Below are 54,827 nucleotides of genomic sequence, written 5' to 3'. Positions count from 1 at the left end.
GGCGGTGAGTTCCTGACGGGGCCGGCCGGGGACGAGGGCCGCGGCGGCGGCGTTGAGCCGGCGCAGTGGCAGCACGAGTCGGCGTGCGGTCCACAGCCCGGCCAACGCGGCGAGTGCCGAGACGACGACGGCGACCGCCGCCGCACGGCGCTCGAGCGAATCGATCTGCGCTTGGGCCTCGCCCAGGCCGAACACGGCGGCGACGAACGTCGGCCGGCCCAGGGGCAGCTCGGGATCTCCGACGCGCCCACCGACGTAGAAGAGCGGCGTGCCGCCATTGTCGGCGCGCTGGAACACCGGTAACACCGACTGCTCGAGGCGAGCCAGCAGTTCCGGTGGTGGGGAAGGGACGCCGAGGGGCCACGTGTCGGTGCGGACGTCGCCGGACCAGGCCATGCTCCCGTCCCCGAGACCGCTGAACTCGGACAGCTCTCGTCGGGTCGGACGCTCTCCGATCCAGGGCGCCGCGGAGTCGAGGGTGTCGGCGAAGTTACTCAGGATCTGGTCCTGCGCGGTCGAGAAGATGTTGGCACGCGCCTGCAGGTACACCGCGGCGGACGTCGCCACCGCGGCGACCAGCGCGATCACCGCGACGAGGGCCGTGAGGCGGGCCTGCAACCCCGGGCGTCGAATTCTCACGAGACGGGTCCGAACCGGTAGCCGAAGCCGCGAACAGTCTGCACGTAACAGGGATTCGACGGTTCCTTCTCGATCTTCGCGCGCAGGCGCTGGACGCAGGCGTCGACCAGACGCGACCCGCCGAGGTGATCGAAGCCCCACACCTTCTCGAGCAGTTGCTCGCGGGAGAACACCTGGCCGGGGCGTTCCGAGAGGGCCAGCAGCAGTTGCCATTCGGTGCGGGTGAGCTCGGGGTGCCGGATGCCCTCGGTGATGGTCAGGGTGTCGCGATCGATGACGAGGTCGCCGTGGACCTCGCGTGCGGAGCCGGGCGCGGGTGCAGCCGGGGTGCGGCGCAGCACGGCCTTGATGCGGGCGTCGAGGATGCGCGGTTGCACGGGCTTGACCACGTAGTCGTCGGCGCCGGTCTCGAGCCCCGACACGACGTCGACGTCCTCGCTGCGCGCGGTGAGCATGATGATCGGGACACCGCTGCGGGCGCGGATGCGCCGGCACACCTCGAACCCGTCGACGCCGGGCAGCATCACGTCGAGCACGACGATGCCGGGCGACCCGTCCGCGAGCGCCGCCAGCCCGGCCTCACCGCTGGCCGCGGACGTCACGACGTGCCCGTAGCGGTGCAGCGCGAGGCTCAGCGCGTCGCGCAGGTTGTCGTCGTCCTCGATCAGCAACACCGCAGTCATGCCGCCCATCCTCCCGACCGCGGGCCGCGTCACAATCGGCGCCACACCTTGTAGCAGAACGGTGACGAAACGCCCGCAGAATCCGGACACCCGGACGCGACGGTGGACGCCATGCACATGCTTCGTAGGGGACTCGTCCTTCCCATCGCCGTCGTGATCCTGCTGGTGGGGGCCACGCTGTGGTTCGTCGACGTGATGTCGCGACCGGGATCCGGTGGGCCCGTGGGCCTGGCCCGACCCGGCGCCGCGACCGCGTACAGCTTCGCCGACGACGTGGCCGGCGAGATCCGCGGCCGTGGGGCGAGGCAGGCCCGGCCACGGCCCACCGCCAGCACCGCGAAGATCATCACCGCGCTGGCCGTGCTGGACAGGAAGCCGCTCGCGCCGGGCGAGGACGGGCCGATGCTGACGATGACCGAGGCCGACGCCGACCTGTACCGCGACTACGCCGATCGGGGCGGTTCGGCGGTGGCGGTGGGCGCCGGACAGGAGTTGTCGGAGTACGAGATGCTCGTCGGGATGCTGCTGCCGTCGGCGAACAACCTCGCGGACACCCTGGCGGTGTGGGCGTTCGGCTCGCTCGACGAATACCGGACGGCGGCAACCGAGCTGGTGCGCTCGCTCGGGATGACGTCGACGACGGTGGGTACCGACGCGAGCGGCTTCTCGCCTTCCACGACGAGCACCGCGCGGGATCTGACGTTGCTCGCGGCGGCAGCCGTGCGCCATCCGGTGGTCGCCGAGATCGTCGCGCGCGACCGTGCGGTGCTGTCGGGTGTCGGCGCGGTCTACAACACGAATTCTCTGCTGGGCCGGCCGGGAGTGGTGGGCCTCAAGACCGGCACGACCACCGAGGCGGGCGGGGTGTTCCTGTTCGCCGCGAAGGTCGGTGCCGCCGGCCGCCTCGTGGTGGGGGCGGTGCAGGGTGAGGGACGCTCGGCCGATGACGCCATCGACCGGGCGTCCCGGCTGCTCGACGAGATCACGACCGACGAGAGTCAGTGAGTGACGGGGGCGCCGAACCCCTTCCGCGCGAGCCAGTCCAGGACGGTCTCGGCCACGTCCGGCCAGCCGTGGTCGACGGTGAGCGAGTGGCCGCGGTCGGCCAGCACGATGTAGTCGTTGTCGGTCGTGGCCTTGCGGTAGCGGTGGTGGGCGGATCGGCTCACCGATTCCGGGACGGCGTGGTCCTGACCTCCGCCGAGGATCAGCAACGGTCCGCGTGGAGCGGTCGTGTCGACGTGCGTCGGGGAACCGGGAAGCAGGTTCGCGAACGCCGCCTGGAAAAGCGGCCGACCGGGGGACGGGATGGTCCAGTGGTCGTAGATCTCGTCGGATTCACTGCGGTCGATGGCATTTCCGAAGCTGTAGGCGAAGGCATCGGGCGTCAGCGTGACGGTGCGTTTGGCGTTCGCCGGGTTGCCGAGCACGGGAAACGTCGAACGCAGTTGCGCGAGCGGTAGTGCCTTGACGCCCTGGATCTGCGCGGGGTCGATCGCCACGGCCGCCGCGGCCACGTCGGCGGCCAGCAGTTTCTGCGCGACGAGACCACCGAACGAGTGCCCGATGACGATCGGTTTGCGGTCCAGCGGCGCGATCGCTTCGGCGAAATGCGCGGTGACCTCGTCGATCCCGTAGCCCGCCTGATCGGCGGCGTGTTCCCGGGTGTCGGTGACGTTCGGTGCCTCGCCGGGCCAGGTCGGTGCCAGGGTGTGGAATCCGGCCTCGCCGAATCTCGTTCGCCACGGGTCCCAGGAGGAGGCGGCCAGCCACAGGCCGTGGACGAACATGACCGGCGGGGCGTCGACGGCGGGGTGCGGGGTGTCGGGCATCGTCTCGGGTCCTTCCAGATCGTGGAATGTGTACCCAGTGCTGGCTATTACGATGCTCGGCCGTACGGCCCACGGAAGCGGTTATCGCCGTTTCGATATGGACTTTGGTCACCAATCGCGGACAAACAGTCCGATTCGGTCCCGTTCAGTGAGATTCGTGCCACAGTCGACTGACACGTGTTTCAGTGTGAAGCGGGACACATCATCAAACGGATGATTGGTTCCGGATTTCGAGCGTTTTCACTGAAAGGGACTTGGGGAGCGGTCATGACGACGATGGATACGGAGAACGAAGAAGTTCGGATGATCGAGGCCGGCGAGGCTCCGGAGCGTTTTGCGCGTGGCTGGCACTGCGTCGGTCTGACGCGCGACCTCCGCGACGGCAAGCCGCACTCGATCCACGCGTTCGGCACCAAGTTGGTGGTGTTCGCCGACAGCCAGGGCGATCTGAAGATTCTCGACGCGTACTGCCGGCACATGGGCGGCGATCTGAGCCAGGGCGAGATCAAGGGCGATTCCGTCGCGTGTCCGTTCCACGACTGGCGCTGGAACGGCAACGGCAAGTGCACCGACATCCCCTACGCGCGTCGGGTGCCGCCGCTCGCGAAGACCCGCGCGTGGACCACGATGGAGAAGGACGGACTGCTGTTCGTCTGGCACGACCCGGAGGGCAACCAGCCGCCGGCGGAGGTCACCATCCCGGACATGACCGCGCCCGGTGAGGAGTGGACCGACTGGGTGTGGAAGCAGATCACCATCGACACCAACTGCCGCGAGATCATCGACAACGTCGTCGACATGGCGCACTTCTTCTACGTGCACTACGGCTTCCCGATCAAGTTCAAGAACATCTTCGAGGGCCACACCGCCACCCAGTACTACGAGGGCGTCGGACGCGAGGACATGGCCCGGCCGACCAAGGACGGGCAGGCGGCGTCGACGGGCAACAGTTCGGTGGCCGCGTACTACGGCCCGTCCTTCATGATCGACGAGTTGACCTACCATTACCCGGACTTCGACATCGACTCGATCCTGCTCAACTGCCACTACCCGATCGCGCCGAACAAGTTCGTGCTCATGTACGGCATCAAGGTCAAGCAGACCGACGACATCCGTGGTGAGAGGGCGCAGGAGCTGGCGACGGCGATGGCGTCGTACATCACCATCGGCTTCGAGCAGGACGTCGCGATCTGGAAGAACAAGACGCGCATCGAGAACCCGCTGCTGTGCGAGGAGGACGGCCCGGTCTACCAGCTGCGTCGCTGGTACGAGCAGTTCTACGTCGACGTCGCCGACATCACCCCGGACATGACCAACCGTTTCGAGTTCGAGATGGACACCACCAAGCCCGTCGCGGCCTGGCGGCGCGAGGTCGCCGAGAACATCGAGCGGCGCGTGACGGAAGCGGCCGCGTCGAACTGACCGGTTCGTTCCCCGGGAATAAGTCGCGGTCGCGCCGCAGTTGTTCGGGCCATGTCCAGAACCGTGGTCGCGACCGCGTACGGGGGACCGGAGGTCCTCGAGGTGATCGACCAGGACGTCCCCCCTCCGGGCCCGGGTGAGGTGGTCGTCGAGATGCGGGCGATCGGGGTGAACCCGATCGACTACAAGCTGTACAGCGGAGCCTTCGGAACGGACCCCGCCGCGCTGCCCGTCCGGTTGGGAACCGAGGGGGCCGGTGTGGTCCTCGGGGTGGGTGCCGGCACCGATCCGATCCGGGTGGGCGACGAGGTGATCGTCTACGCGGGCGAGGGCGCCTACTCGGACGTCGTGCTCGCGGAGGCGGATGCCGTTCTGCCCAAACCGGACTCGATGTCGTGGGAGAGCGCGGCGTGCCTGCTCTCGTCCGGGGGCACGGCCTACGAGGCACTCGAGGTCGCCGGGGTGGTGGAGGGCGACACCGTCGTGATCCAGGGCGCGGCCGGTGGCGTCGGCGAGTTGGCCGTCCAATTGGTGGTGGGGCGGGGCGCGGTGGCGATCGGCGTCGCCTGGCCCGTTCACCACGACTTCCTCCGCACTCTCGGTGCCGTCCCCGTGCTGCCGGGTCCGGATCTGGCCGCCCGCATTCGCGAGGTCGCCCCGGACGGGGTCGACGCGGTGGTGGACACCGTCGGCACCGACGAGGTGATCGACCAGTCCCTGGCGCTGGGAGCCGAACGCGATCGGATCGTCACCACCATCGCGTTCGCCCGCGCGGCCCGCGACGGTTTCGCCGCGATCGGTGGACCGAACGAGGACAGCGCGCGAATCCGTCGCGAGGCGCGTCCGTTGCTGGTGGACATGGCGGCGCACGGCGGACTGGACGTGGTCGTCGGCACCCGGTTTCCGCTCGCGGACGCCGCGGAGGCGCACCGAACCCTGCAGCAACCGCATGCCCGCGGGAAACTCGTGCTGCTTCCGTAGTACCCGTTGGTCGGCACCCGTCAGTCGACGCAGGGAATGCCGCTGCTGTCGTCCGCTGCAACCGGCTCCTCCGGCGGTGGGGCTTCGAGGGGGGTGCTGGTGTCTTCGGTCGCCGTGGTGGTGTGGGAACCCGATCGCGCAGGCCTGGACGACGTCGCTGATGACGTGGGGGGCGGCGTGGTGGTCGTCGTGGTGGCGGTCGTGGTCGGCAGGGGTCCCTCGCCCGCGAACAGCCGGGATACCTCGGCGCGCATCCGGTTGGGGTCGACGATGTTGACCGCCTGGCCGTCGACGGTCGCGTACCCCTCGATGGGCAGCGTGTAGAAGTCGAGTTCGCCCCGCGTGAGATTGCGCGCCTGGGAAGCGAAGCCGACGGGATCGAGATCGTCGTCGACGACGACGTCGCTCTCGACGGTGTCGAACAGGGCGCGCATCTTGGAGACGCTGCCGAACACGCCGCCCGAGTCGAGGTTCCGGAGCACGCCGGTGAGGAAGGCCTGTTGCCGTCGGGTGCGGTCGAGATCACCGTTGTCGAGGCCGTGCCGTTGCCGCACGAACGGCAGCGCCTGCGCCGGGTCGAGCATCTGTCGGCCGGCCGGGAAGTTCGCGCCGGAGTACGGGTCGTCGACCGGTGCGTTGAGGCACACCTCGAGCGGGCCGAGCGCCTTGGCGATGTCGTAGAAGCCGACGAGATTGACCTCGGCGAAGTGGTCGATGGGGACACGCAGCAGCTTCTGCACGGTCTCGATCGTCGACCGGCGTCCGGCGTCGCGGGACCGTTGTTCGCGTTCGGTCGGATCGGTCACGTCCTGCTCCTCGAGCTCGGCGTCGGCGTCCGCCTTCGCCATCCCGTAGGCCTCCTTGATCTTGTGTTTGCCGTAGCCGGGGATGTCGACGTAGTCGTCGCGGGGGATCGCGGCCGCGGTGGCGCGGCTGCCGTCGCCCGGGACGTGCAACAGAATCAGGGTGTTGGTGTTGTATCCGCCCGCGTCGCTGTCGCCGGCATGTAGCTCGTCGGTGACGAACTCCGCGGGCAGATCGTTGCCGTGCATGTCCTTTCGGCTGTCGAGGCCGATCAGCAGAATGTTCGAATCACCGTGCGGAGAATTCCGGTCGCCCCCGGTGAGGACGTCGAGGGCGCCGGACCGGAGGATGCCGGTCGTCAACTCGTGGTGCGCCGCCCACCCCAGCCCCGTGACCACCAGCACGGCGGCCGCCACGGTGGCCGTGGCGATGCGCAGGGCCGTGACCGTTCTGCGTCGGCGGCGGGGCCCCGGCTCGTCGGTGGTGTCGTCCGGATCGGAGCGCACCGCCTCAACATAGCCGGGGCCCGCGGCGGCACCCGGCGAATCGGGTCACATGTGGGTGACGCTCAGCCGAGTTGCTTCACGACCGCTTCGGCCACAGGTCGTGCGCTCGCGGGATTCTGCCCGGTCACCAGGCGCCCGTCCTCGACCACGTGCGGCGCGAAGGGTTCGGCCGCGAAGGAGTACACCGCGCCCCGCTCTTCCAGCCTCGCCTGGAGGCTGAACGGCACCGCATCGGCTCGGTGGGCGAATTCTTCCTCCGGCCAGGAGAATCCGGTGACGTTGCGGCCGGCGATCAGGTACTCGCCGTTCGACAGCGTCGAGCCGAGGAGTCCGGCGGGGCCGTGGCACACGGCCGAGACGACCTTGCCGGTCTCGTGGAACTCCCGCAGCAGTCGGGCGAGGTGCGGTTCGTCCGGGAAGTCGAACATCACGCCGTGCCCGCCTGTGAGATAGATGGCGTCGTAGTCGTCGGCGGTCACGTCTGCGATCGAGACGGTGGTGTCCAACAGGTCCATGAATGTCCGGTCTGCGTACCGTTTTCCGGTTCCCAGGTCGTTCAGGACGTCCGGGGTGAGGCTCTCCGGATCGAGTGGGACCGGGCCGCCGGCGATGCTCGCGATGGTGGCCGTGCCCCCCGCGTCGTGCAGGTAGTCCCAGAAGTGCGTCAACTCGCCCAACCACAGTCCCGTGCGGTAGCCGACGCTCTCGTATTCGCCGACGCTCGTGACGACGATGAGTACTCGCTTGCCGCTCATGTGAACTCCTCGGCTGTTCGGCGGTTTGCGCTTCGCTCCCACGTTACGAGGCGGCGGTGGCCCTCACCATCTCCGGACCGTCACGGTCCGGTGATTTCGCGATCGCGAGTGCCATGACGGCCGCGATCGCACACAGGCCACCCGCGACGAAGAACGCCGCGTCGTAGCCGCCGAAGCGGTCTCGGACGACGCCGGCCAGGAACGCGACGAGTCCGGCACCGATCTGGTGCGAGGCCAGCACCCACCCGAAGACGATCGGTCCGTCCGCGCCGAAGTGCTTGCGGCACAGCGCGACGGTCGGCGGCACGGTGGCGACCCAGTCGAGGCCGTAGAAGATGATGAACGCGATCATCGGTGGGTGCACGGTCTCGGCGAACAGGATCGGCAGCACCATCAGCGACAGGCCGCGCAGCAGGTAATAGATCCCCAGCAGCTTGCGGGAGTCGAACCTGTCGGTGAACCACCCCGACGCGATGGTTCCGACGAGATCGAAGATGCCGATGACGGCGAGCAGGCCCGCGGCCGCGGTGACCGGCATCCCGTGATCGTGCGCGGCCGGGACGAAGTGCGTGCCGACCAGTCCGTTGGTGCTGGCGCCGCAGATCGCGAACGTGCCTGCCAGGAGCCAGAAGACGCGGGTGCGTGCGGCCGAGCGCAGGACGCCGAGCGCGCGACCGACGGCGCCACCGGGCGCCGCCGGCGTCCGGGGCCGAACGTAGTCGGCCGGCGCCCCGAACGGGGTCACGCCGACGTCCTCCGGGCGGTCGCGGAGGAATACCAGTACCAGCGGCACCACCGCGAGCGCCGCGAAGGCGACGGTGAGCGACACCGTCTGCCAGTCGTAGCGTTCCGACAGGGTCGCGAGTACCGGCAGGAACACGAGCTGGCCGGCCGCTCCGCCGGCGGTGAGGACGCCGGTGACCAGCCCGCGGCGGGCGACGAACCAGCGGTCGGTCACCGTAGCGACGAACGCGAGCGCCATCGAGCCGGTGCCGAGACCGACCAGCACGCCCCACAGCAGGATCAACTGCCACGTCGTGGTCATGAAGATCGTCAGACCGCTCCCCAGCGCGACCAAGGCCAGCGCCGACGCCACGATCCGGCGCATCCCGAACCGCTCCATCAGGGCCGCGGCGAACGGGGCGGTCAGTCCGTACAGGACGAGGTTCACCGAGACCGCTGCGGAGATGCTCGCGCGGGACCAGCCGAAGTCGTCGTGCAGCGGATCGATGAGCACCGACGGCGCCGCCCGGAAACTGGCGGCGCCGACGAGGGCGAGGAACGCGACGACGGCGACGAACCAGGCCGGATGGATGCGAGGTACGCGCCCGCGGGGGATGGATCTCGGGGTGGATCGGGGCGGGGCGATCTCGGAACACACGGCGTACATTGTGGCCGCCGCCGTCGGGGCCGCCCCGATCGGCCCGAACGAGCTAGTTCGGCATGAGCGCCGACGGCGTGCCCGGCAGACCCGGGTAGTAGGTGCCGGCCGACCAGCCGCCGTCCACGGCCAGTTCGGCGCCCGAGATGTACGACGCCTCGTCACTCGCGACGAACAGGGTGGCGCGGGCGATGTCCTCGGACTCGCCGATCCGCTGCAGCGGCACGCCCACGTACTTGCTCTGCAGGTCGTCGCCGACCAGACCGCCGGGATTCCCCAGCGTGGTGTCCACGCCGCCCGGATGCACCGAGCACACCCGGATGCCCGACGGACCCAGCTCGTAGGCGAGTGCCTTGGTGAGACCGCGCACCGCCCACTTGCTCGCGGTGTAGGCGGCGAGTCCGTTGACGCCGCGCAGTCCGTCGACCGAGGAGATGTTGACGATGACGCCGCGGCCGGCCTTCTTCATCGTCGGTACGACGGCCCGGGCACCCAGCAGGTTCCCCAGCACATTGATGTCGAGCAGTCGCTCGGTCTTCTCGACGTCGATGTCCTCGATCGGTGCCCAGTGCATCACGCCCGCGTTGTTGACCAGGATGTCGAGGCCACCGAAACGGTCGACGGCGGTGGCGGTGGCCGACTCCCACGCGGACTCGTCGCTCACATCCAGCGGCGTGAAGATCGCCGCGTCCCCGAGTTCGGCCGCGAGTGCGCGACCCTTGTCCTCGAGCACGTCACCGAGCACCACGCGGGCCCCCTCCGCCACGAACAGCCGTGCCGTGGCCGCTCCCATGCCCTGCGCTGCTCCGGTGATGATCGCGACCTTGCCGTCGAGCCGTGCCATGCGTCCTCCGAAATCCGTTGCGGGCCGGGCTGTCCGGTCCACGTCCGACCTTGGCGCGATCGACGGGCGAAGGGAAGCGCACTTCTCGCTCAGTGGTACGCGTCACAGGACGGTCAGTGCACGACCGACCCACCGTCGGCGACGATCACCTGACCGGTGATGTAGCTGCCCGCGTCGGACGCGAGCAGCAGAGCTGGACCGACCATTTCGTCCGGCGCCGCGATGCGCTGCTGCAACGACATCTGCCGCATCGCCTCGATCGCCTCGGGCGGGTTGTTGCGGACCATGTCGGTGTCGACCGAACCCGGAGCGAGTGCGTTGACGCGGATGCCGCGCGGCGCGAACTCGGCGGCCATGGAGCGCGTGTACGACAGCAGCGCGTTCTTGCCCGCGGCGTACATGGCGACCTTGGGCGAGAACATGAACGCGCCCACCGAGATGACGTTGATGACGGCGGCGTGCCTGCTGGCCTCGAGGTACGGCAGGGCGGCCTGGGTCAGGAACACCGGCCCGCGGAGGTTCACGTCGTACGACTTGGACCAGGCCTCCGGGGTGAACTTGCCGAGCGGCAGCGTGAGCGGGTTCGCGGCGGCGTTGACCAGGATGTCGATGCCGCCGAACTCGTCGGCCGCACCCTCGGCGAGAGCGGTGAGGTCGTCGAGTTCGCCCATGTGCGTGGCGATTCCGATCGCCTTGGCCCCCAAGTTCCGCAGGTGTCGTGCGGCCTCGGTGCATGCGTCGGCCTTGCGGCTGGCCACCACGACGTCGGCCCCGGCGGCCGCGAAACCCTCCGCGATGGCCAGGCCGATGCCGCGGGTGCCGCCGGTGACGACCGCGGTGCGTCCGGTGAGGTCGAAGAGTGTGTCCAGTGTCTCGCGGTTCATGTTCGGTCTCCTGTCCGTGCCCACGCGGGCGGTCTGCGTTCGACGAATGCGGCCGCGGCCTCGGCGAACTCGCCGCCGGTGCCGGCCAGGATCTGGGTGCGGTTCTCGAGGGCGATGGCCGCGTCCACGTTGCCGGCGGTGGCGTTCGCGGTGAGAACCTGCTTGGTCATCGCCAGCGCGAACGGGCTGTGGTCGCACAGCGTCGCCGCGAGGTCGAGTGCGGCGGGGAGCAGTTCGGAGTCGTCGACGACCCGCGTGACGAACCCCATGCGTTCGGCCTCGGCGGCGTCGAACTCGCGGGCGGTGGTGATCAACTCGGTGGCCCGGCCGCCGCCGACGATCCGGGGCAGCGTGTAGCTGATCCCGATGTCGCAGCCCGAGATCCCGATCTTGATGAACTGCACGCCGAACCGCGCGGACGCCGACGCGATCCGCAGGTCGCATGCGGCGGCGAGCGCCAGGCCGCCACCGAAGGCGGGGCCGTTGACGGCGGCGATCACCGTCTGGGGGAGGCGTTGCAGGCGCGGGACCAGCGAGGCGATGTACTCCTGGGTGCGCATGCCGGCGGCGGGTCCGGTGAGTCCGGCGGCGGTCGGGGCCGTCCGGACGGGGTCCTTGAGGTCGAGGCCCGCGCTGAACCCGCGTCCGGCACCGGTGAGGATCACCACCCGGCAGGTGTTGTCGCGCTCGAGTTCGTCGAGTGCGGCGTGCAGTTCCTCGACGAGGGCGAAGCTGAGGGCGTTGAGGCGCTCGGGGCGGTTCAGGGTGAGGATCGCGACGTCCGGTGCCGGCCGTGCCATCTCGATCAAAGTCATTCGGGCTCCGCTTCGTTCGAATCTACCGATCTTCAGGCTTACACGATGTAAGGTAAATGCGCAGCGTTTTCACGAGGAAGGGTGCGAGGTGACTCAGGACGGTCCCGGGAGGGGGCGGCGACGCGACCCCGAGAGGCATCGGGCGGTGCTCGACGCCACCGCAGCGCTGCTGGTCGAGGACGGCTACGAGGCGGTCACACTCGCCGCGGTGGCGCGTCGGGCGCGCGTCGGGCGGCCGCTGCTCTACCAATGGTGGGGAACCAAGGCCGCGTTGGTCCAGGAGACACTGTTCCGGCGCGATCCGGTGTCGGCGCGGGCGATCGCACCCGGCGCCTCCTTCGAGGAGACCTTCACGGCGATGGTCCGCGACATGGTGGGTCTGCAGTTGTTGCCCGAGTACCGACGGGGGATGCCGGGGCTGATCGCCGACATGGCGTGCGACCCCGACCTGCAGGACGAGGCCGAACGCAGATTCATCGGACCGGTGCGGGCGCGCTACGTCGAGGTCTTCGGCCGGGCATCCGAATCCGGCGAGATCGGGCCGGACGTGGACGGAGCCCTCGTGCTGGACACGCTGCGCGGCGCGCTGACGACCCTGACCCTGACCCGGCCGGCGTGGCGGGAGGACGACTTCGTCGACTACCTCGTGCGACTCGTGCTGGACGGGATTCGCGCCCGCTGACCGCAATCGGCACGAACCTTCGCCGGTGTCGCGCCCCGCGCGCCGAAGTGTCCTACCGTGGACGGGAGGCCGACGGCGATGGAGGTCGAGATGCGCAGGCGCCAAAAAGAAGAACGCCCGGATTACGACGAATCCGACCTGAAGGTCGGCAAGCCCAAGACGAAGGCCGCCGGTGTCCCGGCCGTCGCGGTATCGATGAAGCGGTCGCTGGAGAACATGGGCATCGTCCGCACCGGCGAGACGTTGCTCGAGCTCAACAAGGTCGGCGGATACGACTGCATGAGCTGCGCGTGGCCCGATCCGGAACCGGGGCACCGGCACCCGGCGGAGTTCTGCGAGAACGGCGCGAAGGCGGTCGCGAACGAGGCCACGCTGCGGCGGGTGACACCCGAGTTCTTCGCACGGCATTCCGTCGCCCAGCTCACCTCCCGCAGCGAGTACTGGCTGAACGAGCAGGGGCGGATCACGCACCCGATGATCAAGCGACCCGGGGCCACGCACTACGAACCGATCGACTGGGCCGACGCCTACACCCTCATCGGACGCGAACTGCAGTCGCTCGACCCGAACGAGGCGATCTTCTACACGTCCGGGCGCGCCTCCAACGAGGCGGCGTTCGCCTATCAGCTGTTCGTCCGGGCGTACGGCACCAACAACCTGCCGGACTGCTCGAATATGTGTCACGAGTCGACGTCGATCGCCTTGGCCGAATCGATCGGCATCGGCAAGGCCAGCGTCGTCTTCGAGGATGTCCACGAGGCCGAGCTGATCGTGCTGCAGGGGCACAATCCCGGCACCAACCACCCGCGGATGCTCACCCACCTCGAAGAGGCGAAGAAACGCGGCGCGAAGATCCTGTCGATCAACCCGCTGAAGGAAGCGGGTCTGCTGCACTTCCAGAACCCGCAGACCCCCAGCGGAGTGATCGGCCGTGGAACGGACCTCTCCGACTACCACCTGCAGATCAAGCCCGGCGGCGACCTGGCGTTGATGCAGGCGATCGGCTCGCTGCTCGTCGAGTGGGACGCACTCGATCACGAGTTCATCGAGACGTACACGCACGGCTTCGAGGCGTGGCGAGAGCACGTCGCGGAACTCGACTGGGACGCGGTGACCGCGTCGACCGGACTGTCCCGCGTCGAGATCACCCGGGCCGCGCAGATGCTGCGGGAGTCGAAGGCGACGGTGTTCTGCTGGGCGATGGGACTCACCCAGCACCGCAACGCGGTCGCGATCATCAAGGAGGTCTGCAACGTCGCGTTCGCGCAGGGCAACATCGGCAAGCCCGGCGCCGGCCTGCTACCGCTGCGCGGCCACTCCAACGTCCAGGGCGACCGGACGATGGGGATCTGGGAGCGTCCGCCGCAGAGCTTCCTCGACGCGCTCCAACAGGAGTTCGGCTTCGATCCACCCCGGGAGTACGGCTTCGACACCGTCGATTCGATCCGGGCGATGCGGGACGGCAAGGCGAAGTTCTTCATGGCGCTCGGGGGCAACTTCGTCGAGGCCGCCCCGGACACCCGCGTGACGGCCGCGGCCATGCGTAACACCCGGATGTCGGTGCAGATCTCGACCAAGCTCAACCGGTCGCACCTCGTCACCGGGGAGACCGCGCTCATCCTTCCGACGCTGGGGCGCACCGAGAAGGACGTCCAGGCGAGCGGGGAACAGTTCATCTCCGTCGAGGACTCGGTGTGCGCCGTGCACGCATCGCGCGGTCCGCTCGAACCGGCGAGCCCGCAGCTGCAGTCGGAGACGGCGATCGTCACGCAGATCGCGCACGCCACTCTCGGTGACCGCTACGGGCTCGACTGGCTCGGCATGCGGGACGACTACGCGAAGATCCGTCTGTACATCTCGAAGGTGGTGCCGGGGTGCGAGGGGTACGAGGTGAACGTGCGCCGGCCCGGCGGCTTCATCCTTCCCCACCCGCCGCGTGATTCGAGGACATTCGAAACGTCCTCGGGCAAAGCCGAGTTCGACGTCGCGCCGATCGAGGTGATGCAGGTCCCGCCCGGACATCTGATCCTGCAGACGCTGCGCAGCCACGACCAGTTCAACACCACGATCTACGGGCTGAGCGATCGCTACCGCGGGATCGAGGGCGGGCGGCGTGTGATCTTCATGCACCGCGACGACATCGCGGCCCTCGGGTACGACGACGGCGACAAGGTGGATCTGCTGACCAAGTGGGACGACGACGACTGCACCCGCTACGCGACGGAATTCCGGATCGTCGAGTACGACATCCCGCGGGGTACGTCCGCCGCCTACTATCCGGAGACCAATCCGCTCGTTCCGCTGGATTCCACTGCGCTCAAGAGCAATTGCCCCACGTCCAAGTCCATCATCGTGCGGCTCGAACCGGCGGGGACGGTGCGCGAGGAACACCTCGACGGGGGCACGCAACACGAGATCGGCTGGGACTGGTCGCACAAGAGCGAGCCGCAGCCGCGTTACCTCTCCTGAGCGTGCGCGGGCGGTGGTCCGGCGACGCTGACGTGGGTTCCGGCACTACGGTCCCCGGCGCCGACCCGGATGTGGGGTTCCGACCGGTGGATCGTCCTGGCGCGGAACGCGGACGGTGCGGCTCGGTAATTCGATTGCGCGCGTGTAGGCGCGATACCTAGGGTTGCGCGCATCCGGCACGACGGCCGGCTCCCCTAGGTATGGAAGTGGTGAATTATGCCCCGGACAACCGCCGAGCTCTTTCGCGATCCCGCGAACCGCTCCGGCCGGTGATCCGTACCAGGCATCGGATCTCCTGTCCGGTGTGAATCTTCCGCGGGTTCGACGACGGCTCGGCAACTCTCGCCGCCCAGTCGATCTCACAGAGGAGTACCCCCGTGTCCCACAGCGGCACACCGATTTCACACCTGTCCACGTTCTCCTGCATCCGCTGCGGCCTCACGGCGTCCGCCGTGGCGCCGAGCGGTCTGCCGCGCACGCACTGCCCCACCTGTCTGGCGGGGAGGCACGGTCGCTGCGAGGCCCGCACGCATCCGATCGCCGTTGCGGTGCAACGTGACGGAACCTGGATGCTCATCCAGCGCTGCACCGGCTGCGACCGTCTCGAGGCCGGCCCGGTCGCCTCGGACGACAACCAGTTGCTGTTGATCCGCATCGCGGTGAAACCGTTGGCGCAGCCGCCGTTCCCGCTCGAGCATCTCGCGCAACTCTGATGCGGAGGTGCACGACATGTCACGCAGGAACGGTAGAACCGAACGCCCACAGCGCGCCAAGCCCGCCCACCGCGACGGGCCGGCGCGCCGTGGCACGTCCTTCCGCTGTCTCGGCTGCGGACTGGACGTGCCGATGTGGGCGCCCGGCACCGCCCACCGCAACCACTGTCCGACGTGCCTGTGCAGCAGACACGTCGATCGGTCGGTGCCCGGCGACCGTGCGGCGTCGTGCGGCGGGCGCATGGACCCGATCTCCATCTCCGTGCGCGGGGCCGGGGAATGGTCGATCGTCCACCGCTGCGGCGCGTGCGGCGCGATGGGTGTGAACCGCGCGGCCGGCGACGACAATCCGCTCGCCCTCGTCCGGATCGCCGTGCGACCCCTCTCACATCTGGGGAGCGTTCGGTAGCCGAGTACGGCCTCCGAACCGATGGGTCGGCACCGACACAGTCGGGCGATTGCCGTGCAGAATTCGCCGATTCGGGGCAGTGTTGGAGGTAAGCGCAGTGCCGCGCGGCCCGAGGGAGGCCCGTCTGCAGTGAGTGGACGGGCCTTCTTCGGGCTTTCTCGCGGCTGAAGGGAGGTTCTGGATTGGATTTCCAGACCTTGTGGGATTTCGTGTCCGAGCGGCGTCAGCAGCTGCTCACGGACTCGTATCTCCATGTCAGCGCGGTCGTCCAGTCGGTGGTGATCGCGGGTGTCATCGCGGCCCTCATCGGGATCGCCGTATACCGCAGCCCGATCGGGTCGGCGGTGGCAACGGGCCTGGCCAGCACGGTGTTGACCTTGCCGTCGTTCGCCCTGTTGGGGCTGCTCATCCCGATCCTGGGCCTGGGCGTCGCACCGACCGTGACGGCCCTGGTCCTGTACGGGCTGTTGCCGATCATCCGGAACACGATCATCGGGCTGGCCGCGGTGGATCCGGCGATCACCGACGCCGCCCGGGGTGTCGGGATGAACCGTCTCCGGGTGCTCGGCCGCATCGAACTGCCGCTGGCGTGGCCGTCGATTCTCGCCGGCATCCGGGTCAGCACCCAGATGCTCATGGGCATCCTCGCGATCGCGGCGTATGCGAAGGGGCCCGGCCTGGGCAACCTCATCTTCTCCGGGCTGTCCCGCGTCGGCAGCCCCACAGCCGTGCCGCAGGCCCTCACCGGCACCGTTCTCATCGTCATCCTGGCGCTCGTCCTCGACGGCCTACTGGTCCTGCTCGGGCGCTTCACTACCCCGAGGGGGCTTCGTGACTGACCTTCTACCCGCCGAAGAACACACGGGAAGTGGCGTCGAGATCGTCCTCGACGACGTAGTCAAGCAGTACGCCGGCCAGGCCGACCCGGCGGTCGACCACGTGTCGATGACCATTCCCGCCGGCGAGACCGTCGTGTTCGTGGGGCCGTCCGGGTGCGGCAAGACCACCACGATGCGGATGATCAACAGGCTCATCGAGCCGACGTCGGGCAAGATCACCATCGCCGGCCGGGACACCCACTCGATCGACGCGGACCGGCTGCGCCGCGGCATCGGCTACTCGATTCAGCAGGCCGGGCTGTTCCCGCACCTCACGGTCGCGAAGAACGTCGCGACCGTCCCGGGCCTGGTGGGGTGGGACAAGAAGCGCACCACCGAGCGGGTCGACGAGATGCTCGACCTCGTGGGACTCGATCCCGACACCTACCGGGACCGCTACCCGCGGCAGCTGTCCGGTGGCCAGCAGCAGCGTGTCGGCGTCGCGCGGGCGCTCGCGGCGGATCCGCCGGTTCTGCTCATGGACGAGCCGTTCGGCGCGGTGGACCCGATCACGCGCGGACTGCTGCAGGACGAGCTGATGCGGCTGCAGTCCGATCTCGGTAAGACGATCGTGTTCGTCACCCACGATTTCAACGAGGCGGTCAAGATCGGCGACCGAATCGCGGTACTGGGCAATCAGTCGCACATCATGCAGTACGACACCCCGGAGGCGATCCTCGCGAACCCGGCCAACGACATGGTCGCCGGGTTCATCGGCGCCGACGCGTCGCTCAAGCAGCTCACCCTGGCGCGGGTCCGCGACATCGAACTGGCGCAGTGTCCCACCGCCTACCGGAACGGCTCGGTCGCCGAGCTGCGCCGAGAGCTGGCCGAGCAGGACGCTCCCTGGGGTCTGATCCTCGACCAGCGCGATCGCCCGCTGCGGTGGGTGTCGCCCGAGCAGCTCGCGACGGCGGGTTCACTCGAGGACGTCGGGGACCCGTTGGGCGAGAACGTCTCGCTCACATCGACGCTGCAGGACGCCCTCGAGGCGCTGCTGATGCAGGCCAGCGCGTCGGCGGCCGTCACGGGCCGCCGCGGCGAGTACGCGGGCATCATCACGATCGACACGCTCGTCCACGCGCTGCAGGAAGTGCGGGAGGAACATGCCGACGACCATCCCGTCGACGAAGCGTCGGCGGGGGAACCGACGCCATGACCGCCACCACTGGACAGCAGGCGACGGCCCGCGCCGAACGCATGCGGCTGCTGGTCCAGCCGGTGCTGGTGCTGATCCTGGTGGGTGGCGTGCTGGGTTGGGCGTTCACCCGGGACCTGAGCGCGACGCAGAAGGCGAGCATGAACGTCGCCAACATTGCGACGCTCACGTGGCAGCACGTGCTCATCACCGTCGTGGTGGTGCTGATCGTGCTGGCGATCGCGGTGCCGCTGGGCACACTGCTCACCCGGCCCGGATTCACCCGACTGGCACCGATCTTCGTCGGCATCGCCAACATCGGTGCGGCGGCGCCCGCGATCGGTCTACTGGTGCTGTTCTATCTCGCGACCCGCACGACGGGCTTCTGGATCGGCGTGCTGCCGATCGCGTTCTACTCGCTGCTCCCGGTGCTGCGGAACACCATCCTCGGATACAAGGAGGTGGACCCGGCGCTCGTCGACGCCGGACGCGGACAGGGCATGTCGGCGCTGACGGTGCTGCGCCGCGTCGAGTTCCCGCTCGCGGTGCCGTACATCCTGGCGGGCCTGCGGACGTCGCTCGTCCTCGCGGTCGGCACCGCAACGCTGTGCTTCCTGGTGAGCGCCGGCGGCCTCGGCATCCTCATCGACACCGGATACAAGTTGCGCGACAACGTGACTCTGGTCGTGGGTGCGGTGCTCGCGGTGGCACTCGCGCTGCTCGTCGACTGGCTGGGCGCGCTGGCGGAGACGTATCTCGGGCCGAAGGGACTGCGCTGACATGAAGTTGATGCGACGAGTCCTGGCTGGGACGGCGGTGGTGCTCGCGAGCGCGCTGCTCGCGTCCTGCGGCCTCGAATCCGGCGGCGCCCTGCCGCTGAAGGTCGGCCCCGGCAGTATCGAGCCCGTCCCCGAACTGGAGGGTGCGCGGATCACGGTCGGCTCCAAGGACTTCACCGAGCAGGTGATCCTGGGCTACATCATCGAGTTCGCGCTGTCCGCGGCGGGCGCCGACGTCCGCGACCTGACGAACATCCAGGGATCCAACAGCACCCGCGACGCGCAGCTGGGCGGACAGATCGACGTCAGCTACGAGTACACCGGCACCGGCTGGATCAACTACCTCGGTCACGAACAGCCGATCCCGGACTCCCGCGCGCAGTTCGAGGCCGTTCGCGACGAGGACCTCGAGCGCAACGGGATGGTGTGGACCGATCCGGCGCCGATGAACAACACGTACGCGCTGGCCACCAGCCGGGCCACGGCGGAACGCACCGGTGTGCGGACGCTGTCGGACTACGCCGCACTGGTGCAGCAGGATCCGGCCGCGGCCGCGACCTGCGTCGAGACCGAGTTCAACGTGCGGCAGGACGGCTTCCCGGGCATGGCGGCCGCGTACGGATTCGATCCGGCGCGGGCCGACCGTCGGATCCTGCAGACCGGCATCATCTACCAGGCCACCGCGGACGGCAGCCAGTGCAAGTTCGGCGAGGTCTTCACCACCGACGGCCGGATCGCGGCCCTCGACCTGGTGGTGCTCGAGGACGACCGCCAGTTCTTCCCGAAGTACAACCCGGCGTTGACGATGCGTGAGGACTTCGCCGAGCAGTATCCGGAGGTTGCGGAGGTCATGGCACCCATCTCTGCGGTGCTCACCGACGACGTGATCACCCAACTCAACAAGCAGGTGGACGTGGAGGGGGAGGATCCCGCGGCGGTGGCCCGGCAGTGGCTGGTCGACCAGGGATTCGTGACCACCGAGGGCTGAATCACACCATCCCGGTGAGACGTTCGGCGCCGTCGACGAGGAACCCGACCAGCGCGTCGTCCGGCTGGACGCGCCCGTCGGCACCCTGCAGGTACAGCCCGCCCACGACCTGCGCGGACCGGTCGCGCAGCGGAACCGCGAGCGCGGCCCGGCCGATCCGTGACTCCTGGCACTCGTGGGCGAAGCCGCCCTGCGCCACGGCGCGCAGATGCCGGATCAGTTCGTCGGGGTCGCAGATCGTGAACTCCGTCAGCCGCCGGAGGTCCGGGTCGGGGCGCACACCCGGCAGATACGCGAGCATCACCTTGCCGAGCGCGTTGGCATGCAGGTGCTTGGACAGCATTCCCACGGCCGCGATCTCGTGGTCCGGGTCGCGGTCGACGATCCGCAGTCGGTCCCCGGCGAACGACGCGACGTGGATCGCGAACCGGGTCCGCGAACGCAGCTCCTCCACAGCGTCGTGCAGCGACGGCAGCGGACCGGTGTCGGCCGCGGCCCGGGCGAGCTCCGCGGTGCGCCGCCCCAGCGCGAACCCGGACAGGTCCGGCACCCGCACGAGGAAGCCCTCGGCGACGAGGAGATTGAGCATCCGGTAAGCGGTGGCCGGCGGTACGCCCGCGAAGCGTGCGATCTCCTTGGCCGTCGTTCCGGGACCCAGGTGCGCCACCGCCTCGAGCATCCCGAGCGCACGCTGGACGGCCTGCGGCTGCTGCCCACTGAAATGCGTGTCCTCGGTACGGACCAGGCTGCGGGACGGCATCAGCGTCCGCCGTCCCGGGCCCGCCGCACATCGTGGCCGCCGCTCGCGACGATGTGTCGTCGGCCGTCCTCGTCGAGCACCAGGACGCCCGCGCCGGGGAGAATGTCGGACGTCTCGACCGAGTCGAAGGCGCCGACCGTGGTGAGGCTGTCGGGCCGGGACCGGCGGAGCACCTCGTGCCACACGACACCGGAGGAGCCGACGAGCGCGAGCGTCGCGGGCACCATCCAGAAGTCGTGCAGGGTCCCGTCGACGGCGATGCAGGCGAGCAGGCCGGCTCCGAGCACGGTGACGAACACGGCGGCGGCGCGGGTCACCACCGTGTGCTCGCCGATCCGGCGCAGGAAGCGCAGCGACGCGAACGCGACGAGCGTGTACGCGGTCACCAGCCCCACCTCGACGACGCCGTCGAAGACCGCCGAGTCCGCCTGTGCGCGGAGCGCGTAGACCACCGCACCGGTCAGGCTCGCGGACGTGAACAGCGCCACCGCGACGTGCGGTGTGCGGAACCGGTGGTGCACGCGCGACAGTGCCGGCGGCAGGACTCGCTCGACGCCCATCGAGTACAGCAGCCGGGAACCCGCTTGCGCACAGCCGAGCGTGGACGCGAACCACGAGCACGTCATCCCCGTCTTCACCGCGAGGACGACGCCCCACGAGGCTCCGGACGCGGTGCCGTCGAAGTACGCGCCGACGATCACCGATCCGTGGCCGAGAAGGGACGCGGTGGCGGCGAAGACGAACAGGACGCCGACGAGGACGGGCGAGACGAGGACCGTGCGGGTGACGGTGACGAGGGGCCGCTTGGCCTCCGGACCGAAGAACGCGGCGCTCTCGAAGCCCGCCATCGACAGCACCGTGAGCATCGCCAGGAACGGCAGCAGGCTCACGGGCGTCGAGGGGAGGGGCTCACCGGCCGAGGTGACGTCGGCCGGGGTGCCGATCATGATCGTCACGATCAGGACGAGTGAGAGGGCTTCGACCACGAGGATCGCCCGCGTCGCGAACCGCACGCCCCGCACGGTGACGGCCCCGACGACCGTCGCGAGCAGTGCGATCGTGGCCACCCACGACGTGGTTCCGCCGAATCCCGGCCCGAGGAGGTCGGCGATGTCGAGCAGGCTCCCCGCGGCCTGCGACAGGACGGAGATCGAGATGCCGAGGTAGCCGACGATGAGCGCGGTGCCGGTGGCGAGCGCCGCGCGCGCACCGAGGCCCTGGAACACGAAACTGTAGAGCGACCCGGCGGCCGCGAGGCGACGGGTGAACTGCGTGATGCACACCGCGACCAGAGCGACTGCGGCCGTCGTCACCGCGATGACGAGCACACCGCCGAGCCCGGGCCGGTACGCGGTCATCCACAACGCGATGAACACCATCCCGGTGGCCGGTGCGATGGTCGACAGCGACTGGCCGATCAGGTCGACCAGCGTGAGCCGTCGGCGCCCCAACCCTCGGAGCGGCGAATAGACCTGCTCCGGTGGGCTTTCCGCCTCCTGTGCGCGGGCAATTGCTGCCCGGAGTGCAGCTGTCACGAGTCTCGTCCCGTCTGTACGCCCGGTGGTACAGACGCAAGCTAGCCCGGGCGTGTTTCGGCCCGGTTACCTTTGCGAACAATGTGCGATTCGCAAGTGGGAATCGCATCCTCCCTCACCCCACTCGCGGTGCGACGGAACGTTTCACCACCGTCGCCCCGGCGACTTCCGGGTTGGCAACGATGGGTGCACACCGTTGGAGAAGGAGGTGGTTCACGCATGCTGTGGACGATGATCGCGGCGGCCGTCGGAGGTGTGCTGCTGCTCGCCGGGGTACCGAAGATGCGGGACCGGGAGGGGCTGCTGCGGGTGGTCCGGGGCTACCGGATCCTGCCGGCGCCGCTGGAACGGGTCGTGGCGGCGACGCTGCCGTCCGTGGAGGTCGCGCTCGGTGTGGCCCTGATCGCCGGCTTGGCGCCGCGGCTCGCGGCGGCGGTCGCCGCGGCGGTGTTCACCGGCTTCTGCATCGGCCTCACCGTCAACCTCGTGCGCGGACGGCGCGAACTCGATTGCGGCTGTTTCGCATTCGGCACCGACGGCGAGGCGCCGCGGATCGGCTGGTTCCACGCGATGCGGGCGGGCGCGCTGGCCGTCGTCGCCGGGGTTCTCGCGGCCACGACCCACAGCCCGCCGACCCTGGCCGAGCACGTACTCGCGGTTGCGGGCGTCCTCGTGGTCATGGCCGCGGTGGTCGCGGCGGTGCAACTGCGCTCGGTGGTCCATCTCGGACGCCGACCCGTCGACGCGCACCTGAGCAGGGCCTCCATCGAACTGCGTGTCGCATCGGCGACTTCGCGCTACTGACCGACGCTCCCTGACGACAAGGATCGACAATGAACACTTTTCTCCTCATCGCCATCGTGGTGCTGGCGGTCGCCGTCGCGGTGCTGTTCCTCATGGTGCTGGCCCTCGCCCGGGAGATCGGCCGCGTACAGGTGCGGCTCGGCCCGCTCGGTGCCCGCATGATGGACACCGGCCCCAAGGTGGAGCAGGTGGCGCCGTCCTTCCGTGGCCTCACCGACCATCTCGGCCGCACCGTCGGGGTCGGCGGGCACCGGGACAAGCCGCAGCTGCTGCTGTTCACCGCGCCCACCTGCTCGACGTGCAAGAGCCTGCTGCCCGGGCTGCGGGCGATGGCGAAGGCCGAGAGAGACCTCGAGATCGTCATCGTCTCCGACGGGACGCCGGAGGAACACGCGCAGTTCCTCGCCGGCTCGGGCATCGGCAGCGAACTCAGCTACGTCGACGGCCGTGATGTCGGCATCGCCTACCAGGTGGGCACGACGCCGTACGGCGTCATCCTCGACGAGCACGGCAAGATCCGCTCGAAGGGGCTGTGCAATCACATGGCGCAGGTCGAAAGCCTGCTCAACGCCCTCGAATCCGGCACCCCGTCGCTCCAGCACCTGCACGAGCAGGCGAAGGTCCACCTCGCCGCGCGCGCGTGAACACCCCTATCCAGAACGGAGAGAACGCATGGCCGACAAACCGATACACGACGGTCCGGAAATGTACGAGAACCGGTATCCCGTCGACGAGGACACCGTGCGGGAGCAGGCCGCGTGGATGGCCGGCTCCGGCGGCACCCTCGCCGGCCGCGCCGGGCGGCGGATGTCCGAGCGGGTCTCCCGCCGTTCGATGATCAGTCGGATCGGCAAGTGGACGATGGGCGTTTCCGGTGTGGCGCTGATCAGTTCGCTGCCCGTCACCCGCAGTGCACTCGCGCAGGAGGCCGCACCCCCACCCGCACCGACCCCGGACAAGGATCCGCTCGTGCCGGTGTACGACGGCAAGGATCCCGCCGAATGCGAGTACTGGCGCTGGTGCAACATGGACGGCACGTCGTGTGCCGCGTGCAACGGCGGCGGCGTCACGACGTGTGCGCCGGGCAGCAAGCCGGGTGCCGAGTTCTGGGTGGGGTGCTGTACCAATCCCGACACCGGCAAGACGTACCTCATCGCGTATTACGACTGCTGCGGTGCACCTTCGTGTTCCAACGCCTTCTGCGGCGAGCCGGACATGCAGGCGATCATGTACAACCCGGTCTCGGGCAGCTACGACCAGGAGATCATCTGGTGCGTGTCCGACGAATCCCAGTCGTACACATGCACGATGGCGCCGATCATCGGCGAGGACTGCCAGACCCGTCCCGCCGCCCGTCCCAAGGTCGGAGCCGGATCATGACCGACGTTTCCCGCCGCCTCGTCCGCGGGGCTGCGGCCGCCGTCCCGGTGGCGCTGGTCCTCGCGCTCGCCGCGTGCTCGTCCGACGCCGCCGGAGAACCCGAGGCCTCGGCGGCCACGGCCGGCGAGGTCACCTACCCGAGTGTCCCGTTCACCGCACCGGGCCAGGGGATCTCACTGGGACACGACGACCAGGCGATCGGGTCGACCATCCCCGAACCGCTCCACGTCGGCGAGGTCCAGCCCGCCAAGGCGAACGAACTCCTGGCCGTGGCGGGGGGATTCGGCAAGCTCGAACTGGGCGTCAACGTCATCGACCCCGCGACCGGCGTCGCGACGGGCCGCATCGTCGTGGGTCCGGGCATCTGGGATCCGGTGATCCACGGCTTCGTCGGCGAGAAGACCAGCGACCCGGCCGTTCTCGCCGCCGAGGTGTGGCGTCCGCGGGGCTCCCGCGGCGCGGCCGATTTCACGGTGAGCACCTACTCCGGGAACCTGCTCGAGCCGGCGGAGGCGCTGCTGCCGGACTACGCCCGCGTCCACTCGCGTCCCGGGTCGAGCGCGGTGACCTCCGACGGCAAGTACTTCGTCACGTGGGACGACGGGCTCTACGGCGTCCGCGTCGTCGATCTCGCGGCGAAGAAGGAGAGCGGCGCCCTGCAGATCATCGGGTGCGGGCCGTTCACGTGGCTCGACGGCCACGAGCTCTACAGCGTGTGCGAGGAGTCCCGCGAGCTGATCCGGATCTCCATCGACGATGCCGGCGTCCCCAGCGAGACCGAGCGGACGAAGGTGCTGCCGGACGACTTCGTCAGCGCCCGCGAGGTCACCTGGGCCGCGGACGCGAAGAAGGCGCTGCTCGTCGGCGGGAACGGCGACGTGTACGTGTTCGATTTCGCGAACGGTCTGCCGTCGTCGACCGTCGCCCCGATCGGCAACGCCGGACAGGAGGGTGGCCGCTTCGCCGGCAACGCGATCGACAACACCGGCACCCGCATCGCCGTCGAGTACACCGACACCGAGATCCATCCGCACTCCGCCCGCGGCGGTGACGTCGTGAAGATCGAACTGCACGACGCTGTCACGTTCGCCCCGGTGAAGACGCTCGACCTGGCCGCGCTGGGCCTCACTGGGATCGACAGCATGGCGTACTCCGTGGACGGCCGCACGCTGTACGTACTCGGCGACGGTCCCGAGGTGGACGGCGAGACCGAGAAGACCATCGTCGGCATCGATGCTGCGAACGGCGACAAGGTCAGCAGCGCCCCGGTCACCGGCACCGTCGACGACATCGGCACGCTCCTGACACCCCAGGTGCTCCGATGACTCGTTCCGACCGCGGCCCGGTCCTCGACCGTCGCCGATTCCTACGCCTGAGTTCGTTCGGGGTCGGCGCGGTCGGGCTCGGAGCTCTCGGATTGGCCTCCGCCGGTTGCAGTTCCGGAACATCGGGCGCGCAGGCGTCGTCGAGCGACCTCGACTACATCCTGCCCACCGATCCGGAGGTCGCGCAGGCGGAGGCGGCCCGCGCCGCGAGCGGGGCGACGGCGTCGTTCGCGCTCGCGGCTGCGGTCGGTGCCGTCGATCTCGGTGGCCGCGTGGTGAACACGTGGACGTACGGCGGCAGCGCCGTCGCCCCCGAGCTGCGGCTCGGCACGGGCGACCGGGTGCGGGTGTCGGTCGACAACGGCCTGCCCGCGGACACCACGCTGCACTGGCACGGCATCCGCATCCGCAACGACATGGACGGTGCGGCCCCGGTGACGCAGCCGGCGATCGGTGCGAACGGCGGCACGTTCGAGTACGACTTCGTCGCACCCGATCCCGGCACCTACTGGTACCACTCGCACAGCGGTCTGCAGGCCGACCGCGGTCTGTTCGGCGCCCTGATCGTCGAGGATCCGAACGACTCCACGGGTGCCGACGCGGATGCGGTTCTCGTGCTGGACGATTGGATCGACGGCCTCGGGACCACACCGGATGCTGTGCTGATGGCGCTCAACCCGGCGATCTCCGGTGGTCACGCCGGGCACGGTGGCGGTGCGGCCGCCCCGATGGCCCACTCCGACGGGGAGATGGGTGTGGCGCAGCAGGCGGTGGCGCAGGGGCACGGGGACTCGGCGGTGCTGGGCGGCATGACCCAGCACATCGCGTATCCACTGCACCTGATCAACGGGCGGCCGCCGAACGATCCGGCCGCGATCGAGGCGCCGGCGGGGCAACGGCTGCGACTGCGCATCATCAATGCCGCCGCGGAGACTCCGTACCGGTTCGCGGTTGCCGGGCACGAACTGACGATCGTGGCCGCCGACGGCTTCGACGTCCGGCCGGTCACCGCGGACACCGTGATCGTCGGCATGGCGCAGCGCGTCGACGTGCTGGTGACGGTCCGGTCCGGTGCGTGGCCGGTGGTGGCGAAGGTCGAGGGCCGTGACGGTTACGCGTCCACGGTGCTGCGCACACCAGACGCCGTCCCGCTGTCGAATCCCGATGTGGGCGGCGTGGTTCCGGAACTGGCGGGGCGGCTGGTCCCGGAGAGCGAACTGCGTCCCGTCGATGCGGTGCGTCTCGAGGACCGCAGCCCGGACCGGGACTACCGCGTCGAACTCATCCAGGCCGGCGACCGGTACGTGTGGGGCATGGCGGGTGCCGACGCCGGCAAGCTGGTCATGAAACAGGGCGAGCGGGTGCGCATCACGATGGTGAACTCGTCGTCGATGTGGCATCCGATGCACACCCACGGGCACACGTTCGCCGTCCCCGCCTACGGGGGACTGCGCCGGGACACCGTCAACGTGCTGCCCGGCACCGAGTTGGCGATCGAGTTCGACGCCGACAATCCGGGCGAGTGGATGTTCCACTGCCACAACGCCTACCACTTCGAGGCCGGCATGACCGCGAACCTGCGGTACATCCGGTGAGAGGACCGATCATGAAGAAGCTCGTCGCACTCACCGCGGGCCTGATCACGACGGCCACGCTGGTCACCGGTTGCAGCAGCGGGGAGGCCGACGCGGGCGGCGGTGCACCCGCCGCGGTGATCGAGGTCAAGAACATGGCCTACACGCCCGCGCAGGTCACCATCGAGAAGGGACAGACCGTGCAGTGGAAGTTCGACGACTCGGGACTGCCGCACGACGTCGCGGGCGAGGGCTCGTTGCAGGGCAAGTTGAAGAGCGAGCTGCTGACCACGGGCACGTACGAGTACACCTTCGACGACGCGGGCACCTTCGACTACCACTGCACGCCGCACCCGATGATGGTCGGCACCGTCGTCGTGACGGAATGAACCCGCGGTGGTTCGCCGCGCCCGCCGTACTGCTGTCGCTGGCCGCGGGGTGCGCGGGCGCGTCGGCCGCCGGCCCGGACGCCGTCGTGGTGATCCGCAACGTCCACTTCGGGCCGATGGACGTCACCGTGCCGGTCGGGGGCACGGTGCAGTGGCGGTTCGAGGACGGCGGTCTGCTCCACCACGTCGGTTCCGACGGCGTGTTCGACAGCGGCATCACGAGTGAAGGGAGTTACGAGCACACCTTCGACGCCCCGGGCGTCTACGAGTACCACTGCTCGGTCCATCGCTACATGACCGGCACCGTCACGGTGACCGGTTGACGCGGACACCGATTCGTTCACATGGAAGAGGGATTTCGATGACGGAAACACTCACGCGCGAGTCGCTCGCGCACGCCCCGATAGCGACCGACGTCCCGGAGATCCGGCCCACGCTGCAGAAGGCGGTGTCGATGCCGGCCCGTGCGGCGCTCGTCGGCGGCGCCGCCGTGGTCGGCGCCGGTGTCGGTGCGCTCGTCGCCCCGGCGGCGGGCTCGGCCCTGATCGCGGCGGTGGTCGGGGTGGGCGCGCTCACCGCACTCGCCGCCAACTGGTCGACGTGCGGCATGTCGGTCGCGGGTGTCGTCGCGGCGCCGAAGCAGCCGGGACGCAAGGGCTCGTCGACGCCCGTGCGCCGACTGGGCTGGCATGCGCTGGGCTCGCTCGCGACGGGCGCGCCCACCGGTGCCCTGCTGGGTGCGCTCGGCGCTGTCGCGGCGGGCGCGGTCCCGATCGGGTGGGCGGTCGGGGTCTGGGCGGCGCTGGCGTTGGCCTACGGTCTGCACGAGATGGGCCTGGTGACCCTTCCCGCTCCGATGCGGCGACGTCAGCTGCCCCGGCACCTGCGCCGGTCGATGGCGCCGTGGAAGGTCTCGCTGCTGTTCGGCGCGATGATCGGCCCCGGATTCGTGATCTTCATCCGGTCGAGCGCCTACTACCTGCTGGTGCTCGGAGTGATCGCCGCCGGATCGCCCACCCTGGGCGCGGCCCTGTTCACGCTCGTCAGTCTCGGTCGATGCATGCCGAGCCTGCTCGCGATCGTGCACACCCGCCGCGGCGGCTCGATGCCCGGCTTCCTGTCCGCGATGTGCGTCGTGGACCGTCGGGTCCAGGTGGTCACGGGTGCGGGCCTCGTCGCGCTCGCGGCCTTCGCCGCAGTCGCGCTCGTCTGACGGCGGTGCCTGGGGCGCGGGTCCGGCTTCGGGCCCGCGCCCTCAACGCGCGGCCGCGACGTCGTCCCGCACCCGCGGAAACACCTCCTGCGCGAGGTAGGTGAGCTGTTCGTTGCTCGCGGCGCCGCCGAGGACGAACGTGTCGATGCCGTGGTTCAGTGCGAGCGCGGTCAGTTGCTGCGACAGTTCGTCGCGCGGGATCTCGTCGCCGACGTTGAGGATGCGCCGGATACGCGCGGGATCGCGCCCGGCGGCGGTGGCCGCATCGTCGATCGCCGCACTGGCGGAGGCGATTCCGTCGTCGTCGATGTAGCCGAGCGAGGGCAGCCAGCCGTCGCCGATCTTACCGATCAGCCGCAGCATCCGAGGCTTGTAGCCGCCGATCCAGACGCCGATGGGGTGCGCGGGCACGGGTCCGGGGTGGACCCCGTTCACGGAGTAGAAGTCGCCGTCGAAGCGGATGGCCCGTTCCCCGCTCCACATGAGCCGGATGATCGACACCGCCTCTTGCAGGGCCCGCACCGACTCACCCGGTGTCCGTCGAGGGCCGCCCATCGCGGCAATGGCATCCCAGAAGGCGCCCGCCCCCAGCCCCAGTTCGACGCGGCCCTCGGTGAGTACGTCCAGACTGGCCGCAGCCTTCGCCAGCACGGCGGGCGGGCGCAGCGGCAGGCTCGCCACGTCCGGGAACACTGTGAGGTGCTCGGTGCGGGTCGCAATGGCGGACAGCAGTGTCCACGCGTCGAGAAAGCGCCGTTGGTACGGGTGATCCTGGATGCCGACGAGGTCGAAGCCGGCGTCGTCTAGTACGGCCGCGGTGTCGAGGATGCCCAGCGCGGCGTCCGCGTCGGGGACGAGGAAGTAACCGAATCGGATGTCGTTGCCGTAGTCGGGCATTGCAAACCCCTTCGTCGATGACGGTCGGTCCTCTCACGATAGGTGCCGGGCGGCCGACTCGAATACCGGATGAATCGACAACCCAGGGTTGACGATCGAATACCGTCAACCTACGGTTGTCGTATGACCGATCCCACTCGAATGTCGAACCCCGTCCGACTCGACGACCTCATCGCAGCCATCAAGAAGGTCCACGGTGATGCGCTCGAACAGTTGACCGACGCCGTTCTCGCCGCCGAGCACCTCGGCGACGTCGCCGACCATCTGATCGGGCACTTCGTGGACCAGGCCCGACGCTCCGGCGCCTCCTGGACCGACATCGGGCGCAGCATGGGCGTCACCAAACAGGCCGCCCAGAAGCGGTTCGTGCCGAAGGGGCCGGAGGAGCCCTCGGACCTCGATGCCAGTCAGGGTTTCAGCCGGTACACCCCCCGCGCCCGCAATGTCGTCATGGCGGCACAGAACGCGGCACGCGCGGCGGGTAACGACCTCATCGCGCCGGAGCACCTGGTGCTCGGACTGCTGTCGGAACCGGACTCGCTCGCGATGAAAGCGCTTGCTGCGCAGGGAATCGAAGCGGACTCCGTGCGTGACGCCGCGGTCGCCGTCCTGCCCGCGCGGGTGGAGTCGTTGCCCGATCTCATCCCGTTCGACGCGGCGGCCCGCAAGGCGCTCGAGCTCACGTTCCGTGAGGCGCTGCGCCTGGGACACAACTACATCGGCACCGAGCACATCCTGCTGGCACTGCTCGAGCAGGAGGACCGGGCCGGCGTCCTCGCCGAATTGGGCATCGACAAGGACGCCGTCGACGCCTACATCACCGAGACCCTGGCCGTCATCATCGCCGCGCAGGAGCAGGAGGAGTAGGCGCGGCCTTCACTCGGCGAATCGCAGGATCGCCGCGGCGGGCACCTCGTCGGGCACATCGCCCGATCGCACGGCCAGCACCTTGGCGCCGGTGAGCAGGGCCCGCCGGGCGATCTCGTCGACCACGCCGTACTCGTGGTTGCCGTTGAGCTCGGCGAGCTCGACGGTGCCGGTGTCCGGATCGACCGTGCCCGGCACGATGCCCTCGATGTCGACGAACAGCGTCTCGACCCGCCCGAACGTCGCCGATCGCGCGACATCGGAGATCTCCACCTGCGCCCGGCCCTTGGAGCGCAGCTCGTCGAAGTGCTTGCGGGTGTCCGCGAGTTGCCGAGCGTAGTACCCGTCGAGGATCGTGCGCGTCGTCTGGGCGATCTGCTCGTCGGTCATTTCCTCCGGATTGCCTTGAATGCCTTCGTCGAGCAGCTTGTGGTAGTTGTTCACGGAACGGTAGATCGAGGCGGTCGGTTCCGCGGCCGCCAGGATCAGCGGAATGTCGCGTCCGGTCAGCACGCTCCGCAGTTCGTGGTCGATCGCACGGGCGTACTCGCGCACTCGGAGCTTCTTGCCCTCCTCGCCCTGCACCCGTGCGGGCGCGCGGGCGGGTGCAGCTCGCCCGGTCCCGGCGGCCGCCGCGGATCCGCCTCGACCGTGCACGCGGCCGCCGGTGGTCCTGCCGAGCGACGACACGCCGGCGTAGCTCGCGGCGTCCTTGGGCAGTCCCGGCACTTCGACCTTCGACGGCGGCTGGTCGGCCGTGACCTCGATCAATCGGACGGACCCCTCGGCCAGGGCCAGCACGTACGCCGTCTGCGGGAAGGTCACCGTGCGCAGCAGCGGCTTGATGTAGAAGCGGTCGCTGACGATGGCGCACGCTCCGAGTCGGTTGGGTAGGCGGTAGCGCCGCACCCGGTCCGCGGTCGCGAGTACGACGAGCGTCCTCGCCTGATACCACCAGAAGGCTTCGTCCTCGATCAGGTCGTCGAACGCTTGCTCGAACGCCACTCGTTCCTTGTGGTCGTCTATCTGTTCGAGTGCGGACTTGACCTGGTTCGTGAATTCGATACGACTCTTGCCCGGATCGTGGATGTCGTCCTCGGTGGGCGTGTAGATCGAGATGCAGGTCCCGCCCTCCACCTCGGCGAGCCGTCGTACCTCGGCATGACTCGGAATATCGCTGTAGAGCATTCCTCGACCTCCCGATAGTTGGTCGCCTTCAGCGTACCCAGGACGACGTCGTCCTGGCAGGGGTTTGTCGCTGGTCCGGACGGCGGGGGCGCAGCATCGGACTCCGCCCGGTGTGTGGAAGAGGCTCTGGACCGACCCGGCGTCGAGCGGGTAATGATCTGGGGCAGTTGACACTTGGAGGAGATATGGGACAGCTCGCAGGTAGGGCGGCGTTCGTGACGGGCGCGGCGCGTGGACAGGGACGGGCGCACGCCCTCGCGCTCGCCGCGGAGGGCGCGGACGTGTACGGCATCGACATCTGCGCCGACATCGCGACGGTGCCGTACCCGCTGGCCACGGCTGACGAGCTCGACGAGACCCGTCGCCTGGTGGAGGCGCACGGCGTCCGGTGCCGGACCGCGGTGGTGGACGTGCGTGACGGCGCGGCGGTGGATGCGGCCGTCGAGGCGGCGATCGGCGAGCTCGGCAAGATCGACATCTGTGTCGCGAACGCCGGGGTCTGTGCGTTCGCGAAGACGTGGGACCTCACCGACGACATGTGGGACGCCGTCGTCGACACCAACCTGACCGGCGTGTTCAAGACCCTGCGGGCGGTGACGCCGCACATGATCGAACAGGGGTACGGACGCATCGTCGCGACGTCGTCGATGGGTGGGCACACCGGCATCCCGAACCTGTCGCACTACGTCGCGGCGAAGTGGGGCGTGATCGGACTGGTGAAGACGCTGGCGCTGGAACTCGCGCGCCACGGCATCACCGTCAACGCGGTGTGCCCGGGTTCGGTGGACACCCCGATGGTGCACAACGAAGCGTTCTACGGGCTGTTCGCCCCCGACGTCGAGAACCCGACCCGGGACACCGTCGAGCCCCGATACGCCTCGATCACGCCGATGCGCGTGCCGTGGGTGGCGCCGGAGGACATCGCACACGCCGTGCTCTACCTGGTGTCGGAGCAGGCGCGCTACGTCACCGGCACGTCGCTCGACGTCAGCGCCGGCAGTTCCGCGCTGATGCCCTGACCGTCGCCGTGACCGCGGCGATCAACGGATGCCGAACAGGTCCACGGCCGCGGCGACGGTCCGCGCGACGACGTCGGCCCGGTCGGGATCGAGGCCGTGCCGGCCGCCCTCGACGAGCACCAGGGGATGCGCGGCCGGGATCAGGTCGAGCGCCGTCCGCATCTCGTCGGGGGTGCCGAACGGGTCCCGGTCGCCGTGCACGAACAGCGACGGATTGCGTAGTTCCGGAAGGTGTTCGGTGCGCTGTTTCTCCGGCTTGCCGGGCGAGTGCAGCGGATACGACAGCAGCACGAGGCCGTCCGCGAGGTCGGGCCGCTCGGCGGCGAGCATCGTCGACTGGCGTCCGCCGTACGAGTGCCCGGACAGGATCAGTGGGCCGTCGGCGAGCTCGCGGACGGCGTCGGCTGCGGCGACGATGCCCTCGCGGTCCTCGCCGGCTCGGGCCCGGTTCGGCGGGCCCGACGATCGGCGCCGGAACGGCAGGTTGTAGCGCAGCACCAGGAAGCCGCGTTCGGCGAATCCGGATGCCATGGCCTGCAGCAGCTTTGCGTCGAGATCGCCGCCCGCTCCGTGTGCGAGAACGAGCTTGCCGACGGCGTCGCCGGCCGGACGGTGCAGGTATCCGAACACGTCGTCGGTGTCGAGGAGGACCGGTTCGTCGAGCGCGCTCATGACTGTCGAGGTTACCGTGGAGGAATGTCGCGACTGCGGGTGCTCGTCACCGGGGCCACCGGTTACATCGGTGGGCGCCTGGCCCCACGCCTGCTCGCCGCCGGGCACGACGTTCGGGTGATGGTGCGGTCCCCCGAGAAGCTGCGCGACATCCCGTGGGCGAAACAGGTGGAGATCGTCCGCGGCGATCTCGCAGATCCGGAGTCGCTGGCGGCCGCGACCGACGGCATGGACGTCGTGTACTTCCTGGTGCACTCGATGGGCGGTTCCGAGGAGTTCGTCGAAGCCGAGCGCCGGGGCGCGTCCAACATGGCGGAAGCCGCGCAGGCGAGTGGCGTCGGACGCATCGTCTACCTCGGTGGGCTGCATCCGGACGCCGCCGACCTCTCGCCGCACATGCGCTCGCGCGCGCAGGTGGGCCGGATCCTGATGGACTCCGGGGTGCCGACGATGGTGCTGCAGGCCGGCGTAGTGATCGGCTCCGGGTCGGCCTCGTTCGAGATGATCCGGCACCTGTCGAACCGGCTGCCGGTGATGACGACCCCGAGGTGGGTGAACAACCTGATCCAGCCGATCGCGGTGCGCGACGTCCTGTACTACCTGGTGGCGGCGGCCACCGCGCCCCTGTCGCGCAGCCGCGCCTACGACATCGGTGGTCCCGACGTCCTCACGTACGGCGACATGATGAAGGTGTACGCCGAGGTCGCGGGGCTACGGCGCCGCCGGGTGCTGGTCCTGCCGGTGCTCACGCCGCGGCTGGCGGGCCTGTGGATCGGGCTGGTGACGCCCATTCCGAGCGGGCTGGGCCGGGCGCTCATCGAGTCGCTGCACAACGACGCGGTCGCCGCCGATCACGACATCGACGAGGTGATCCCGCCGCCGGAGGAGGGGCTGACGTCGTACCGCCGAGCCGTCCAGCTGGCGCTGCGCCGGATCGAGAGCGGCGAGGTGGAAACCAACTGGGCCAACGCGTCGCCGGTGGGTGCGCCGTCGGATCCGCTTCCGTCCGACCCGGACTGGGCGGGCGAGGCGGTCTACACCGACGAACGCAGCGCGGGGTGCGACGCGGACGCCGACACGTTGTGGCGGGTACTCGAGAGCATCGGTGGTGAGAACGGTTGGTACTCCTTCCCGCTCGCGTGGGTGATCCGCGGCTGGCTGGATCGGTTGGTGGGCGGTGTCGGGCTCACGCGTGGGCGGCGAGACGCCCGACACCTCAACACCGGTGACCCACTGGACTTCTGGCGGGTGGAGGAGATCGAGCGCGGCCACCTACTGCGGTTGCGGGCCGAGATGCGCACGCCCGGCGGGGCGTGGCTCGAGTGGCGGGTCGTCCCCGACGGGCCGGCCCGCTCCCGGCTCGAGCAGCGGGCCATCTTCTTCCCGAAAGGTATTGCGGGCAGGGTGTACTGGTATGCGATCCTCCCGTTCCACGGGGTCATCTTCAAGGGCATGCTCGCCAACATCACCGGCACGGCGCAGCGGGAGTACGAGGCGGCCCGGAAAGAGCATTGACGGTGCGGTCGTGGCGCCGACGGATGACGGCTCAGCTGCCGTGCCGGTTGCCGTCGCTGCGGGTGCGCTCGAGGACGAACCGGTCCACGGGGCGCAACTGTGCGAAGGGTCCGTCGAACGTGTAGTACGTGACCGTCATGCGGGTCCTGCCGCCCGGGCGGGTTCCGGGGTCGACGTCGAACGCCGCGAAGCCGTGGCCGTTCTCGCGGTCCTGGACCGACGCCCAGGGGGCGTCCTCGCCGAGCCAGATCGAGTCCTTGTGACCCGGCAGGACGGGGCTCTCCTCGTCGCTGCGGGCCACGATGACGCGGGCCTCGGGACGGTCGAAGAGGTCGCCCTCGGAGGTGGCGAAGTTGCCGCCGCCACCGATCACCATGTGTACGGTGCCGAGATCGGTGTCGACGACGTCCTGGCGGGTGGACGCCGGTTGCGGTGTGGCGGTGTCGTTTCCGGAGGCACCGCGCACGGGGTGCGAACGTTCGTAGTGGTGTTCGTGTCCGCAGACGACGAGGTCCACGCCGTACTGATCGAAGAGCGGCCCCCACGCCTGCCGGACGCCGAGATCGCTGCCGTTGCTCGCGCGGGCGCTCGAGATCATCGTCTGGTGCATACACACGACGATCCAGTCGATATCCCGGTCCGCGCGTGCAGCTTTCAGTTCCGTCTCGAGCCATCGCTGCTGCGCGCCGTGCGAGTAGCCGCGGATGTAGGTGTCGCCCGCGTCCTGGATCGCGACGTCGTCGTTGCTGAGGCTGATGATCCGCACCGACCCGGCGGTGAACGAGTACCACAGGCCGCGGACGGACGGGTCGGCCCCGTTGGACGGCAGTGCGAAGGTGTTCTGAAACGCCGCGAAGCCCAACGGACCGTTGCCCTTCTCGTTCTCGTGGTTACCAGGGCAGGGCATCCAGGGGCGGAATCGGGTGGATCGACTGTTGCCGATGAACCAGTCCGACCACGTCGGTGTGCGCGGCTGGCCGAAGTAGGCGCCGATCGCGGCGTAGCTGAGATCGCCGTTGACGAGGTTGAACAAGGGTGCGACCCGCTCGATCGCCTGCACGATGTCGGCCGACGCCTGGCTGCCGACGTTGCTGCTCGTATAGACGGGGTACGGGCCGTTGCCTCCGGGCGTGCCCGGCGGGAACGACTTGGGCTGACGGAGATTGACGGTGCCCTGATCACCGAAACTGGTGAAGGTGAACGGTTGTCGACCCCCGGGTCCGGTCGTGAACACCCCAGACTCGGGCGTCGCCCCGTTGTGTGTCGCGAAGTACACGTACTGCGTACCCGGCGAGAGCTTGTCGAGGCGGGCGTGGTGTGCGAACAGTTCACCGCCGTCGACTCCGTCGCGGTACCGGGTCGTCTCCGCGGCCACCGAACGGCCGGGACCTCCGGAGAGGGTGCCGAATTCGACGCGGGGCCTGTCGACGGCGGTCGGCGTGATCCACGAGACGACCATCTCGCGTGCGGCGTCGGTACCGAACTGCAGGTGCAGGCCGGTCACGCTGGGCGCGCCGATCGCCCCGGTCTGCTGCCAGAAGTCCGGCGACCAGCTGCCGGTGGCGCGAGCGGGTGATGCGAGCCCCGTCATCAGGCCGGCGCTCAGCGTCGCCGCGCCACCGAGGAGGGCTGTTCTTCTGCTGAATTCCACGGCTTACGTACCTTTCTGGGTGGTTGGTGCGTGGAGCGGGCTCGGACGCCCCCTGCCGCCCGAGCCCTGTGGGCCTACGCGTCGGACGACATTCCCGGCAGCACGAGGATCTTGACGTGTTCGTCGGGAGCGCGCAGTGCGGTGAAGGCGTCGGCGACCCCGTCGAGGCCGACCCGGCCCGTGATGATCGCCTCGGCGTCGATCTCACCGTCGGCGAGGCGCTGCAGCGTGATGTCGTAGGCATTCTCGTACGGCCCGTGCCCGAAGTTGATCGAGATCCGGCGGAACTGCCCGACGACGGGAACGATCGTCTCGTCCGCGAACGGCGCGGCGAGCACCTGGATCCGCGAATTGAACGGCAGCGTGTGCAGTAGTTCCCCCAGAACCCCTGCCCGGCCGCTGCATTCGTAGGCGATCAGGATGCCGTTCGCGGCCTGTCCGACGAGTGAACTGCCCTCGGCGACCAGCTGATTCCACACCTCGATCGGGTCCTGCTCGGCGGGGTCGACGACGATGTCGGCACCCATTCTCTTGGCGAGTTCGCGACGTTTCGGGGACGGCTCCGACGCGATGACGACCTGCGCGCCGCGGGCCTTCGCGGCGACGATGGCGCCGAGTCCGATGGTCCCGCAGCCGATGACGAGGGCCGAGTCGGCCGACGTCAGGCCGGACTGCTGCATGTGCATCTCGCCGACGTGGAGCGGTTCCGCCAGCGTCGCGTGCTCGAGCGACAGGCCGTCGGGGACCTTGCGTACCCAGAACGCGTCGACGACGACGTGATCTCCGAACGCGCCGTGGTACTCGTTGGAGTAGCCGATGATCGTCGGGATCCCGGTGGTGGTGTCCGTCGCCAGGCCGATCCCCGCCACCCGGTCGCCGATCGCGAAATCGTCCACTGCCGAGCCTGTCTCGGAGACGATGCCCGCGTACTCGTGGCCCAGGACGACGGGGCGATCGGGATCGAAGGTGGCCAGGGGGTACCCGCCCTTGTGTGCGACGTCCACGAACCGGCACGGGTCCTTCGACATGCTCAGGTCGCTGCCGCAGATTCCGCAGGCGACGACGGCGATGCGGATCTGGTGCGGTGCCAGGGGCGGGGCATCGGCCACCTCGGTCACCGCGAACGTGCCCTGCTGCAGTTGCGCGGCTCTCATGCTCGGACGCCCCCTGCCTCGGCGGGCCGACCGTAGTAGTCGGTGTGGGCCTTGGTGATGGCGCCGACCAGCCCGCCGATCAGGTAGTCGCGATTGTCCTCGGCGAACTGCAGGCTCGCCTCGCGTCCGACGTTGCGCCGACGGAAGTGCGGGACCACCTCGGACGCGAACAACTCGTAACTGCGCTTGGTGTCCTGCCAGCTCGCCATGTCGACGTGCAGGATCAGGAAGGTACCGAACCCGCCGGTCTTCTCGACGAGTCGCTCGATCTGGGCGATCGCGTCGTCGGGCGTGCCGATGATGGCCTGACCGAACTCGCCGAGCGTGTCGTTGCGCCACTGGTCGATGATTCCGGCCGGCGTGTCCGCCCACGCCGGGTGCTGTCCGGTCTGTCGGTTCACGTACGAGGCCATCGATCCGATGCGCCGGCTCACCGCACGCTCGGCGTCGGCCCGCGTCTCGGCGAGGAAGATCGGGTTGACCACACGCCATGTCGAGCGGTCCGCGCGGTGACCGTTCTCGGCCGAGACCTTCTCGTACACATCCCAGTTGCGGTCCAGGGCATCGAATCCGGTGGGCGAGCTCGCCGCCAGCGAGAGCAGCGAGAGCCCGTGTGTTCCGGCGAGCACGGAGCCGTTGGGGGAGATCGTCGAGGCCGTCACGGTCTCGATGCCGGCGGGGTCGTAGGTGGGCAGCTGGGCGCGGGCGTCGCGCAACGTGAACCAGTCGGTCTCCATGTCGACGACCTCGCCCCGCAGCAGCGCGAGGATGGCCTCGAGCGCCTCGCCCTGCCGACGGCGCTGGTCGGACGGATCGATCCCCATCATGTGGGCGTCGAGCGGGATCTTACCGGGGCCGGTGCCGAAGATCAGCCGGCCGCGAGTCTGCAGATCGAGTTGGGTGATGCGGTCGACGGTGATCAGCGGGTGGTGGTACGGCAGCGACATCACGCCCGTGCCGAATCGCAGGCGCTCGGTGCGTTCGGCGGCGGCCGCGATGAACACGTCCGGTGCGGGCACGATCTCGGCCCCGGTCGAATGGTGTTCACCCATCCAGGCCTCCTCGAACCCGAGGTGGTCGAGGTGTTCCATGAGATCGATGTCGCGCCGTAGTTGGAGCGCGGGATCGGCGTTCAGCGGGTGGTAGGGGGCGAGGAAGGCCCCGAACCGAATCGACGATGAGGACCACACGTTGACATCTCCTGTCGGCGGGGGAGTGAGCTGACTCACTCGCTCTGGTCGACATGTCTAGCATGGATCAACTGATCTAAAAAGGATCAGTCTTCAATGGCGTCCATTTCTTGTAAGGCCTCTCCGTGCATCAACTTTGGTATTGACAGCGAGGTCTCGTTGTGGGAATTGTTGAATCAACTGATCCAACAATGAACCGCCGACGGAAGCGGCGGAGGACCTCGCCTCGGGCGTCGACACGACCACCTGCCAAGCTCGTCGCATGACCGTCTCCAAGCAGAACCGGCAGGGCAACGCGACCCGGACGCGGATCGTGAGGACCGCCGAGCGCCTCTTCGCCGCCGACGGGGTGGATGCGGTGTCGGTGCGTGCGGTGAATGCGGCCGCGGGCCTGGGGCCCTCGTCGGTGAACTACCACTTCGGGACGAAGGACGATCTGCTCGCGGCGGTCCTGCTGGACATGGGCGCCGCCGTGCGGGACCGGATCGGCGCCAACGTCGACGCCCTCGCGGAGGATCCGGAGCCCGCGGGTGTCGAGGCGCTCGTGCGCGCGGTGACCGATCCGTACCGGGATTTGCTGTTGCGCCATCGGGTCCGCGGGATGCGGTGGTTGAAGATCGTCACCCAGATCGCCCCGCAGGGGCACGTCGCGCTGGACGTGACGGAACAGCATCTGCGGGACCGGTTGCTCGTGCAAGTGCGCCGGACATTCCCGGACACCGATGCCGCTCGCCTGGAGGCGCGGTGGGCGGTCGCGCTCATGGGGTTCCTGCAGGCCCTCAGCCGGGCGGACGAGTGGGGACCCGATGACCCCGGCTCGGCCGACCGGCGGCTGATCGCCTTCTACGAGGACCAGGTCGTCTACCTGATCGGCGGTGTCGGACTACTGCTCGGCTGAGGGCGGTGCCGGCGGGAACGCGGCACCGCCCTCGGCCGGTGTCCGGTCAGACCGTGCAGAGCGGGGCGATGTCGGAGCGTCCGCCGGTGGTGGGCGAGGTGAGCACCAGGCACGAGTTGTAGCCGCGCGACTCGACGACGCTGCGGATCTGCTGCCAGCCCTCGGCGCTCACCGCGGGGGTGCGCGAGAGCACGAAACCGGACACGCGCGCCGGGTCGCCGACGAACGCCCACGAGTAGTCGTCGGCGAGGTAGGTGACGACGTAGTTGGTGGGGCCGTCGGGCGAGTTCTGGAACGGGACCGACGGGAAGCTCACGTGCAGCTGGGCGTTGGTGACCGGGTCGTTGACGCGGGCATTGCCGACGATGCCGTTGGTGCCGCCGCTCCACGTGGTGCAGGTGTTGTTCACGCTGACGTTGGACGCATCGAGCACGCCGTACGTGGCGCGGGTGTCGCGCGCGCAGTCCAGGTTGAACGGCTGCGGCACTGCGGCCAGCTGGTACCAGGTGCCGCCGTAGCGGGCGACGTCCAGAGAGGGGATCGGGGCGAGCGGCTGCCACAGGTCGGCGGACCCGATCGGCTGGGCGGCGGCGGGGGCGGCGGTGACGACGGCCGCGGCAGCGGTGGCGGCGAACAGTCCGGCGGTGAGCTTCTTCGCGACAGACATGGGTGGTCCTTTCCGGGGGAGGCGGTCACTCGGTATTCGGTGCCGCCTCCGGCCCGGATCGGTCGGAAGATCAACTTTCTTTTCAGCGGTGCAGCAGGTTGGCGCCCGCGATGATCGCTTCCCGCGCCGACGCGTTGCAGTCCTCGGCGATGGCCATCGCCCAGCGGCGCTCGCCGTCGTGCTCGGCGAGGATGAACGTCGCCGTGCCCTCCGAGGTGCGCTGCTGGTGGAACGACAGGATCTCGAGCTGGAAACCGGCGTCGAACAGCATCGACGTGAGCGCCGCGATGGGGCCGGTGGCGGTCGCCGAGGCCGACGAGATGCGATCACCGAGCCCGAGGGTGGCGGTGAAGGTGTGCCGGCCGGCGCCGAGGTGCTCCGACGTCCAGCTGCCCAGACGGACCGGGCCGCCGGTGGGGGCGAAGCGCTGGGCGAACTCGGTCCAGCTCAGGCCCTGGGCCTGGGTGCGCAGGTCGCGCGGCAGGTGGGTGCCGAAACGCTGGAAGAACGGATCGTTCGAGAACGTGGTGGTGGCGAGAGCCTGGGAGGTGCGCATTTTCGGGGGTCTTCCTGAAGTGAAGGAAGGACCGACAAGTAGATAGCTCAACGACCCGCAGCGAGGGGTCGGTCCGAATCAGACCCCGCTACGGCGGTGAACTACTACCTGGATGCGCTGCATGACCGAGGAGTCTAAGCGCGACTTCCGGAAACACGCAACCCTCCGGGTGGACCTCAGCCGCGGACGCCGGTGATCTCGTCGGGGGTGTGCGGCAGCTCGGCGGTGGTGGTGACCTGGCCCTTCTCGTAGTCGACGGCGTGAATCCGGTTGGTGGCGGGATCGGTCACGTACGCGGTGAAGCCCTGCACGAACAGCGCCGGCCGCGCCGTCTGCCACTCCTGCGGCTCGGTCCACGGGTCGAGCACCGGGACCGTGCGGAGCGTCGCGCCGGAGTTCGGGTCGAGCACGTGCAGCGCGCCGTCGGTGCCGAGAACCAGGGCCTCGCCGAACACCCCGCGGCCGAGCGACCGGAACGTGTAGCTGGTGCCGATGTCGACCAGGCGCAGCTCGCCGGTGACGGTGTTCGTCAGCGACACCCGCGTCGGACGCTCGAGGTCGGCGTCCGGGTCGGTCTTGTAGTCGCCGAGCACCACGGCAGATTCCTCCGAGCCGGCCTGGTTGCCGATCCGCCCGTACGGGTCGGGGCTGGTGACCTTGGTGATCGCGCCGTCCCGGTAGATCAGCAGACCGTCCTGGCAGCCGAACACGACGGCCTCGTCGGCGGCGACGGCCTCGCCGTGCACACCCGGACACTGCTCGTTGCGGGCGATCTCGGTGCGGGCCGCGTCGTAGACGACGATGCCGCTGCGGGTCTTCGCGTCGCCGAGCGTGGTGACGAGTCCGCCGTCGGCCAGTTCCACCGCGACGCCGTGGTGCGCGACGGGCGTGGTGAACGTCGTGGTCTGCGGCGTGCCGTCGGCGAGGGCCGCCGGATCGAACGACTCGACGCGTCCGGTGCCGTCGTCGAACAGGACGGTGCGGCCCGCGTGCCGCACGACGTGGCCCGGCTTGTCGGCGCCGAAGGTGACGTCGGTGAGGGCGGGGGCGGCGGTGTAGTGGTGCGCGTGGTCGCCGTGCGCCTCCGACCACGCCCCGGTGTCGAGGACGCGGAAGCCGTCCTCGGTGGAGACGATCACGTGCCGCTCGTCGCCCGCCGGGCTCAGGCGGTTGAACCCGCCCAGCTCGGATTCGCCCACGACCGAGAGAGATTCGGCGTCGAGGACGAGGATGCCGCCGTCGTACGTGACGGCCAGTCGCGGCGTCGCGGCGCGGGCCTGCGCCGGTTTGGCGGAGGTGGACTCGGGGCTTGCGGCCGCTGCCGCGGTCGCTGTGGTGGTGCCGTCGTCGGTGCTCGAGCAGCCGGCCAGTAGGGCCGCGCACGTCGCGACGGACACGGCGAGGGTGAGGCGTCGGGGCGTGGGTTCGATGCGAATCATGCCGCAAGTTCTATCGGGTAATGAAAATCATTGTCAAAGGTGAAAGTGTGCATTCATGCATATGACCGCCCCCGTGGCGCGTTACTGTGCCCCCGTTTCCATCCGGGCCGAGGACGGAACATGAGCACAGCGTTATCTGCCACCGTGAAACGGCCCCTTCGATCGGGGACAATCGCCGCTGTGACGCTGACGGTGCTCGTGGTCGGCTGCTCGTCGGGCGGTGACGCGGCTCCGGTGAGCGAATCATCAACGAGGGCAGCCGATCTCGCGAACGTCACCGTCCCGGACGCCTACACGGGGCTGGTCCTCGCCCCGACCGGCGATCCCACGTTCCCGTTCCTGGGCAGCGACGGCAAGTATCACGTGGCCTACGACCTGCAGCTGGCCAATGCGACGCCGGTCCCGGCGACTCTGGACAAGATCGACGTGGTGGAAACAGGCGCTGCTCGATGAGGTCTGAACGCGGACGACTACATCTTCGGCACGTACTTCCAGGACAAGCTCGCCGCCGCGGAACCGCGCAAGGGTCAGCTTCCGCTCAACCTGGCGATCGTCGGCTTGCCGCCACACGACTGATCCCGGACCTACTCGGGCAAGTCTGTAGCCCGGGGGGCGACGTCGCGGGTGCTGCTCGATTCATTTATTGTACTGCAGTACATTCTTTTTTGTAATGCAGTGCAAAAGTAAAGACCCAAGATCCAACCAAATGAGCGCAATCTGGCGACGCTCGCAAACCTGGCATTCGTGCAGGTGAGGCGAGTGAGAACCCCTCCGGGTGAGAATCCGAAAATGGCCGAGCGTTTGATAGGTCAGGAGGCCCTGGAGCGGGCGCCTCGAAGATCGAGAAAATTGCCGGCCGAAAATACGGTGAATCGACGCAAGTCTCGCTTTTCGTGGTCTGTTCTCGTGCGCATCACGATGCTGCGTCGGGACCCGGCCAGCGACATGATGCACGTTTCTCCATGAGAGCTGTCGCGCTGACTGGGAGACCCGTTTCACACCCGCAAGATCAAGAGAATGGTTACCGCATGTCCGTTTCTTTCTTCACTGCCCTGCGAACGTTCGTAACTGATTTCGCGCCGATTCTGGGAGGCTCCCTGGACGGACTGAACGCGATGTCCATGGACTCGGCCTCGACCGGATCGGAGTAACACGTTGCTTTCCATCGCTGAAGCCACCAGCTCGCTGGGGCAAACAGTCACTCAGATGATCCCCCTGCTGTATTCCACAACTATCGGCAGATTCGTGTCGTTATCGCTGGGCGTGAACGTTTGACTGTCAAGGACAATCGAAGGGTGAACGACTGATGTCGCTGCAAGACTTTTTCATGGACCTGCTGATCGTCGGTGCCGGGTCCTGGTTTGGAAACGGCACCCCGAATGGTGTCGGATCTAACCAGCTTCTGTTCAACTTCCTCAAGGACCTGTCGTAAGGAGACTCTGAAATGTCCAGCGATTACTTCGACGGTTTCTTGGATGGGCTGCTCGGGCTCGGAAACGCAGTCTTTGTCGGGTTGATTACCGCATCGATGGAAGGCGCCGGCTGGTCGAGCTTGAATTCGGCCAGCGCCGGAGCCTGACCTGACGTCACCTGCGCTCGACGGCCCATCCACCGTGCTCGGCGGCGGCGACAAGCGAGCCCCAGGAGGCGGTGGAGTGAACGGCCACATGGTGGGGCCGGCACGCTAGCCGTGCCGGCCCCACCGACGTTCAACGGCAGTGGCGGGTGCCTGGGTGTCAGTCCGAAGCCGTGCCCACGGCCCCGCCGAGATGGCGGGCGAAGAACCGGGCCGAACTGTCGCGCTCGTGCTCGGGCACCTGGAAGTACCTGCCCGGGTGGGCGTGCAGGGCCTTCTCGGTGGAGGCGAACGCGTCGAACAGGGCGAGCCCGGACGCGCGGTCGATCTCCTCGTCGTCCCACGGGATGCGGTACTCGACCGGGACGGTGATCCGTCGCGCCACCTCGATCAGAGCGTCGTTCACGAACACCGCACCGATGCTCAGCGCGGCGATCCGGGGGTCGGCCGCCGCCAGCAGCAGCCCGGTCGTGACCCCCAACGTCATTCCGCCGTAGCCGATCTGCGCGTCGGCGCCGATCTCGGGCAGCGCCTGCAGTGCGTCCAGGGTCGCCTGCCACTCCGGTACCGCGCGCTCCGCCACTGACATGTTGTGCTCGACGACGATCGGGGCGAGGGGGTCGCCCGTCGCCCGGGCCCGATGGATCGCGTCCACCCGCCGTTGATCCTCGGCGTTTCGAGGTCGGTCGCCGTGCCCGGGTGCATCGATGGCAGCGACGGTGAACCCGTGGGCGGTGACGCTGTGCAGTGCGCCGGCCACCAGTCCCGGCGCCCGCTTGTGCATGCCGCCGGAATGCCCCGACAGCAGCAGCGGTCCACCGCCAGATCCGGATTCGGGCGACCAGAGCACGCCGGTGATCTCGTCCAGCGTGAAAGTGCGTTCGACGACACCGTTCGACGATGTCTCGGAAGTGAAATGCATGGTGTGGCCTTTCGGGAGTTGCCTTGAATTTCGGCGCTCCCGGCGACACCTACGTCAATCGCCCGACCGTGCACACGAGTGGGAGCACCCACATGTTCGTTGCGTACATGGGTCTCACCTCCTGGCGTGAAGTCACGGTCGCGGACACGCTAGCAACCGGCGTCGAATCGCGTCCAGCCAATTATTCGGCGTCGTCAGGCCGCTGCCTCCGGGGTGAAGGGTCAGGCATAGGCCTCGGGGCGCGCGGATCCAGCGGGTCCCGGTGGCCCTGCAACTTCGTCTGTGCCAGGCCTGGCGCGCTCAGCTGACGCGCAGTATGGTTGACGTAAATAACGTAACAGTCGTAAGGAGCGGGTGATGGCCGTCGAGTCCGCGAAGAGGACCAAAACCAGACGTACCGGCATGTTTTTGCGTCGTCCCGCCATCAAGAGTTACGGGACGGTCGAGTACGGAGGGGTCGCGTCGCCTGCCGCTGGCTTCGGGCATGTGAGAAAGGCTCCGACCGGCGGTCTCGTGACTGTCCGCGGGCCGGTCTCCACTGCATCGAGATCGCAGGAGGACGTGGTCCGCACCGATCTGGTCACGCACATCAAGAACCTGGTCTCGTCGTTCAAGGTCGCGGTGGAAGAGCCGAGCAGTGCGACGACCGTCGGTATGCGATTCACGCTCGACCTCCACGGCGCCGACACGGGACTCGAGGACGTGACGCGGATCGTTCGCGACGAACTCAAGACTGTGGTGGTCCCCGACCGCTGGCAGAAGCTGATGGAACTCCAGTTCGACGACGCGCAGCCGGGCAAGGTGCGGTTCAAGCTGGCGCTCGAACCGCCCGCCGAGATGCGCGGTGCGGGTGACCGCACACCCGTGTCGACGCCCGACGCCATCGAACTCGAGACGGAAACCGGAAACGTCACCCACACGCTGCCGCTGTCGCTCGACCGCGACACCGTCGGCTCGGTCGAGGTGTCCGAGATCCTCTCTGCGGCAGGGAAGCCCAACCGCGCGCTCGCGAACAGCAAGAGGAAGGCGAATCAGCTGCTCGGGTTCAAGGTCGGCAACCAGTACCTGTATCCCACCTTCCAGTTCGACCGCGAGCACAAGCGGATCAAGCCGATGGCCCTGTACGCGAACGTCGCGATGGAGTGCGATCTCGACCCTTGGGGCACGCTCGACTGGTGGTTCACCGAGGACCACCTCCTCGACGGCCAGAGTCCCGTCGAGCGGCTGGCCGCGGGCACGCTGTCCGAACACGACATCGACCGGATGATTGCGCACGACCGGATGGGCATGGACTGACCACATGGGGAGGGAGCGATACAATGGGCATCCGCCGATGACCCGAGTAATCAAGGCGGGCACGGAGTTGCACCGCATCTCGAGCTCGAAGTCCAAGCATTCGCCGAACTCGTTCAACCATGCCGAGCCGCTCTCTCTCGACGACGAGTTCCAAGGACGGTTCGAGCCGACCGACCGCTCGCACGGCGGATATCTGTATGTCGCGGAGTCGATTACTGGTGCAGTGGCGGAGGGCATCCTTCGACGATCTCGCCTTCCGGCGGGTGGGTTCGTGCGCCGGACTCTGTTGGCCGACAAGGCGCACACGGTGATGGTCCTCGAGCGGGACGTCGAAGTGGCGGTCCTCATGGACGGCGGGCTGCCGATACTCGGTCTCACCTCGGCAATCTCTTCCTGCTTCGAGGAGGATTACGCGTGGTCGCGGACCACCTGTCACCGGATACTCGATGTCGCTGCGGATACGGACGGCGTCGTCTACCGCTGCAGGCACAACGCCGCAGAGACCGCGCTGATGCTGCTCGACCGCCACGAACTCGACTCGTCTGCACTCCGGATTGTCAGTTCCTGCGACATCCTCACCGACCGCGGCACCCGGGAGCAGGTTCTCAAGGTGCTCAAGGAAACCTTCGGCTTACAGTACGCCGGGGCCGGGGGTGCTCGACGCGTCTGATCGGCCGTGGTGGTGGCGAGTCAGGGCGTGCCTGTGTCCGGTCGCTTACGCCAGCTCGTAGTCGGCCGGATCGACCACGCGGGTGCGCCGCCGGTAGTCCCACGACGACCCCGGCCACAGCGCGTGGTTGGACCCGCGGGCGTCGAGGTACCAGCTGGCGCAGCCGCCGGTGCTCCACACGCCGCGCGAGAGCCGTTCCCGCAGAGACGAATCGAACGCGTCCTGGGCGTCGGCGCGGACCTCGACGGCACCCGCGCTGTTCACCTCGGCCAGGCGCATCGCGTCGAGCGCGTGCGCGATCTGCGCCTCGATCATCACGATCACCGAGTTGTGGCCCAGGCCCGTGTTAGGGCCGGACAGGAAGAACGCGTTGGGCATCCCGGACATCGTTACGCCCAGGTGGGTGCGGACGCCCTCGCGCTGCCAGCGTTCGAGCAGGCTGACGCCGTCGCGGCCCACCAGGTGCATGCGGTTCATCGCGCCGGCGACGCGGAACCCGGTGGCGTACACGATGACGTCGACGGCGTGGCGGGTGCCGTCGGCGGTCTCGATGCCGTCCGGGTGGATCGCGGTGACCGGGTCGGTGACGAGGGTGGTGTCCGGGCGGGCCAGCGTCGGATAGAAGTCGTTGGAGCGGAGGATCCGCTTGCAGCCGATGCGGTAGTCGGGGGTCAGCGCGTCGCGCAGGGCCGCGTCGGGCACCTGCTTGCGCAGGTGCGTGAGGGCGCGGGCCTGGGTGCGCTCGAGTAGTCGCGGGCGGCCGAGCCCGACGCCGAGCGCCTCGCCGCCCCAGTAGGTGGCCGCGCGGAACGCCCTGCGCACCAGCGTGCTCCGTCGGCTCGCGGCCACCGCCGCGCGGAACGTCCGGCGCGGCAGGATCCAGGCGGGGGTGCGCTGGAAGACGTGGAGCTCGGCCGCGCGTTCGGCGAGGTGCGGTGCCAACTGGACCCCACTGGCGCCGGTGCCGATCAGCGCCACCCGCTTGCCGGCGAGGTCGACGTCGTCGCGCCAGGCCGCCGAGTGCATGCTCGCGCCCGCGAACGTCTCGGCGCCGGGCAGCTTCGGGATGCGCGGCACGTTGAGGGCGCCGGACGCCATCACCAGGTACTGCGCCACGAACTCGCGTCCGGTCTTGTCGAAAACGCTCCAGCGGCAGTCGGTCTCGTCCCACTCTGCCCCGGTCACCTCGGTGCCGAACTCGAGGTGGTCGCCCAGTCCGTGGCGGTCCGTCAGCTCGGACAGGTAGTCCAGGATCTCCGGCTGCGCGGCGTGCGACGACGTCCAATCCGCTTTGGGGGCAAACGAGTACGAGTACAGCACTGACGGGATGTCGCACTCGCATCCCGGATAGGTGTTCTGCCGCCACGTGCCGCCCACGGCGTCGGCCTTCTCCAGGATCAGGAAGTCGCGCGCACCGGAGCGGGCGAGTTGCAAGGCCATGCCGAGTCCGGCGAATCCGGCGCCGACGATCAGCACCCGGGTGTGACGAACCGCCTCCGACACGCTGCATCCCATCCGTGAGGTTATTGCGCAGCGCTCCCCTCACCGCCTGACGTCAGCAGTGTGCAACTTGAACGGTGTTCAAGACAAATCGGGCGGGCCGGTCAGGCCACCTCGTCCTCGCCGCCCGGCTGGACTTTCCGCAGGCCACGGTAGGCGTCCTCGGGGGTCTTGCGTCCGGCGACGACGGCTTCCACCTCGGCGGCGATCGGCATCTCGACGCCGTGATCGCGGGCCAGTTCCATCACTGTCGGCGCGGTCTTGACGCCCTCGGCCACCTGCCCGAGCTTCTCCACGGCCTCATCGACGGTGAGCCCGCGGGCGATGGCCTCGCCGACGCGCCGGTTGCGCGACGCCGGGCTCATGCACGTGGCGATGAGGTCGCCGACGCCGGTGAGGCCGGCGAACGTGCGCGGGTTGGCGCCCATCGCCTCCCCGAGCCGGGTCATCTCGGCGAGCCCGCGGGCCAGAACCATTGCGCGGGTGTTGTCGCCGACGCCCAGACCGTCGGCCATGCCCGACGCGATCGCCACGATGTTCTTCAGCACGCCGCCCAGCTCGCAGCCGAGGACGTCGGTATTGCGGTAGACGCGAAAGACCTTGGACGCGAACAGCGGTTGCAGCGCGGTCGCGACGTCCGCGTCCTGCGTCGCGACCACCGATGCGGCGGCCAGGCCGTCGGCGATCTCGCGGGCGATGTTGGGCCCGGCGAGCAACCCGACGGGGTGGCCGGGCAGACACTCGGAGATCACCTCGGTGGGCCGCTGCCGGGTGCCCGGTTCGAGGCCCTTCGCGAGCGAGAGCACCGGCACCCACGCGCGCACCTCGTTGGAGATCAGGCTCAGCGTGCTGCGGATCGCGTGCGACGGTACCCCCACCACCAGGACGTCGGCCTCGTTCGCGGCCTCGAGAATGTCGGACGTCGCCCGCAGGCTCTCGGGCAGCTCGTGCTCGCCGAGGTAGCGCGTGTTGCGGTGCTCGGTGTTGATCTCGTCGGCCGTCTCGGGGTTGCGCGACCACAGCAGCGTCGGGGTGTTGTGGGCCGCGAGCTTGGCCACCGTGGTGCCCCACGATCCGGAGCCGAGGACGACGACGCGGACGGGTCGGGCCATCAGTGATCACCTCGTACGGGGACGTTCTCGGGACTCATGGATTCAGGTTGGCACTGCGGGTGATGTCGCGTGGGCGAATCGGGAACTCCGAGGGTGCGCGCCGCGGACCGGTCGCAACGCCGCCACAGTGCCGTCCCGTCGATCGTGTGGTCACGCCCGACGAGATCGATGTGCCGATCGGTGAGGCCGACGGCGGCGGCGCGGGCGAGCGCCTCCGCGAACGAACAACCGGTGTCGGGGAGGCCGCCGGTGGCCGAGCGAGTGGCGATGTCGAACACCGAGAGCGGTGTCGGCGACGCCGCATGGAACAGGGCGCCCCGGTCGGCGTCGGAGCCGGTGAGGGCGAGACGGGCGATCAGTTCGCCGAGCTCGTCGACGGAGATGAGCGACAGCAGTGCGGCGCCGTCGTCGATCCAGGCCCCGATGCGGGTGAGGATGTGCCGCAGCCCGGGCAGGAACCAGCGATCGCCCTCGCCGTGGACGAATCCGGGCCTGACGGTGATGCCGCCCCGGGCGCGAACCATCCGATCGGCTGCCGCCCGGGTGGCACTGAGCACGGTGACGGGGTTCGGCTCCCGGGCGTCTTCGACGACGTCCCGGAACGGACCGGATCCGTAGACCCCGATGGTGCTGAGCGTGACGACGACATCGATCGACCGGGCCTCGGCTGCCGCGAGCAGATTCCGGGTGCCCTCGTAGTTGATCCGCCGGCACAGAGTCTCGTCCGGACCGGTGTAGCTCGCGGCGTGGACGATGGCGTCGACACCGTCGAGCGCCGAGTGCAAGGTGGAGGGAACGCCGATGTCGGACAGGACATATCGGACACCGGGAATAGGTGACTTCGGGATCCGCCGCACTGCTGCGGTGACTTCGCCGTGGGACGCGGCAAGTGCCCGTAGAGTGGCACCGCCGATGAAACCGGACGCACCGACCAGGGCGATGTGGGGCCGGTGTCCACCCGTTTCGTCGCGTGGCATCACAGCACGCGTCCCGCGGGGGCGGCGAGCGCGGCGGTGGTGTGTCCGGTGGGGAGGCGAAGCGAGAGGGGATCGGCACAGTGCTCAAGCAGGAGAGGGCGATCGAGACCAGGAACGAGATCATCTGGGCCGCGGCCACCCGGTTCGACGAGACCGGCTACGAACGGGCCAGCCTCGCCGAGATCGTCGAACTGACGGGTTTCACCAAGGGCGCGTTGTACTTCCACTTCAAGTCGAAGGACGACCTGGCCGCCGCGATCATCGAGGAACAGCACGCGATCTCGATGAACGCGGTCACGGCGATCCGGGAGACCGGGGCGCCGGCGCTCGAACAGTTGGTGATGCTCGCGTACGAGATGGGACGGGAGATCGTCGAGGACCCCGTCGTGCGGGCCGGGATCCGCCTGACACTGGAGATGAGCGCGGAGGCCGGACCGTCGACGCCGTATCTGGACTGGATCGACGGCCTCCGTGACGTGTTCGCAGCCGCGATCGACGAGGGCGACATCTCCGACACCGTCGATTCCGCGGAACTCGCGCGGTACTTCGTCTCGGCCTTCACCGGCGTCCAGCTCGTGTCGAACGTGCTCACGGGTCGCGCGGACCTCGAGGAGCGACTCGATCAGATGGTGTCGTTCGTGCTGGCGTCGATCGTCGCGCCACGGCGGCGTCACAAGATCGATCGGTACGTTCATACCCGGTGGAGTCCGGCGAACGCGTGAGTCGGTTCGGCGGTCGGTGTCGGCACCGCCAGCCGGATGGTGCCCGATGCCTTGGTCTCGCCCCACTGCGAGAACTCGATGTCGACGCAACCCTCCTCGCCGTCGCGGAGTTCGGTGGCAACCGTCGTCGGCTCGTCCAGTTCGAGGAATCGCCGAAACCGTAGTTCGAGCGATTCCACGTCGGCACAGGACCATCCGAGTCGCAGCCGAGCACTCTGCCGGGCGGCTTCGAGCACCACGACGCCCGGAACGTGATCGGAGGGATGGTCGAACAGCACCGGATGCGTCGGATCGACTCGCAGCAGCCAGCGCCCGTCCCCGTCACCCGACGGAGGTATGCCGAGCACCACCGCTCGGTCGTCGGGGACACACACGGCGGACTGCAGCACGGGAAGCGGTTGCGGGATGCGGCCCACCGTCGGAGCGCGGTCGCCGCTCCACCGGATTCGGGCGTAGGCGTCCGGGGTGAGGACACCGGCGACGGCCATGGCACTTCCCGCCACCGCGCCGTCGACCAGGAAGTCCACGTCGACACTGAACGCCGACAGGCGGCCGCCCCGCCGCGCATGCTCGGTGACCTGGGCATCTATGACGACCTCCGCCGCCGACGACCCGATGGCCAGCCGGTCGAGGTTCGCCTCGATCCGCATCGTCTGCATCGTGAAGAGGTGTCCCAGGGGGACGGCGTAGTGCATGTGCCCGAGATAGATGGCGCACTGACGAATGGTCTCGCCGAGCAGCATCGTGTCGTAGCGGTCGGTGCACGTCCGGTAGAAGGCGTGTTGTCGCGGCCACTGGGCGCCCAGCCGAAACCGGCCGGCCTCCCCGACGGGAATACCGTCCGTCAGGTAGACCTCGGACACGGATTGACGATGTACGAACCGTCGCGGCACCGTCGATTCAAAGCTCAACGCCTGCACCATCTCACGGACAGTAGCGGGGGAAATCGCCTGGCATGAGCGATTTGGGCCGAAATCTTCGTACCTCGATCCACGGACGGTCCGCCTAGAGTCGAAGGGGTACGAGGCGAACCCGATCTTCGAGACGATAGCGAGTGCCCAGTGGCGAACGATCCACCTCTGCGCGACGTGTACACCGAGCCCACGCTCGCCGACGTCCTACCGTCGGCGCTCGCCTCGCTGGGCGCGCCCGGCGAGTCCAACCGGCTGAGGCTGCCCGAGTCCGATCGGACCGTGGTCCTGCTGATCGACGGGCTCGGCTGGAATCTGCTGCGCCGCAACCTCGATGCCGCACCGTTCCTCAACGGGATCGAGGGGCGGCCGATCCGGGCCGGGTTCCCGACGACCACCGCGACGAGTCTCGCGTCGTTCGGCACCGGGCTGCCGTCGGGGCGGCACGGCGTCACGGGGTACGTCTCGGACGTCGTGGAGGCGGGCGGGCCGTTCAACTGGCTGCGCTGGCAGCGTGTGGGCGACCACCGCGACATGCTCGGGCAGGTGGTGCCGGAGCGGATTCAGCCGTCCCCCACGGTCTTCGAGCGCGCGACGGCCGCCGGTGTGGTCGCGACGACGGTGCTGCCGCGCGAGTTCGGCGGCAGCGGACTCACTCGCGCCGCCCTGCGCGGCGGGCGGTTCGTCGGCACCGTCGCGTACGGCGACCTGCTGCACTCGACGGTGCACGCCGCGACGGCGGGGGAGCGGACCCTCGTCTACTGCTACCTGAGTCAGATCGACACCCTCGGCCACGTGTACGGGCCCGGCAGCGATCCGTGGGTAGCCCAGCTGACGATCGTCGACCGGTTCGTCGAGGACCTCGTCGCGCATCTCGGCCCCGACGTCAACCTGCTGGTGACCGCCGACCACGGCATGGTGTCCGTCGACCCGCCGCATCGCGTCGACTTCGACAAGGAGCCCGCCCTCTCGGGTGGGGTCGTCGCGCTCACCGGCGAGGCCCGGTGCCGGCACGTACACACCGAACCCGGACGCGCCCCGGGCGTCCTGAGTCGTTGGCGCGAGCTGCTCGGCGCGCGGGCCTGGGTCGGCACCCGCGACGACGTGGTCGCCGCGGGGCTGCTGGGGTCGGACCCGACCCCCGCCGCGTTGCGCCGGGTAGGTGACGTCGTGATGATCGCCCGCGGCGCCACCGCGGTGGTCCGCAGCGAGGCCGAACCGCGCATGTCGATGCTCGCGGGCCAGCACGGTGCCCTCACCGACGACGAACTGCTGATTCCGCTGCTGCAGGTGTGATGTCCCTGCACGTGGCGGCGTCGGACTCTAGGGTGGCGGGCGGGGTGGGCCTGGCCACCCGCGGGGAACGACGACTGGGGGCACGATGCGAACGCGCGAGACGACGATCATCCGGCACTGGAAGGTGAGCTGGCGGGCCTGGCTGGTGTTCTGGATCGCGCGCATCTTCGTCAAACCGATCTTCGCGGCGTGGCCCACGACCGATCGCGGCATCGCGGCGCTCGGGCATCTCGAGAAGGTGGTCGACCGTCTGCCCCGACCCAAGGGCGTCACGATCGACCCGATCACGCTCGGCGGTGTGCCCAGCGAGCGGATCAGTCACCACCGCAAGGCGTCCGACGCACTCGCGGGCGCCACCATCCTCTACTTCCACGGCGGCGGATTCGTGTTCTGCGGCTTGGCCACACACCGCAGCCTGTGCGCGCTCCTCGCGGCCCGCGCCGGCGTCCCGGTGATCTCCGTCGAGTACCGGCAGCTGCCGTACGGCGGGATCGGTACGTCCATCCACGACGCGATGGCCGCGTACACCGAACTGGTGGGCACGTGCGAGGACCCGTCGAAGATCATCCTGGCCGGCGACTCGGCGGGCGGATACCTGGCAATGAAGGTCGCCGAACTGGCGGCGACCCGCGGCATGGTCACCCCGGCCGCCGTGATCGGATACTCGCCGCTGCTCAACCTGGCGCTCGAGAAGCACGACCCCGACTACATGCGCCGCGACGCCTACCTGCCGATGAACCAGGTGGAGGCGCTCAAGGACATGTGGGCCGGCGGCCCCGAACCGATCGTCGGCGCCGACTCCCCGATCGAGGCCGATCCGCGCGTGTACCCGCCGGCGTTCTTCAGCGTCGCGCAGTACGAGCTGATGCGCCCCGACGTCGAGGCGATGACCGCACTGCTCGAGGATGCCGGTCAGGCCGTCGAGACGCACGTGTGGAGCGGCCAGATCCACGCTTACCCGGTGATGGGGACGGTCCTGAGGGAGAGCACGATGACGATCGCGCTGAGCCTCGACTTCGTCCGGCGCGCACTGGGTTACCGCGGCCGGCACTCCGCCTGATCTACAGGCCCAGCGCCTCGATCTGTTTGCGTAGATTCGCCTCGGTCTGCTTGATCGCGGTGACGACGAACGGCTCGATCAGCTTGCCCATCGCCTTGCCGGCCAGCCCGCCGGGCAGTTCGTAGCCGAAGTCGACGGACAGCTCGGTGCGGTTGTCGCCGACCGGGGCGAACATCCAGCGGGACCGGTTCCCGAACCCCGCGACCGACGACAGCGTGATGAGGCGGTCCTGCTCCCACTCGGTGATCTCCACCGTCGACTTCAGTGCCTTGGGGCCGAGCTGCATCGTCGCGTCGTAGGTGGCGCCCAGGCCCTGGTCGAGAGTGCCGATCGGATCGAACCGACTGATTCCGAACATCCAGTCCGGGACGTTCCGGTAGTCGTCGATGTGCGCGAATGCCAGACCGACGGGAACGACGGCCACCGCCTTGTGTCGCACGTGGATCATGTCTGCTCCTCCCCTGAACCCCGGAGATCGGACGTTAGTACA

At 68.9% G+C, this 54,827-nt stretch carries 57 protein-coding genes (1 of these 57 cut by a window edge); 31 read left to right on the top strand and 26 right to left on the bottom strand.

Annotated elements, in window-relative coordinates:
- Both ABEU20_RS06575 and ABEU20_RS06570 read right to left on the bottom strand, forming a co-directional pair.
- Positions 1-639 carry the beginning of a sensor histidine kinase gene (locus tag ABEU20_RS06575; RefSeq protein WP_420163593.1) on the bottom strand. Its footprint begins 774 nt before the window's first position, so only the first 639 of its 1,413 coding nucleotides appear in the window; it begins with the start codon at positions 637-639; its stop codon lies beyond the left edge, outside the window.
- Complete coding sequence (locus ABEU20_RS06570; protein ID WP_456300330.1) at positions 636-1,322, bottom strand: response regulator; 687 nt, start codon at positions 1,320-1,322, stop codon at positions 636-638. The genes ABEU20_RS06575 and ABEU20_RS06570 overlap by 4 nt, the downstream gene beginning before the upstream one ends.
- A gap of 111 nt (positions 1,323-1,433) precedes the next feature.
- Between ABEU20_RS06570 and ABEU20_RS06565 the strand changes: the two genes are divergently transcribed.
- A complete protein-coding gene (locus tag ABEU20_RS06565) occupies positions 1,434-2,327 on the top strand; it encodes a D-alanyl-D-alanine carboxypeptidase family protein (protein ID WP_420163592.1) in 894 nt (297 codons plus the stop codon).
- Here ABEU20_RS06565 and ABEU20_RS06560 read toward each other — a convergent pair.
- Complete coding sequence (locus ABEU20_RS06560) at positions 2,321-3,154, bottom strand: alpha/beta hydrolase (RefSeq protein ID WP_420163591.1); 834 nt, start codon at positions 3,152-3,154, stop codon at positions 2,321-2,323. The two genes, ABEU20_RS06565 and ABEU20_RS06560, sit on opposite strands and share 7 nt — an antisense overlap.
- 267 nt (positions 3,155-3,421) lie before the next feature.
- Between ABEU20_RS06560 and ABEU20_RS06555 the strand changes: the two genes are divergently transcribed.
- Both ABEU20_RS06555 and ABEU20_RS06550 read left to right on the top strand, forming a co-directional pair.
- Positions 3,422-4,576: a Rieske 2Fe-2S domain-containing protein gene (locus ABEU20_RS06555; RefSeq protein ID WP_420163590.1), complete on the top strand. Its 1,155-nt coding sequence runs from the start codon at positions 3,422-3,424 to the stop codon at positions 4,574-4,576.
- Between the two features lie 51 nt (positions 4,577-4,627).
- On the top strand, positions 4,628-5,557 hold the full coding sequence (locus ABEU20_RS06550; protein WP_420163589.1) for an NADP-dependent oxidoreductase: 930 nt from the start codon (positions 4,628-4,630) through the stop codon (positions 5,555-5,557).
- A gap of 20 nt (positions 5,558-5,577) precedes the next feature.
- On the opposite strand, the gene ABEU20_RS06545 is transcribed toward ABEU20_RS06550, so the two are convergent.
- From ABEU20_RS06545 to ABEU20_RS06520, 6 genes are all read right to left on the bottom strand, one after another.
- A complete protein-coding gene (locus ABEU20_RS06545; protein WP_420163588.1) occupies positions 5,578-6,867 on the bottom strand; it encodes an LCP family protein in 1,290 nt (429 codons plus the stop codon).
- A gap of 62 nt (positions 6,868-6,929) precedes the next feature.
- Positions 6,930-7,622, bottom strand: a complete 693-nt coding sequence (locus ABEU20_RS06540; protein ID WP_420163587.1) for a type 1 glutamine amidotransferase domain-containing protein — start codon at positions 7,620-7,622, stop codon at positions 6,930-6,932.
- Positions 7,623-7,665: 43 nt separating this feature from the next.
- Positions 7,666-9,003, bottom strand: a complete 1,338-nt coding sequence (locus tag ABEU20_RS06535) for an MFS transporter (RefSeq protein ID WP_420163586.1) — start codon at positions 9,001-9,003, stop codon at positions 7,666-7,668.
- 52 nt (positions 9,004-9,055) lie between these two features.
- Positions 9,056-9,847, bottom strand: a complete 792-nt coding sequence (locus tag ABEU20_RS06530; protein WP_420163585.1) for an SDR family NAD(P)-dependent oxidoreductase — start codon at positions 9,845-9,847, stop codon at positions 9,056-9,058.
- A 113-nt stretch (positions 9,848-9,960) separates the two neighbouring features.
- Positions 9,961-10,731, bottom strand: a complete 771-nt coding sequence (locus ABEU20_RS06525) for an SDR family NAD(P)-dependent oxidoreductase (protein ID WP_420163584.1) — start codon at positions 10,729-10,731, stop codon at positions 9,961-9,963.
- Positions 10,728-11,546 carry an enoyl-CoA hydratase/isomerase family protein gene (locus ABEU20_RS06520; protein WP_420163583.1) on the bottom strand — a complete coding sequence of 273 codons (819 nt, stop codon included), beginning with the start codon at positions 11,544-11,546 and terminating at the stop codon, positions 10,728-10,730. Before ABEU20_RS06520 ends, ABEU20_RS06525 begins: the two co-directional genes overlap by 4 nt.
- Before the next feature lie 145 nt (positions 11,547-11,691).
- On the opposite strand from ABEU20_RS06520, the gene ABEU20_RS06515 reads away from it, so the two are divergent.
- From ABEU20_RS06515 to ABEU20_RS06480, 8 genes are all read left to right on the top strand, one after another.
- Entirely contained in the window at positions 11,692-12,228 is a 537-nt protein-coding gene (locus tag ABEU20_RS06515) for a TetR/AcrR family transcriptional regulator (RefSeq protein WP_420163582.1), read from the top strand.
- A gap of 90 nt (positions 12,229-12,318) precedes the next feature.
- On the top strand, positions 12,319-14,697 hold the full coding sequence (locus tag ABEU20_RS06510) for an FdhF/YdeP family oxidoreductase (RefSeq protein WP_420163581.1): 2,379 nt from the start codon (positions 12,319-12,321) through the stop codon (positions 14,695-14,697).
- A 377-nt stretch (positions 14,698-15,074) separates the two neighbouring features.
- Complete coding sequence (locus tag ABEU20_RS06505; protein ID WP_420163580.1) at positions 15,075-15,410, top strand: RNHCP domain-containing protein; 336 nt, start codon at positions 15,075-15,077, stop codon at positions 15,408-15,410.
- A gap of 16 nt (positions 15,411-15,426) precedes the next feature.
- Positions 15,427-15,819 (top strand): RNHCP domain-containing protein, encoded by a 393-nt coding sequence (locus ABEU20_RS06500; RefSeq protein WP_420163579.1) that lies wholly within the window; start codon positions 15,427-15,429, stop codon positions 15,817-15,819.
- Between the two features lie 182 nt (positions 15,820-16,001).
- Positions 16,002-16,658, top strand: a complete 657-nt coding sequence (locus ABEU20_RS06495; RefSeq protein WP_420163578.1) for an ABC transporter permease — start codon at positions 16,002-16,004, stop codon at positions 16,656-16,658.
- The gene (locus ABEU20_RS06490) at positions 16,651-17,856 is read left to right on the top strand and encodes an ABC transporter ATP-binding protein (RefSeq protein WP_420163577.1); all 1,206 of its coding nucleotides are present in this window, start codon (positions 16,651-16,653) and stop codon (positions 17,854-17,856) included. Before ABEU20_RS06495 ends, ABEU20_RS06490 begins: the two co-directional genes overlap by 8 nt.
- Positions 17,853-18,614, top strand: a complete 762-nt coding sequence (locus ABEU20_RS06485; protein ID WP_420163576.1) for an ABC transporter permease — start codon at positions 17,853-17,855, stop codon at positions 18,612-18,614. The genes ABEU20_RS06490 and ABEU20_RS06485 overlap by 4 nt, the downstream gene beginning before the upstream one ends.
- A gap of 1 nt (position 18,615) precedes the next feature.
- Positions 18,616-19,602 carry a glycine betaine ABC transporter substrate-binding protein gene (locus ABEU20_RS06480; RefSeq protein WP_420163575.1) on the top strand — a complete coding sequence of 329 codons (987 nt, stop codon included), beginning with the start codon at positions 18,616-18,618 and terminating at the stop codon, positions 19,600-19,602.
- 1 nt (position 19,603) lies between these two features.
- On the opposite strand, the gene ABEU20_RS06475 is transcribed toward ABEU20_RS06480, so the two are convergent.
- Positions 19,604-20,362 (bottom strand): IclR family transcriptional regulator, encoded by a 759-nt coding sequence (locus ABEU20_RS06475; RefSeq protein ID WP_420163574.1) that lies wholly within the window; start codon positions 20,360-20,362, stop codon positions 19,604-19,606.
- A complete protein-coding gene (locus tag ABEU20_RS06470; RefSeq protein ID WP_420163573.1) occupies positions 20,362-21,897 on the bottom strand; it encodes an APC family permease in 1,536 nt (511 codons plus the stop codon). The genes ABEU20_RS06475 and ABEU20_RS06470 overlap by 1 nt, the downstream gene beginning before the upstream one ends.
- A 219-nt stretch (positions 21,898-22,116) precedes the next feature.
- Here ABEU20_RS06470 and ABEU20_RS06465 point away from each other — a divergent pair, with 219 nt between their 5' ends.
- Genes ABEU20_RS06465 through ABEU20_RS06430 form a run of 8 tightly spaced genes read left to right on the top strand, consistent with a single transcriptional unit; the run spans position 22,117 to position 28,582 of the window.
- Complete coding sequence (locus ABEU20_RS06465; protein WP_420163572.1) at positions 22,117-22,701, top strand: MauE/DoxX family redox-associated membrane protein; 585 nt, start codon at positions 22,117-22,119, stop codon at positions 22,699-22,701.
- 29 nt (positions 22,702-22,730) lie between these two features.
- The gene (locus ABEU20_RS06460; protein WP_420163571.1) at positions 22,731-23,345 is read left to right on the top strand and encodes a redoxin domain-containing protein; all 615 of its coding nucleotides are present in this window, start codon (positions 22,731-22,733) and stop codon (positions 23,343-23,345) included.
- Between the two features lie 28 nt (positions 23,346-23,373).
- Positions 23,374-24,081, top strand: coding sequence for a methylamine dehydrogenase light chain (locus ABEU20_RS06455; RefSeq protein WP_420163570.1), 708 nt, complete (start codon positions 23,374-23,376; stop codon positions 24,079-24,081).
- Positions 24,078-25,406 (top strand): hypothetical protein, encoded by a 1,329-nt coding sequence (locus ABEU20_RS06450; RefSeq protein ID WP_420163569.1) that lies wholly within the window; start codon positions 24,078-24,080, stop codon positions 25,404-25,406. The genes ABEU20_RS06455 and ABEU20_RS06450 overlap by 4 nt, the downstream gene beginning before the upstream one ends.
- Entirely contained in the window at positions 25,403-27,001 is a 1,599-nt protein-coding gene (locus tag ABEU20_RS06445; RefSeq protein WP_420163568.1) for a multicopper oxidase family protein, read from the top strand. The genes ABEU20_RS06450 and ABEU20_RS06445 overlap by 4 nt, the downstream gene beginning before the upstream one ends.
- 11 nt (positions 27,002-27,012) lie before the next feature.
- Positions 27,013-27,369, top strand: a complete 357-nt coding sequence (locus tag ABEU20_RS06440) for a cupredoxin domain-containing protein (protein WP_420163567.1) — start codon at positions 27,013-27,015, stop codon at positions 27,367-27,369.
- A complete protein-coding gene (locus tag ABEU20_RS06435) occupies positions 27,366-27,692 on the top strand; it encodes a cupredoxin domain-containing protein (protein ID WP_420163566.1) in 327 nt (108 codons plus the stop codon). The genes ABEU20_RS06440 and ABEU20_RS06435 overlap by 4 nt, the downstream gene beginning before the upstream one ends.
- Before the next feature lie 38 nt (positions 27,693-27,730).
- Positions 27,731-28,582, top strand: a complete 852-nt coding sequence (locus ABEU20_RS06430; protein WP_420163565.1) for a methylamine utilization protein — start codon at positions 27,731-27,733, stop codon at positions 28,580-28,582.
- 42 nt (positions 28,583-28,624) lie between these two features.
- On the opposite strand, the gene ABEU20_RS06425 is transcribed toward ABEU20_RS06430, so the two are convergent.
- Positions 28,625-29,479, bottom strand: coding sequence for an LLM class flavin-dependent oxidoreductase (locus ABEU20_RS06425; protein ID WP_420163564.1), 855 nt, complete (start codon positions 29,477-29,479; stop codon positions 28,625-28,627).
- Between the two features lie 123 nt (positions 29,480-29,602).
- Here ABEU20_RS06425 and ABEU20_RS06420 point away from each other — a divergent pair, with 123 nt between their 5' ends.
- The gene (locus tag ABEU20_RS06420) at positions 29,603-30,346 is read left to right on the top strand and encodes a Clp protease N-terminal domain-containing protein (RefSeq protein WP_420163563.1); all 744 of its coding nucleotides are present in this window, start codon (positions 29,603-29,605) and stop codon (positions 30,344-30,346) included.
- 9 nt (positions 30,347-30,355) lie between these two features.
- On the opposite strand, the gene ABEU20_RS06415 is transcribed toward ABEU20_RS06420, so the two are convergent.
- Positions 30,356-31,534, bottom strand: coding sequence for a baeRF11 domain-containing protein (locus ABEU20_RS06415; RefSeq protein WP_420163562.1), 1,179 nt, complete (start codon positions 31,532-31,534; stop codon positions 30,356-30,358).
- A 185-nt stretch (positions 31,535-31,719) separates the two neighbouring features.
- Between ABEU20_RS06415 and ABEU20_RS06410 the strand changes: the two genes are divergently transcribed.
- Positions 31,720-32,553: a mycofactocin-coupled SDR family oxidoreductase gene (locus tag ABEU20_RS06410; RefSeq protein ID WP_420163561.1), complete on the top strand. Its 834-nt coding sequence runs from the start codon at positions 31,720-31,722 to the stop codon at positions 32,551-32,553.
- A 21-nt stretch (positions 32,554-32,574) separates the two neighbouring features.
- Here the strand turns inward: ABEU20_RS06410 and ABEU20_RS06405 are convergent, their stop codons facing one another.
- A complete protein-coding gene (locus ABEU20_RS06405) occupies positions 32,575-33,225 on the bottom strand; it encodes an alpha/beta hydrolase family protein (RefSeq protein WP_420163560.1) in 651 nt (216 codons plus the stop codon).
- A gap of 24 nt (positions 33,226-33,249) precedes the next feature.
- Between ABEU20_RS06405 and ABEU20_RS06400 the strand changes: the two genes are divergently transcribed.
- Positions 33,250-34,740, top strand: a complete 1,491-nt coding sequence (locus ABEU20_RS06400) for an SDR family oxidoreductase (RefSeq protein ID WP_420163559.1) — start codon at positions 33,250-33,252, stop codon at positions 34,738-34,740.
- Between the two features lie 31 nt (positions 34,741-34,771).
- On the opposite strand, the gene ABEU20_RS06395 is transcribed toward ABEU20_RS06400, so the two are convergent.
- From ABEU20_RS06395 to ABEU20_RS06385, 3 genes are all read right to left on the bottom strand, one after another.
- Entirely contained in the window at positions 34,772-36,331 is a 1,560-nt protein-coding gene (locus tag ABEU20_RS06395; RefSeq protein ID WP_420163914.1) for a purple acid phosphatase family protein, read from the bottom strand.
- Between the two features lie 134 nt (positions 36,332-36,465).
- The gene (locus tag ABEU20_RS06390; RefSeq protein ID WP_420163558.1) at positions 36,466-37,545 is read right to left on the bottom strand and encodes an alcohol dehydrogenase catalytic domain-containing protein; all 1,080 of its coding nucleotides are present in this window, start codon (positions 37,543-37,545) and stop codon (positions 36,466-36,468) included.
- Positions 37,542-38,735 carry an LLM class flavin-dependent oxidoreductase gene (locus ABEU20_RS06385; protein ID WP_420163557.1) on the bottom strand — a complete coding sequence of 398 codons (1,194 nt, stop codon included), beginning with the start codon at positions 38,733-38,735 and terminating at the stop codon, positions 37,542-37,544. The genes ABEU20_RS06390 and ABEU20_RS06385 overlap by 4 nt, the downstream gene beginning before the upstream one ends.
- A 262-nt stretch (positions 38,736-38,997) precedes the next feature.
- Here ABEU20_RS06385 and ABEU20_RS06380 point away from each other — a divergent pair, with 262 nt between their 5' ends.
- On the top strand, positions 38,998-39,633 hold the full coding sequence (locus tag ABEU20_RS06380) for a TetR/AcrR family transcriptional regulator (protein WP_420163556.1): 636 nt from the start codon (positions 38,998-39,000) through the stop codon (positions 39,631-39,633).
- Positions 39,634-39,679: 46 nt separating this feature from the next.
- Here the strand turns inward: ABEU20_RS06380 and ABEU20_RS06375 are convergent, their stop codons facing one another.
- The 3 genes from ABEU20_RS06375 to aztD all read right to left on the bottom strand — a co-directional run bounded on the left by ABEU20_RS06375 (position 39,680) and on the right by aztD (position 42,295).
- A complete protein-coding gene (locus tag ABEU20_RS06375; protein WP_420163555.1) occupies positions 39,680-40,300 on the bottom strand; it encodes a lipocalin family protein in 621 nt (206 codons plus the stop codon).
- Positions 40,301-40,382: 82 nt separating this feature from the next.
- Positions 40,383-40,856 (bottom strand): 2-isopropylmalate synthase, encoded by a 474-nt coding sequence (locus tag ABEU20_RS06370; RefSeq protein ID WP_420163554.1) that lies wholly within the window; start codon positions 40,854-40,856, stop codon positions 40,383-40,385.
- A 176-nt stretch (positions 40,857-41,032) separates the two neighbouring features.
- The gene (aztD, locus tag ABEU20_RS06365) at positions 41,033-42,295 is read right to left on the bottom strand and encodes a zinc metallochaperone AztD (RefSeq protein WP_420163553.1); all 1,263 of its coding nucleotides are present in this window, start codon (positions 42,293-42,295) and stop codon (positions 41,033-41,035) included.
- Between the two features lie 180 nt (positions 42,296-42,475).
- Between aztD and ABEU20_RS06360 the strand changes: the two genes are divergently transcribed.
- The 3 genes from ABEU20_RS06360 (at position 42,476) to ABEU20_RS06350 (ending at position 43,874) form a co-directional block, all read left to right on the top strand.
- The gene (locus ABEU20_RS06360; RefSeq protein ID WP_420163552.1) at positions 42,476-42,748 is read left to right on the top strand and encodes a hypothetical protein; all 273 of its coding nucleotides are present in this window, start codon (positions 42,476-42,478) and stop codon (positions 42,746-42,748) included.
- Positions 42,749-43,601: 853 nt separating this feature from the next.
- Positions 43,602-43,727 carry a hypothetical protein gene (locus ABEU20_RS06355; RefSeq protein ID WP_420163551.1) on the top strand — a complete coding sequence of 42 codons (126 nt, stop codon included), beginning with the start codon at positions 43,602-43,604 and terminating at the stop codon, positions 43,725-43,727.
- A gap of 12 nt (positions 43,728-43,739) precedes the next feature.
- A complete protein-coding gene (locus ABEU20_RS06350; protein ID WP_420163550.1) occupies positions 43,740-43,874 on the top strand; it encodes a hypothetical protein in 135 nt (44 codons plus the stop codon).
- A 157-nt stretch (positions 43,875-44,031) separates the two neighbouring features.
- Here ABEU20_RS06350 and ABEU20_RS06345 read toward each other — a convergent pair whose 3' ends face one another.
- Positions 44,032-44,793: a dienelactone hydrolase family protein gene (locus ABEU20_RS06345; RefSeq protein WP_420163549.1), complete on the bottom strand. Its 762-nt coding sequence runs from the start codon at positions 44,791-44,793 to the stop codon at positions 44,032-44,034.
- 561 nt (positions 44,794-45,354) lie between these two features.
- Between ABEU20_RS06345 and ABEU20_RS06340 the strand changes: the two genes are divergently transcribed.
- Complete coding sequence (locus ABEU20_RS06340; RefSeq protein WP_420163548.1) at positions 45,355-46,089, top strand: hypothetical protein; 735 nt, start codon at positions 45,355-45,357, stop codon at positions 46,087-46,089.
- Positions 46,061-46,759 carry an RES family NAD+ phosphorylase gene (locus tag ABEU20_RS06335; RefSeq protein ID WP_420163547.1) on the top strand — a complete coding sequence of 233 codons (699 nt, stop codon included), beginning with the start codon at positions 46,061-46,063 and terminating at the stop codon, positions 46,757-46,759. Before ABEU20_RS06340 ends, ABEU20_RS06335 begins: the two co-directional genes overlap by 29 nt.
- Before the next feature lie 45 nt (positions 46,760-46,804).
- Here the strand turns inward: ABEU20_RS06335 and ABEU20_RS06330 are convergent, their stop codons facing one another.
- The 3 genes from ABEU20_RS06330 to ABEU20_RS06320 all read right to left on the bottom strand — a co-directional run bounded on the left by ABEU20_RS06330 (position 46,805) and on the right by ABEU20_RS06320 (position 50,348).
- Positions 46,805-48,262: a flavin-containing monooxygenase gene (locus tag ABEU20_RS06330; protein ID WP_420163546.1), complete on the bottom strand. Its 1,458-nt coding sequence runs from the start codon at positions 48,260-48,262 to the stop codon at positions 46,805-46,807.
- Positions 48,263-48,363: 101 nt separating this feature from the next.
- Positions 48,364-49,371, bottom strand: a complete 1,008-nt coding sequence (locus ABEU20_RS06325) for an NAD(P)H-dependent glycerol-3-phosphate dehydrogenase (RefSeq protein ID WP_420163545.1) — start codon at positions 49,369-49,371, stop codon at positions 48,364-48,366.
- Positions 49,371-50,348: an NAD-dependent epimerase/dehydratase family protein gene (locus ABEU20_RS06320; RefSeq protein WP_420163544.1), complete on the bottom strand. Its 978-nt coding sequence runs from the start codon at positions 50,346-50,348 to the stop codon at positions 49,371-49,373. Before ABEU20_RS06320 ends, ABEU20_RS06325 begins: the two co-directional genes overlap by 1 nt.
- A gap of 80 nt (positions 50,349-50,428) precedes the next feature.
- Between ABEU20_RS06320 and ABEU20_RS06315 the strand changes: the two genes are divergently transcribed.
- Entirely contained in the window at positions 50,429-51,070 is a 642-nt protein-coding gene (locus ABEU20_RS06315) for a ScbR family autoregulator-binding transcription factor (RefSeq protein ID WP_420163913.1), read from the top strand.
- Here ABEU20_RS06315 and ABEU20_RS06310 read toward each other — a convergent pair.
- Complete coding sequence (locus ABEU20_RS06310; protein ID WP_420163543.1) at positions 51,040-51,993, bottom strand: ScbA/BarX family gamma-butyrolactone biosynthesis protein; 954 nt, start codon at positions 51,991-51,993, stop codon at positions 51,040-51,042. The two genes, ABEU20_RS06315 and ABEU20_RS06310, sit on opposite strands and share 31 nt — an antisense overlap.
- A gap of 138 nt (positions 51,994-52,131) precedes the next feature.
- Here ABEU20_RS06310 and ABEU20_RS06305 point away from each other — a divergent pair, with 138 nt between their 5' ends.
- Both ABEU20_RS06305 and ABEU20_RS06300 read left to right on the top strand, forming a co-directional pair.
- Positions 52,132-53,277: an alkaline phosphatase family protein gene (locus tag ABEU20_RS06305; protein WP_420163542.1), complete on the top strand. Its 1,146-nt coding sequence runs from the start codon at positions 52,132-52,134 to the stop codon at positions 53,275-53,277.
- Positions 53,278-53,362: 85 nt separating this feature from the next.
- Positions 53,363-54,337, top strand: a complete 975-nt coding sequence (locus ABEU20_RS06300; protein ID WP_420163541.1) for an alpha/beta hydrolase fold domain-containing protein — start codon at positions 53,363-53,365, stop codon at positions 54,335-54,337.
- A gap of 1 nt (position 54,338) precedes the next feature.
- Here ABEU20_RS06300 and ABEU20_RS06295 read toward each other — a convergent pair whose 3' ends face one another.
- Complete coding sequence (locus ABEU20_RS06295; protein WP_420163540.1) at positions 54,339-54,785, bottom strand: SRPBCC family protein; 447 nt, start codon at positions 54,783-54,785, stop codon at positions 54,339-54,341.
- Positions 54,786-54,827 lie beyond the last annotated feature (42 nt).

The sequence above is a fragment of the Rhodococcus parequi genome (assembly GCF_046042785.1).
GTDB classification, from domain to species: domain Bacteria; phylum Actinomycetota; class Actinomycetes; order Mycobacteriales; family Mycobacteriaceae; genus Prescottella; species Prescottella parequi.
This window is presented reverse-complemented; position numbering and strand designations above follow the sequence as displayed.

What these genes read in the sequence shown, in the direction of transcription:
- ABEU20_RS06525 (WP_420163584.1), bottom strand. Translation starts at nt 10,731, where the DNA reads ATGAACCGCGAGACACTGGACACACTCTTCGACCTCACCGGACGCACC.
- ABEU20_RS06500 (WP_420163579.1), top strand. Translation starts at nt 15,427, where the DNA reads ATGTCACGCAGGAACGGTAGAACCGAACGCCCACAGCGCGCCAAGCCC.
- ABEU20_RS06380 (WP_420163556.1), top strand. Translation starts at nt 38,998, where the DNA reads ATGACCGTCTCCAAGCAGAACCGGCAGGGCAACGCGACCCGGACGCGG.
- ABEU20_RS06320 (WP_420163544.1), bottom strand. Translation starts at nt 50,348, where the DNA reads ATGCCACGCGACGAAACGGGTGGACACCGGCCCCACATCGCCCTGGTC.
- aztD (WP_420163553.1), bottom strand. Translation starts at nt 42,295, where the DNA reads ATGATTCGCATCGAACCCACGCCCCGACGCCTCACCCTCGCCGTGTCC.
- ABEU20_RS06530 (WP_420163585.1), bottom strand. Translation starts at nt 9,847, where the DNA reads ATGGCACGGCTCGACGGCAAGGTCGCGATCATCACCGGAGCAGCGCAG.
- ABEU20_RS06420 (WP_420163563.1), top strand. Translation starts at nt 29,603, where the DNA reads ATGACCGATCCCACTCGAATGTCGAACCCCGTCCGACTCGACGACCTC.
- ABEU20_RS06325 (WP_420163545.1), bottom strand. Translation starts at nt 49,371, where the DNA reads ATGGCCCGACCCGTCCGCGTCGTCGTCCTCGGCTCCGGATCGTGGGGC.
- ABEU20_RS06510 (WP_420163581.1), top strand. Translation starts at nt 12,319, where the DNA reads ATGCGCAGGCGCCAAAAAGAAGAACGCCCGGATTACGACGAATCCGAC.
- ABEU20_RS06390 (WP_420163558.1), bottom strand. Translation starts at nt 37,545, where the DNA reads ATGAGAGCCGCGCAACTGCAGCAGGGCACGTTCGCGGTGACCGAGGTG.
- ABEU20_RS06295 (WP_420163540.1), bottom strand. Translation starts at nt 54,785, where the DNA reads ATGATCCACGTGCGACACAAGGCGGTGGCCGTCGTTCCCGTCGGTCTG.
- ABEU20_RS06300 (WP_420163541.1), top strand. Translation starts at nt 53,363, where the DNA reads ATGCGAACGCGCGAGACGACGATCATCCGGCACTGGAAGGTGAGCTGG.
- ABEU20_RS06465 (WP_420163572.1), top strand. Translation starts at nt 22,117, where the DNA reads ATGCTGTGGACGATGATCGCGGCGGCCGTCGGAGGTGTGCTGCTGCTC.
- ABEU20_RS06430 (WP_420163565.1), top strand. Translation starts at nt 27,731, where the DNA reads ATGACGGAAACACTCACGCGCGAGTCGCTCGCGCACGCCCCGATAGCG.
- ABEU20_RS06475 (WP_420163574.1), bottom strand. Translation starts at nt 20,362, where the DNA reads ATGCCGTCCCGCAGCCTGGTCCGTACCGAGGACACGCATTTCAGTGGG.
- ABEU20_RS06540 (WP_420163587.1), bottom strand. Translation starts at nt 7,622, where the DNA reads ATGAGCGGCAAGCGAGTACTCATCGTCGTCACGAGCGTCGGCGAATAC.
- ABEU20_RS06455 (WP_420163570.1), top strand. Translation starts at nt 23,374, where the DNA reads ATGGCCGACAAACCGATACACGACGGTCCGGAAATGTACGAGAACCGG.
- ABEU20_RS06355 (WP_420163551.1), top strand. Translation starts at nt 43,602, where the DNA reads ATGTCGCTGCAAGACTTTTTCATGGACCTGCTGATCGTCGGTGCCGGG.
- ABEU20_RS06410 (WP_420163561.1), top strand. Translation starts at nt 31,720, where the DNA reads ATGGGACAGCTCGCAGGTAGGGCGGCGTTCGTGACGGGCGCGGCGCGT.
- ABEU20_RS06570 (WP_456300330.1), bottom strand. Translation starts at nt 1,322, where the DNA reads ATGACTGCGGTGTTGCTGATCGAGGACGACGACAACCTGCGCGACGCG.
- ABEU20_RS06400 (WP_420163559.1), top strand. Translation starts at nt 33,250, where the DNA reads ATGTCGCGACTGCGGGTGCTCGTCACCGGGGCCACCGGTTACATCGGT.
- ABEU20_RS06480 (WP_420163575.1), top strand. Translation starts at nt 18,616, where the DNA reads ATGAAGTTGATGCGACGAGTCCTGGCTGGGACGGCGGTGGTGCTCGCG.
- ABEU20_RS06520 (WP_420163583.1), bottom strand. Translation starts at nt 11,546, where the DNA reads ATGACTTTGATCGAGATGGCACGGCCGGCACCGGACGTCGCGATCCTC.
- ABEU20_RS06375 (WP_420163555.1), bottom strand. Translation starts at nt 40,300, where the DNA reads ATGTCTGTCGCGAAGAAGCTCACCGCCGGACTGTTCGCCGCCACCGCT.
- ABEU20_RS06555 (WP_420163590.1), top strand. Translation starts at nt 3,422, where the DNA reads ATGACGACGATGGATACGGAGAACGAAGAAGTTCGGATGATCGAGGCC.
- ABEU20_RS06450 (WP_420163569.1), top strand. Translation starts at nt 24,078, where the DNA reads ATGACCGACGTTTCCCGCCGCCTCGTCCGCGGGGCTGCGGCCGCCGTC.
- ABEU20_RS06560 (WP_420163591.1), bottom strand. Translation starts at nt 3,154, where the DNA reads ATGCCCGACACCCCGCACCCCGCCGTCGACGCCCCGCCGGTCATGTTC.
- ABEU20_RS06565 (WP_420163592.1), top strand. Translation starts at nt 1,434, where the DNA reads ATGCACATGCTTCGTAGGGGACTCGTCCTTCCCATCGCCGTCGTGATC.
- ABEU20_RS06405 (WP_420163560.1), bottom strand. Translation starts at nt 33,225, where the DNA reads ATGAGCGCGCTCGACGAACCGGTCCTCCTCGACACCGACGACGTGTTC.
- ABEU20_RS06370 (WP_420163554.1), bottom strand. Translation starts at nt 40,856, where the DNA reads ATGCGCACCTCCCAGGCTCTCGCCACCACCACGTTCTCGAACGATCCG.
- ABEU20_RS06310 (WP_420163543.1), bottom strand. Translation starts at nt 51,993, where the DNA reads ATGGTGCAGGCGTTGAGCTTTGAATCGACGGTGCCGCGACGGTTCGTA.
- ABEU20_RS06395 (WP_420163914.1), bottom strand. Translation starts at nt 36,331, where the DNA reads ATGACGGGGCTCGCATCACCCGCTCGCGCCACCGGCAGCTGGTCGCCG.
- ABEU20_RS06460 (WP_420163571.1), top strand. Translation starts at nt 22,731, where the DNA reads ATGAACACTTTTCTCCTCATCGCCATCGTGGTGCTGGCGGTCGCCGTC.
- ABEU20_RS06445 (WP_420163568.1), top strand. Translation starts at nt 25,403, where the DNA reads ATGACTCGTTCCGACCGCGGCCCGGTCCTCGACCGTCGCCGATTCCTA.
- ABEU20_RS06350 (WP_420163550.1), top strand. Translation starts at nt 43,740, where the DNA reads ATGTCCAGCGATTACTTCGACGGTTTCTTGGATGGGCTGCTCGGGCTC.
- ABEU20_RS06415 (WP_420163562.1), bottom strand. Translation starts at nt 31,534, where the DNA reads ATGCTCTACAGCGATATTCCGAGTCATGCCGAGGTACGACGGCTCGCC.
- ABEU20_RS06440 (WP_420163567.1), top strand. Translation starts at nt 27,013, where the DNA reads ATGAAGAAGCTCGTCGCACTCACCGCGGGCCTGATCACGACGGCCACG.
- ABEU20_RS06550 (WP_420163589.1), top strand. Translation starts at nt 4,628, where the DNA reads ATGTCCAGAACCGTGGTCGCGACCGCGTACGGGGGACCGGAGGTCCTC.
- ABEU20_RS06345 (WP_420163549.1), bottom strand. Translation starts at nt 44,793, where the DNA reads ATGCATTTCACTTCCGAGACATCGTCGAACGGTGTCGTCGAACGCACT.
- ABEU20_RS06435 (WP_420163566.1), top strand. Translation starts at nt 27,366, where the DNA reads ATGAACCCGCGGTGGTTCGCCGCGCCCGCCGTACTGCTGTCGCTGGCC.
- ABEU20_RS06485 (WP_420163576.1), top strand. Translation starts at nt 17,853, where the DNA reads ATGACCGCCACCACTGGACAGCAGGCGACGGCCCGCGCCGAACGCATG.
- ABEU20_RS06425 (WP_420163564.1), bottom strand. Translation starts at nt 29,479, where the DNA reads ATGCCCGACTACGGCAACGACATCCGATTCGGTTACTTCCTCGTCCCC.